The sequence below is a fragment of the Acetatifactor muris genome (genome assembly GCF_024623325.1).
In the GTDB taxonomy this organism is placed as follows: domain Bacteria; phylum Bacillota; class Clostridia; order Lachnospirales; family Lachnospiraceae; genus Acetatifactor; species Acetatifactor muris.
In genome coordinates, this window is record NZ_JANJZD010000012.1 from 112,336 (window position 1) to 157,124 (window position 44,789).

The 44,789-nt window shown below is 50.0% G+C and carries 40 protein-coding genes and 1 pseudogene (1 of these 41 running past the window's edge); 13 read left to right on the top strand and 28 right to left on the bottom strand.

Translation table 11 applies throughout. From position 1 onward, the window contains the following. Positions 1–1,550 carry the 5' portion of a hybrid sensor histidine kinase/response regulator gene (locus NSB25_RS13280; RefSeq protein ID WP_103240061.1) on the bottom strand. 1,033 nt of this gene lie to the left of the window's left edge, so the window shows 1,550 of its 2,583 coding nt (coding positions 1–1,550); it begins with the start codon at positions 1,548–1,550; its stop codon lies off the left edge, out of view. Positions 1,551–1,584: 34 nt separating this feature from the next. Next, positions 1,585–4,176, bottom strand: coding sequence for a GAF domain-containing hybrid sensor histidine kinase/response regulator (locus NSB25_RS13285; RefSeq protein ID WP_103240060.1), 2,592 nt, complete (start codon positions 4,174–4,176; stop codon positions 1,585–1,587). A gap of 347 nt (positions 4,177–4,523) precedes the next feature. Between NSB25_RS13285 and NSB25_RS13290 the strand changes: the two genes are divergently transcribed. Continuing rightward, positions 4,524–5,255 carry a ThuA domain-containing protein gene (locus tag NSB25_RS13290; protein WP_103240059.1) on the top strand — a complete coding sequence of 244 codons (732 nt, stop codon included), beginning with the start codon at positions 4,524–4,526 and terminating at the stop codon, positions 5,253–5,255. 49 nt (positions 5,256–5,304) lie between these two features. Next, a complete protein-coding gene (locus NSB25_RS13295; RefSeq protein ID WP_103240058.1) occupies positions 5,305–6,411 on the top strand; it encodes a Gfo/Idh/MocA family protein in 1,107 nt (368 codons plus the stop codon). A 51-nt stretch (positions 6,412–6,462) separates the two neighbouring features. Here the strand turns inward: NSB25_RS13295 and NSB25_RS13300 are convergent, their stop codons facing one another. After that, positions 6,463–8,205: a cache domain-containing sensor histidine kinase gene (locus tag NSB25_RS13300; protein WP_172455121.1), complete on the bottom strand. Its 1,743-nt coding sequence runs from the start codon at positions 8,203–8,205 to the stop codon at positions 6,463–6,465. Next, a complete protein-coding gene (locus NSB25_RS13305) occupies positions 8,192–8,926 on the bottom strand; it encodes a response regulator transcription factor (RefSeq protein ID WP_172455120.1) in 735 nt (244 codons plus the stop codon). Before NSB25_RS13305 ends, NSB25_RS13300 begins: the two co-directional genes overlap by 14 nt. 356 nt (positions 8,927–9,282) lie before the next feature. Between NSB25_RS13305 and NSB25_RS13310 the strand changes: the two genes are divergently transcribed. From NSB25_RS13310 to NSB25_RS13335, 6 genes are read left to right on the top strand one after another with little or no spacing between them, the layout of a single operon-like run. Next, on the top strand, positions 9,283–10,587 hold the full coding sequence (locus NSB25_RS13310; protein ID WP_103240055.1) for an ABC transporter substrate-binding protein: 1,305 nt from the start codon (positions 9,283–9,285) through the stop codon (positions 10,585–10,587). A 24-nt stretch (positions 10,588–10,611) separates the two neighbouring features. Continuing rightward, positions 10,612–11,517 carry a carbohydrate ABC transporter permease gene (locus tag NSB25_RS13315; protein ID WP_103240054.1) on the top strand — a complete coding sequence of 302 codons (906 nt, stop codon included), beginning with the start codon at positions 10,612–10,614 and terminating at the stop codon, positions 11,515–11,517. Between the two features lie 5 nt (positions 11,518–11,522). Continuing rightward, positions 11,523–12,404, top strand: a complete 882-nt coding sequence (locus NSB25_RS13320; RefSeq protein ID WP_103240053.1) for a carbohydrate ABC transporter permease — start codon at positions 11,523–11,525, stop codon at positions 12,402–12,404. Between the two features lies 1 nt (position 12,405). Further along, a complete protein-coding gene (locus tag NSB25_RS13325; protein ID WP_257479261.1) occupies positions 12,406–12,531 on the top strand; it encodes a hypothetical protein in 126 nt (41 codons plus the stop codon). After that, on the top strand, positions 12,518–14,185 hold the full coding sequence (locus tag NSB25_RS13330; protein ID WP_103240052.1) for a hypothetical protein: 1,668 nt from the start codon (positions 12,518–12,520) through the stop codon (positions 14,183–14,185). Before NSB25_RS13325 ends, NSB25_RS13330 begins: the two co-directional genes overlap by 14 nt. A gap of 42 nt (positions 14,186–14,227) precedes the next feature. Further along, positions 14,228–15,199 (top strand): aldo/keto reductase, encoded by a 972-nt coding sequence (locus NSB25_RS13335; RefSeq protein ID WP_103240051.1) that lies wholly within the window; start codon positions 14,228–14,230, stop codon positions 15,197–15,199. Positions 15,200–15,236: 37 nt separating this feature from the next. Here NSB25_RS13335 and NSB25_RS13340 read toward each other — a convergent pair whose 3' ends face one another. The 6 genes from NSB25_RS13340 to NSB25_RS13365 form a co-directional block, all read right to left on the bottom strand. After that, a complete protein-coding gene (locus NSB25_RS13340; RefSeq protein WP_103240050.1) occupies positions 15,237–16,295 on the bottom strand; it encodes a hypothetical protein in 1,059 nt (352 codons plus the stop codon). A gap of 152 nt (positions 16,296–16,447) precedes the next feature. Further along, the gene (locus NSB25_RS13345; protein WP_103240049.1) at positions 16,448–16,870 is read right to left on the bottom strand and encodes a helix-turn-helix domain-containing protein; all 423 of its coding nucleotides are present in this window, start codon (positions 16,868–16,870) and stop codon (positions 16,448–16,450) included. A 314-nt stretch (positions 16,871–17,184) separates the two neighbouring features. Beyond that, positions 17,185–18,381, bottom strand: a complete 1,197-nt coding sequence (locus NSB25_RS13350) for a tyrosine-type recombinase/integrase (RefSeq protein WP_103240048.1) — start codon at positions 18,379–18,381, stop codon at positions 17,185–17,187. An 87-nt stretch (positions 18,382–18,468) separates the two neighbouring features. Further along, positions 18,469–18,672 (bottom strand): excisionase, encoded by a 204-nt coding sequence (locus NSB25_RS13355; RefSeq protein ID WP_103240047.1) that lies wholly within the window; start codon positions 18,670–18,672, stop codon positions 18,469–18,471. Between the two features lie 434 nt (positions 18,673–19,106). Further along, a complete protein-coding gene (locus NSB25_RS13360; RefSeq protein ID WP_103240046.1) occupies positions 19,107–19,355 on the bottom strand; it encodes a helix-turn-helix domain-containing protein in 249 nt (82 codons plus the stop codon). Next, on the bottom strand, positions 19,339–19,782 hold the full coding sequence (locus NSB25_RS13365) for an RNA polymerase sigma factor (RefSeq protein ID WP_103240158.1): 444 nt from the start codon (positions 19,780–19,782) through the stop codon (positions 19,339–19,341). The genes NSB25_RS13360 and NSB25_RS13365 overlap by 17 nt, the downstream gene beginning before the upstream one ends. 36 nt (positions 19,783–19,818) lie before the next feature. Here NSB25_RS13365 and NSB25_RS13370 point away from each other — a divergent pair, with 36 nt between their 5' ends. Then, on the top strand, positions 19,819–20,130 hold the full coding sequence (locus NSB25_RS13370; RefSeq protein ID WP_172455119.1) for a hypothetical protein: 312 nt from the start codon (positions 19,819–19,821) through the stop codon (positions 20,128–20,130). Between the two features lie 144 nt (positions 20,131–20,274). Here the strand turns inward: NSB25_RS13370 and NSB25_RS13375 are convergent, their stop codons facing one another. The 5 genes from NSB25_RS13375 to NSB25_RS13395 all read right to left on the bottom strand — a co-directional run bounded on the left by NSB25_RS13375 (position 20,275) and on the right by NSB25_RS13395 (position 24,387). After that, a complete protein-coding gene (locus NSB25_RS13375; protein WP_103240045.1) occupies positions 20,275–21,351 on the bottom strand; it encodes an ABC transporter permease in 1,077 nt (358 codons plus the stop codon). Then, positions 21,348–22,223, bottom strand: a complete 876-nt coding sequence (locus NSB25_RS13380) for an ABC transporter ATP-binding protein (protein WP_103240044.1) — start codon at positions 22,221–22,223, stop codon at positions 21,348–21,350. The genes NSB25_RS13375 and NSB25_RS13380 overlap by 4 nt, the downstream gene beginning before the upstream one ends. 80 nt (positions 22,224–22,303) lie before the next feature. Next, positions 22,304–23,485 carry a HAMP domain-containing sensor histidine kinase gene (locus tag NSB25_RS13385; protein ID WP_103240043.1) on the bottom strand — a complete coding sequence of 394 codons (1,182 nt, stop codon included), beginning with the start codon at positions 23,483–23,485 and terminating at the stop codon, positions 22,304–22,306. Further along, complete coding sequence (locus tag NSB25_RS13390; RefSeq protein WP_103240042.1) at positions 23,473–24,147, bottom strand: response regulator transcription factor; 675 nt, start codon at positions 24,145–24,147, stop codon at positions 23,473–23,475. The genes NSB25_RS13385 and NSB25_RS13390 overlap by 13 nt, the downstream gene beginning before the upstream one ends. 45 nt (positions 24,148–24,192) lie before the next feature. Further along, positions 24,193–24,387 (bottom strand): helix-turn-helix domain-containing protein, encoded by a 195-nt coding sequence (locus NSB25_RS13395; RefSeq protein WP_334293792.1) that lies wholly within the window; start codon positions 24,385–24,387, stop codon positions 24,193–24,195. 162 nt (positions 24,388–24,549) lie between these two features. Between NSB25_RS13395 and NSB25_RS13400 the strand changes: the two genes are divergently transcribed. From NSB25_RS13400 to NSB25_RS13415, 4 genes are all read left to right on the top strand, one after another. Next, the gene (locus NSB25_RS13400; protein ID WP_103240040.1) at positions 24,550–24,903 is read left to right on the top strand and encodes a helix-turn-helix transcriptional regulator; all 354 of its coding nucleotides are present in this window, start codon (positions 24,550–24,552) and stop codon (positions 24,901–24,903) included. A 257-nt stretch (positions 24,904–25,160) separates the two neighbouring features. Next, entirely contained in the window at positions 25,161–25,490 is a 330-nt protein-coding gene (locus NSB25_RS13405; RefSeq protein WP_103240039.1) for a plasmid mobilization protein, read from the top strand. Further along, positions 25,451–26,803 carry a relaxase/mobilization nuclease domain-containing protein gene (locus tag NSB25_RS13410; protein WP_103240038.1) on the top strand — a complete coding sequence of 451 codons (1,353 nt, stop codon included), beginning with the start codon at positions 25,451–25,453 and terminating at the stop codon, positions 26,801–26,803. Before NSB25_RS13405 ends, NSB25_RS13410 begins: the two co-directional genes overlap by 40 nt. A 91-nt stretch (positions 26,804–26,894) precedes the next feature. Next, a complete protein-coding gene (locus NSB25_RS13415; RefSeq protein WP_103240037.1) occupies positions 26,895–27,419 on the top strand; it encodes an AAA family ATPase in 525 nt (174 codons plus the stop codon). A 193-nt stretch (positions 27,420–27,612) separates the two neighbouring features. Here NSB25_RS13415 and NSB25_RS13420 read toward each other — a convergent pair whose 3' ends face one another. The 13 genes and pseudogenes from NSB25_RS13420 to NSB25_RS13480 all read right to left on the bottom strand — a co-directional run. Continuing rightward, on the bottom strand, positions 27,613–27,978 hold the full coding sequence (locus NSB25_RS13420) for a cysteine-rich VLP domain-containing protein (protein WP_103240036.1): 366 nt from the start codon (positions 27,976–27,978) through the stop codon (positions 27,613–27,615). Continuing rightward, positions 27,975–28,193 carry a transposon-transfer assisting family protein gene (locus NSB25_RS13425; RefSeq protein WP_103240035.1) on the bottom strand — a complete coding sequence of 73 codons (219 nt, stop codon included), beginning with the start codon at positions 28,191–28,193 and terminating at the stop codon, positions 27,975–27,977. Before NSB25_RS13425 ends, NSB25_RS13420 begins: the two co-directional genes overlap by 4 nt. Positions 28,194–28,195: 2 nt before the next feature. Continuing rightward, entirely contained in the window at positions 28,196–29,146 is a 951-nt protein-coding gene (locus tag NSB25_RS13430; protein WP_103240034.1) for a hypothetical protein, read from the bottom strand. A 4-nt stretch (positions 29,147–29,150) separates the two neighbouring features. Then, on the bottom strand, positions 29,151–34,811 hold the full coding sequence (locus NSB25_RS13435) for a YodL domain-containing protein (RefSeq protein ID WP_257479263.1): 5,661 nt from the start codon (positions 34,809–34,811) through the stop codon (positions 29,151–29,153). A gap of 235 nt (positions 34,812–35,046) precedes the next feature. Then, on the bottom strand, positions 35,047–37,140 hold the full coding sequence (locus tag NSB25_RS13440; RefSeq protein ID WP_103240033.1) for a DNA topoisomerase 3: 2,094 nt from the start codon (positions 37,138–37,140) through the stop codon (positions 35,047–35,049). A 16-nt stretch (positions 37,141–37,156) separates the two neighbouring features. Further along, positions 37,157–37,339 (bottom strand): hypothetical protein, encoded by a 183-nt coding sequence (locus tag NSB25_RS13445; protein ID WP_103240032.1) that lies wholly within the window; start codon positions 37,337–37,339, stop codon positions 37,157–37,159. Next, on the bottom strand, positions 37,336–38,055 hold the full coding sequence (locus NSB25_RS13450; protein WP_103240031.1) for a DUF4366 domain-containing protein: 720 nt from the start codon (positions 38,053–38,055) through the stop codon (positions 37,336–37,338). Before NSB25_RS13450 ends, NSB25_RS13445 begins: the two co-directional genes overlap by 4 nt. Beyond that, entirely contained in the window at positions 38,045–38,314 is a 270-nt protein-coding gene (locus tag NSB25_RS13455; RefSeq protein WP_103240030.1) for a DUF4315 family protein, read from the bottom strand. The genes NSB25_RS13450 and NSB25_RS13455 overlap by 11 nt, the downstream gene beginning before the upstream one ends. Before the next feature lie 40 nt (positions 38,315–38,354). Further along, positions 38,355–40,469: a CHAP domain-containing protein gene (locus tag NSB25_RS13460; protein ID WP_103240156.1), complete on the bottom strand. Its 2,115-nt coding sequence runs from the start codon at positions 40,467–40,469 to the stop codon at positions 38,355–38,357. A gap of 16 nt (positions 40,470–40,485) precedes the next feature. Then, positions 40,486–41,307 (bottom strand): DNA-methyltransferase, encoded by an 822-nt coding sequence (locus NSB25_RS13465; protein ID WP_242982429.1) that lies wholly within the window; start codon positions 41,305–41,307, stop codon positions 40,486–40,488. Further along, complete coding sequence (locus NSB25_RS13470; protein WP_103240029.1) at positions 41,304–43,727, bottom strand: VirB4-like conjugal transfer ATPase, CD1110 family; 2,424 nt, start codon at positions 43,725–43,727, stop codon at positions 41,304–41,306. Before NSB25_RS13470 ends, NSB25_RS13465 begins: the two co-directional genes overlap by 4 nt. After that, entirely contained in the window at positions 43,675–44,079 is a 405-nt protein-coding gene (locus tag NSB25_RS13475) for a PrgI family protein (RefSeq protein ID WP_103240028.1), read from the bottom strand. The genes NSB25_RS13470 and NSB25_RS13475 overlap by 53 nt, the downstream gene beginning before the upstream one ends. Positions 44,080–44,086: 7 nt before the next feature. Then, a pseudogene (locus tag NSB25_RS13480) lies at positions 44,087–44,637 on the bottom strand (MT-A70 family methyltransferase); the annotation flags it as partial. Between the last annotated feature and the right edge of the window lie 152 nt (positions 44,638–44,789).

Here is a 44,789-nt window from a genome sequence, read left to right on the forward strand (position 1 = left end):
CCCGTATCGCTGACCAGGAAATGGGTCCGAACACAGGAGGTATCTTCCGGCAATGGTTCCTGATATACAGATACCTGAACAGTACCGCCTTCCGGCGTAAATTTGACAGCATTTCCCAACAGGTTAATCAATACCTGATTCAGACGTACACTGTCACAGCATACATCCTCCGAAAGAATTTCGTAGGCGACAGCGTTGAAGAGCTGATTTTTTGCCCTGACCTGGGGCTGCATAATATTGACAATACTGTCCATGACTTCCCGCAATGATGTCGGCTCCACATTCAGCACCATTTTGCCGCTTTCAATTTTCGATATATCCAGCACATCATTGATAAGTCCAAGCAGATGCTTGCTGGATAATGTGATTTTACGCAGATATTCCTGAGTCCGTTCCGGATTGTGTGTATTGTTTGCAGCCAGAGCCGTCATACCGATTATGGCATTCATGGGGGTGCGTATATCATGGCTCATGCTGGACAGAAATTCCTGCTTTGCCGCATTTGCCCGCTCAGCTTCTTTCTGCGCTTTTTCAGCCGCTCTCCGTGCGGCATCCATTTCCTCATTCATACGCTTCAGCTCAGAAACCTGATTTTTGAATATTTTTAAATACTGAAAGAATATGTAGAGGAGCATGGCAATTACAGCAAAAGAAGCAGCATAAACGGTGACAAGCCAATGACTGCTCATACCTGAAATTGCCTGATCCAGCCCGCTGAAAGGAAGGACCGTCACCAGATACCATTCGCAGTATGGGAGGCTGAAACAATACAGGTGGCGGCGGGATTCGCCGTTTTTCAGAATAACGGAATAATCTTCATCTGCATTCATGGCAGCAGCTATCTGTCCGATATAGTAATCTGCTTCTTCAGGCTGGCCGTCAAAGATATCGGATAGCCTGTCAAAATAATTATCGTGGGTACCATTCGTATTCCTGACAACATAGCTGCCGTCTCTGCGTATGACAAAGGAATAAATCAGCGAGCTGTCAGAATCCAGAAAGAGAACCTCTCCCATATATTTGGAAGAAAGTCCTACAATGATGGCAAGGCTGTCGCTTCCGTCGGACATGGGATATTCACAGGGAACACCGAATAAAATCACACTATTTCCGCTGCTGTCGACAGCAGATACCACTTTACGCTCCCCATTCTGCAGACTTTCCAGAAAAGGTTCAGGGTGGTTGAGCTCCACAGGATCGCCGTAAATCATTTCAATGTCACCATCGGAGGAATACAGGGCTGCGCATAGAAAATGCCTTGCCCGTGCGCCGTATTCTATCTCTTCCTTCGAGCCGTAATCGGAATGCTCTTCACCTGCGGCAATGTGCGCTATGGATTCCGCCATTGTCAGGCGGAGATCTATAATGGTTTCAAAATGTAAGGATACCTGCTCGTTCATTCCAGCCATATAAGCAGTGCCTATATTTTCAATTGTGCTTTCGCTCATATTGTTAATGGATATTCCAAGAAACAAAAACACGAAAATATTCAGGCAGATAATTATTGTTGTGCTGATTTTTAATGAGCGCGGCAACTCTATGTTTTTCATACTTTTAATCTCCATCCTCTATGCAGCTGTCTGCTTACTGCCTCTGCCGGTATCTCAGCCGGCTCATGACCTTAAACATTTTCCCGATGTCTACCGGCTTTGCCAGATGTTCATCCATGCCGGCGTCCTTTGCCAGTGCGATATCTTCTTCAAATGTGTTCGCCGACAGCGCTATAATGGGCACAGAACCCGCGTCTGAACGGTCCAGGGCGCGCATCACACGGGTTGCCTCATATCCGCTCATAACCGGCATCATCAAATCCATGAGCACACAGTCAAATGTTCCCGGAGGGGACGCCGTGAACGCATCCACGGCAGCTTTTCCGTCGTTGGCAGTCACGACTTCTGCCCCCGCCTCCTTCAGCATGAATTCTACGATTTCACAGTTGAGCTCGTTATCTTCCACCAGAAGGACACGCATCCCCGCAATATTGCTCTGCAGGTTCTGTTCCACAGCCACAGGCTGGATACTTTCAGCCTCATCGATCTGAATGGGCAGGGTAATCTGAACCATGCTCCCTATGCCGGGCTGACTGTCTATCTCAACGGTCCCCTTCATCTGATCTACCAGCTTCTTTACGATGGACATACCAAGTCCCACACCATTATAGTTGGTTCTTGCGTCCTGATGTTCCTGGGTGAAAGGCTCGAAAATGTGTTTTTTGAAGTCATTTCCGATGCCGATTCCGGTATCTTCGATCTCAAAACGGTAATTTTCAATTTCGCCCTGGCAGTCGTTTTCCTTTACTCGAACAAATACGGAACCGTGAGGGCGGTTATATTTCAGCGCGTTATCAATGACATTCATCAGGATCTGCTTCAGGTACAGGGGATTTCCGATCAGCCTGCTGTGCTGCAGGCCGGCCTTTTCCATTATCAGTCGGATTCCCGCCTCCTCCGCTTGGGGAGACAGGATCGTGATGCAGTCTTCCAGTATATCGTGAAGGTCAAAAGGATCTTCCACCGCGGCAGGCCTTCCGGTTTCCAGCCTGCTGACCTGAAGAACGTCGTTCACCAGGGACAGCAGATGCTCTGTCGAAACGCGGATTTTTTTGCGGCATGATTTCTGACGTTCCAAATCATCCGGACTTTTCTCCAGGATGGCCAGCATTCCCAGAATCCCGTTGATGGGGGTGCGGAGATCGTGGGACATATGGGAAAGGAATTCGCTTTTGGCCGAATTTGCCCGTCTTACCTTCTCCAGAAGCTCCATGATGGACTGCTCCTGTTTCTTTCTCGTCATCATGGTCTCTGTGATATCCTGATGATATCCGTTCAGGCAGGCGCCCTGCTTTTTGAAGGTCCTGTCCGGCACACCGCCGCAGCGGACATATATTTTCCCAAGCTTCGGATGATTCCAGGGGTAGATTACCTCGGAACGTCCCGTTTCCAATATCTCCCGCACCGAATCCTGCACCATCTCCACATAGTCAGGCTCTATATTTTCAAACCAGAATCGGTAACACGCCTCCGGCTCGATTTCGTCCGATACACCCAGAAGGAGCCGCATGGTTCGATCCGCATACATCCTGGGGCGGCAGCCTTCCTCCAGCTCAATGGTCCAGATGCCGGTTTTGGCTCCCTCCAGAATGTCCTCCAGGCTTTTTCTTGCCTCCAGCTTGTATTTCTCCTCCTGCTCCACCACGGCATTGACATCCCGCAGAGCGAAAATTGCGCAGTTTTCTTCTGCTTTCTCCGTGGCGGAAAAGTGGATTTCCAGATGCTTAAGTCCCCAGGGATTATCCTTTACCTGGTAACGGACATAGAACTTTTTCCTTGTTCTGAGCTGGGCAAGCACATAATCTTTTTTCGTCACGGCACGGAGCCGCTCCTGGTCCCGGGGGACTACATTATGGAAAATATACAGCTCCATAGCCGCCTGATAGCCATCCGCAAAATGAATAGCTCCATCCATGCTCATCTGTTCGCTGTCTCTGTATATCTCGCATTGTCCTGTGTTGAAGTTCACCTGATAGATGCCCAGGTAGTCCACGCTGAGGGCGTGGAGAACATTATAGTTCCTCTTTTGAAGCTCGCGGACCAGATTCCGCCGTTTCAGAGAGGATACGATAAAGTACGCAGCAGTCTGAAGCATATTTGACGCATATTCCAGCGACTTTGCAGGGGGATTATCCACACCGTAAAAGCCGATGAGATTCTGGCCGTTATAGAGGGGAACCACCACAAGAGAATGGATGTTTTGCCGCTTCAGATTCTCATACTGAAGGGGGTCAGTCTCCCGGATATCTTCCAGGCATTCGATGACAATGTACCTGCCAATACTGAACTTCCGATACCAGCTTGCACACACCTCCGGGGGAACATTCTGAAGGTTTTCCTTTTCCGGTTCTACCCCGTCAGCCACCCACTCATAGGTGTTGTCGTCACAGCCGGACTCATTCTGCTCAAATATATAGGTCCGTTCTCCGGCCAGCGCTTTTCCCAGATGTTCCAGCAGCACTTCCAGCGACTGGTCCGGGGTCTCCTCCAGCAGAGCGACACGAAGACCCTCATTGATGACGGCTTCCAGATTCTGAACGTTGCGCATGCCGCTGTGCTGCTCACAGCTTCCACCGCCCGACGTCCCACTGTCTGCCTGTTCATAAATCTTCCTTGAATAATCCATACGCCTGCCCTCCATATAGACCGCTTTTCGGCCATATTCACCACATCTGCAGAATCCGCAGCGCCTGTGTCATAATACCATATGCCCACAATCACGTCAATATGGAGGAGCTTTGCCGGCAGGCCATCGACAGAATGGCGGACTGCGCATTATGAGACTGGATTCGACCACCGGGACTGACATGGGAGCATATATGTGAGGAAACAGAAGCTACAGTGCAACAGATGACTTGTTTTCCTGGGTTTCTGACAATCATTTTACAATGAATTCTGCTATACTGCAAGTAGCTTCTGTCAGAGAACAGAAACAGTTCAGCTAAAGGCGGCGAGAAACAAGGAGGGACTCTTATGGAGACGAAGAGACAGGCACTGATTTTCCAGGGCGGATGGGATGGCCACGAGCCGGTACTGGTGGCCCGGCGTTTTAAGGGAATGCTGGAGAGACACGGCTATACCTGTCAGGTGTATGACAGTCAGGATATCCTGGCGGACGGTGAGAAACTAATGGAGATGGACTTGATTGTTCCCTGCTGGACCATGGGAGAGATCAAGCCGGAGTACCGCAGAAATATCAGCCTGGCAGTGGCGGCGGGAACAGGGCTGGCCGGGTGCCACGGCGGAATGTGCGATGCGTTCCGGCAGGATGTGGAATGGCAATTTATGACTGGGGGACAGTGGGTCAGCCATCCGGGCGGAGACGGAATCGACTATACGGTGAACATCTGTAAGGGATCCAGCCCTATTGTGGAGGGCCTGGAGGATTTCCCTGTGTGCAGCGAACATTATTATCTCCATGTGGATCCGGCGGTTGAAGTGCTGGCCACCACCAGATTTCCGGTGGTGAACTATTACCACATTTCCAATAAAGTGGTTGACATGCCGGTGGCCTGGACGAAATTCTGGGGGAACGGCAGGGTGTTCTACTGTTCGCTGGGACATCATGACGATGTGTTTGAGAAATTCCCCAACGCGGGGATTCTGATGGAGAGAGGCCTGGTGTGGGCGGCGGAAGGCAAGGCGTACGCGGCGGACCGGGGACTGACCACGGAACGTTTTGAGAATAGCGCAAAAATGTATTGATACAGAGACATTCGGGCAGCGGTGTATCAAGAGAGAGGATGGAAAATTTATGGAGAAAGTGAAAATAGGCGTACTGGGAACAGGGGCTATCAGCGGCATTTATTTCAAGAATCTCACAGGCCTGTTTCAGGAAGTAGAGGTTGTCGGTGTCTGCGACCTTTTTCGGGAGAAGGCGGAGGAAGCCGCAAAAGAATATAGTATTCCCAAAGTGTACGATACCATGGAGGAAATGCTGGCGGATGAGGAAATAGAAATTGTTCTGAATCTGACCCGTCCCAACGAACATTTTACGACCACAAAGGCAGCTCTGGAGGCGGGTAAGCATGTGTACAGTGAGAAGCCCCTGGCGGCCACTTATGAGGAGGGCGCAGAGCTGGCGGCACTGGCGAAGGAAAAAGGGCTTCTGCTGGGCGGAGCGCCGGATACTTTCCTGGGTGCAGGCATTCAGACCTGCCGGAGGCTGATTGACGACGGATTGATTGGGGATGTCATCGGCGCGGAAGCGAGAATGGTCTGTCATGGTCATGAGAGCTGGCATCCCGCGCCGGAGTTCTATTATCAGTACGGCGGCGGGCCAATGATGGACATGGGGCCTTACTATATGACAGCGCTGGTGAATCTGGTGGGAAGGGTGAAGGAAATCACAGGGATGACCGGACGGGCTTTTGAACAGAGAATCATCACCAGCCAGCCGAAAAAGGGAACGGTGGTGGACGTGGAAGTGCCCACCTATACCACAGGACTGCTGAGATTCGAGAACGGAGCCATCGGAACAGTGCTCACCACTTTTGACGTTTACTATGACCGTCAGGCCTTTCTGGAGATTTACGGGACGAAGGGGACGCTGCGTGTGCCGGATCCCAATGGTTTCGGAGGAAGTATCTGGCTGCTTCGGCCGGAGGACGGAAGCTTTAAGGAGATGCCTCTTCTGTATGACTATAAAGAGAACAGCAGAGGGCTGGGACTGGCGGATATGGCGAAGGCCCTGCGGGAGAAACGGGAATTCCGCGCAGACGTACAGCAGACGCTTCATGTGCTGGAGATTCTCACCACCTTTGAGAAGAGCAGCGCAGAGGGGCGCTGCATAGAGCTTGTCTCCCCGTATCAGAGGAGAGACGCCATGAAGAATCTGCCGGTTTCCGGGGTGCTGGACTGACGCTTTATCTACACAGCAATTCCGACAATGCCGGGCTGAGACAGTAATGATTTACGAAGAGGGCAGGCGGAACCACACTACGGTTCCCATGCCCTCTTTGCTGTGTATATGGAGCATACTTTCCGGCGAGTAGGTGAGAAGGAGCCGCTGGCAGCAGTTGGGCAGGCCGATATGGGCGGAGGTGTATTCCAGGTCACTGTCCTGAAGCCGCCGCCGTATCTCCTGAAGCCTGTCCGGGGGGATGCCGGAGCCGTTGTCGCAGATACGGATCTCTATAGCCGCTTCACGGTACTTTTTCCGGACAGTAATCTTGATACGGCCGTTTCCCGGAGTCTGCTTCAGGCCGTGAACGATGGCATTCTCTACAACAGGCTGCAGCAGAAGCCGCGGAATCCTGGTTTCGGCAAGGCTTTCGTCTGTGTCCCAGATAACCTGAAAACCGTTTTCATACCGGGCCTGCTGGATTTCTATATATTTGCGGCAATGTTCCAGCTCCTCGTCCAGGGTGACGAAGGTACTGGGGGATTCCAGGGAGAATCTCATGATATCGGAGAGATTCTCCACCATCTGATTGGCATGGGTCTGCCTGCCTTTTGTCAGAGCCAGAATTTCATAGTTGATGGTCTGCAGAGTGTTGTACAGAAAATGTGGATTAATCTGGTATTGCAGCGCCTGGAGCTGAGCCGTCTGCAGCCGCAGCTTTCGCTCGGACAGCTGAATCTGCAGATAATTATTCTCCAGGAAAATGCGAATGATGTTGTGCAGAATCTGAGAATACATATCCCGGGTATTGTATTCCACTTCTGGCAAAGGCTCTTTTTTGGCCGCACTGTCCAGGAGACTGACAATCTGATTTAACTGGTGATAGCTGTTCAGAGACAAGATGTAGGCGAGAACTACGGTAATCAGCGCGATCATCAGGGTGATGGTGACCGTGAGCTGAGCGTTCTGAATGGCGGAACGATACAGTATTCTGTTGGGTACTGCCGTCACAAGGCGAAGACCATATTCCGGATATTCCCCGGTGTGGACCAGATGACGGCTTACGAAAGTGTCGTCCAGGAAGGCTTCTTTCCATACATTCGATTCTTCATCGGGAAGCCGGGCATTGTGAACCAGGATATGGTTGTCCGAGTCCAGAAGAAAGAGGATCTGTGACTCATAAAACAGCATGGAGTCATAGGTCTGGCGTATATTTTCAGCCGAAAAGTTAATGACGCTTCCCCCTTCAAAGTTATGAAAAGTGTTGAAGACTGTCAGAACCTGACGGGGGGTCTCAAAGGGATAATCGGTTTTGACCCGGGCGCAGAGCCACTGTCCGGTGCCGCCGGAGGACAGCATGTCCACCCATTCCCGGTCGGTGAGGCTATCCAGGAAGACGAAATTGCCCGTCGAGGTATAGACTCTGTCCAGAGAATTCGGAAGATGAAGATAGATGGAGTCTATCAGAGTATTGGAGTAGACAATGGAATTAATAAAAGAGGAGAAGTGCCGGAAAGCAATCATTTCAGGGTATTGAATGGCTTTGCTGTTCATCATACGGCTCAGGCTGGAGAGCAGCTGATTGCTCTCTATATACACATTTACCGCCTTGCTTTCATCGGTGAGAGAATTCAGATGTTCCGCCGCCAGGCTGACTGTGTTTTCCAGTCTCCGACGGGCGTCGTGTTCTACATCCCGCCAGGAGAAATACACCATCAGAGAGCCCAGAAGCAGTGTGGGCAGAACAAATGCACTGAACAGAATGAGAAAATTTTTCTTCACAAACTGTTTTTTCACATTAACAGTCTTCATAGGATCCACCGCCTTTGTATTCTCTGGGCGAGCAGCCGTAAAAGCTGCGAAACGCTCTCGTAAAATTCTTCGGGTCTTCATACCCCAGCTTTTCCGCAATCTGATAGACTTTGAGAACGCCGTCGGAAAGCATTTTGCCGGCACAGCTCATTTTGGCTTCCAGAATAAACTGGGAAAGGTTCTGTCCGGTCTGCTGTTTGTACAGAGAGGACAGATAGCCGGGACTCAGTCTTACCTTTGCGGCAGCGCTTTTCAGGGAGGCCCCTGGCAGGTCCTCCAGGATAGACTGATTTACCTTGTCCACAATGGTCTGGTAATAGCAGACGGGTGCGGAGGGAGCGTCTGACCGGGCCATGTCCAGAATTCCCCGTATTTTATGGAAAACATCCAGCAGCTCCTGATATTTGACCGGTTTCAGGATATAATCATAGACATTATAGTGCAGGGCCTGTCTGGCATACTGAAAATCGGCATATCCGCTTAAAAACACAATTACCGTAGAGGTACCGGCCAGCTTTTGTGCCAGTTCGATTCCGCTCATCACCGGCATGGAGATATCAGTGAGCACCACATCCAAATGGTTATTCTGCATATATTCCCATAGTTCCTGACCGTTCCGGGCCTGCACACAGATGGTAAAGCCCATGTCTTCCCAGGGATAGAATTCCCGGAGGCCGGTTACTATTTTGGGTTCGTCATCAGCTATACCAAGTTTATACATTTTTTCACTCCTTATCCTTTTTGCCGTCATGTCGTTGAGATTGACTGTCAGGCCTGCTGTTCCCCTGACGGCCTGCTCAAACTGCCGTCCGGAAAACTGTGATAACTGTTACTCTATTTTCAGGGATGGAAGGCAGATTTGTCAATTGGTAATTGTTCGGTAATTTGGCTGCGCAATCGTATAAAATGACACTTTTTCAGATGTAACGCAACTATTATTGCACTGTTTCCCATGGTAGGATAAGATTACCGGCAGCCGTCAAAAGGAGTGGCAGTCCACACAGGTTACGGGATTGCTGCCAACAGCTGACGGCACTGCCGGGAAAGTAAAAACAGGATGAAAAGAGGAGGAGACGTATGAAAATGAAACGAAGGATCTGTTCGGTGTGTGTGCTGGCCATGCTGACAATTCTGCTCACAGGCTGTCAGGGCAAAAAGGAGGAGCCGATTACACTGCGGTTTTCCTGGTGGGGTGGAGACACCAGACATGAGGCCACCATCAAAGCCATCGAGCGGTACATGGAGCTGAATGAAAATGTGGTGATTGAGTATGAGTACATGGGATTTGATTCTTACTATCAGAAACTTCTGACACAAATGTCAGGTGGTACCCAGCCGGAAATTGTATCTGTGGACTATAAATGGATTGGGGATCTGAGTGCGCAGGGGAAACCGTTTCTGAATATCAACGATATCTCTGACCAGATTGATCTCTCAGCCTTTGACAGAGATTTTATTGACAATTACTGCGGACAGGACGGATATCTCATCGGGGTTCCCTGCGGAATCAACGGCAGGGGGGCGCTGTATAACACAGAATTTTTCGAAAAATACGGGCTGACAGCTTCCAATGACTGGGACTGGGAGGAGCTTCTGGAAGCGGGAGAGAAGGTGCATGGACAGGATGAGAACGCGCATCTGCTGTTTCTCACCAACGATGTGCTGGTCTATGTGACCAGAGATCTCATCAAACAAAAATACGGCGAAAATATGATTAATGACAGGTATGAGCTGATGTGTACACCGGAGGACCTGGTGGAATGCATGGAGATGGTACGGAGACTGGTGGAGACTGGCACCATGCCGCCTTTCGAGGAAAGTGTTCTGTATGAGACCGTATTTGCGGACCAGATTCCCAACTGGCTGGAAGGCAGCTGGGGCATGACGGTTCTGAGTGCTTCCAATCTGCCTTCCATCGTGTCGGCATCGCCCTTTGAAATCGACACCATGAGATGGGTGGTGAAAGAGGGCGCAAAGGATTCCTCCATCACCATAGCACCTACCATGATGCTGGCCATTCCCACAGCCTGTGCCCATCCGGAAGAGGCGGCCGCCTTTATCAACTGGTTTATGAATGACCCGGAGGCCATCCAGATTACCGGGGATACCAGAGGAATCCCGGCCAACAGTAAGGCCAGAGAGCAGCTGGAAAAGGACGGACTGATTTCTCCCCAGGTATCCTCCATGCTGGAGCAGGCGCTGGCGGACGGCGGAAGCCCGGAGAACGGCCCCACATTGAATGCGGAGTGCGCGGCGGTAATCAGTGATTATTCTCACAAGGTGGGATATGGGGAGATGGAGCCGGAGGAAGCGGGGCAGAAGCTCTATGAGGATCTGGTGTATACGTTGGAGAAACTGAAGAAGGGAAATGCGGAGCAATGACGGAAGTGCGGAAGGGAGTGGACGATGAGACAGAACAGAACGAAACATCAGTATAGAAAGGGTGACTATGCAGCATTTCTGTACATTGCGCCATGGATCATCGGATTTCTGGTATTTCAGGCCTATCCTCTGGCAGCCTCGTTTTTTTACTCCTTTACGGATCTTTCCATGCTGAAGTCCTGGGATTTTATCGGCCTGGAAAACTTTCGGGAAATTTTTACCCATGACAGGATTTTTGTGCAGTCACTGAAAGTGACAGTGCTGTATGTTGTCGTTTCCGTGCCGCTGAAGCTGGCGTTTGCATTGTTGATTGCCATGCTGCTGAATATGAAGGTCCGGGGCATCGGCGCATTTAAGGTACTATATTATCTGCCGTCCATTCTGGGCGGCAGTGTGGGAATATCCATATTGTGGAGGTTCCTTTTTAACAGGAACGGCCTGATCAATCTGATGCTGGGAAAGCTGGGAATTACGGCTGTAGACTGGCTGGGAAGTCCGCGGAATGCGCTGTTTACCATCAGCATGCTGTCAGTGTGGCAGTTCGGCTCTTCCATGGTGCTGTTTCTGGCGGCGCTGAAACAGATTCCCCGGGATTTGTATGAGGCGGCGGAGGTGGATGGCGCGGGAAAGGTAAAAATGTTCTTTCGGATTACAGTGCCCATGATTACACCCATTATCCTTTTCAATATTATTATGCAGATGATTAACGCGTTTCAGGAGTTCGCGGCACCCTTCCTGATTACGAAAGGCGGACCGCTGAAATCCACTTATCTGTATGGGATGATGCTGTATGACAACAGCTTTACCTATCTGAAGATGGGATATTCTTCGGCCCTTTCCTGGATTATGTTTGTCATCATCATGGCACTTACCGCGTTGATTTTCCGGTCATCGGAATACTGGGCTTTCTATCAGGACGGAGGAAACTAAGGCATATGGGAGCAGAGAACAAGGACAGGAAGAGAAAAAAGAACAGACACAAAAGCAGGACTGTGGGACAGCTGCTGTGTTATGTGTTTCTGACAGCACTGGCGGTGGTGATGGTCTATCCGCTGCTGTGGATGATTGGCTCTTCCTTTAAGGAAAATAATGAAATTATCACTTCTCTGAGCATTTTTCCGAAGCAGATTCGGCTTTCGGCGTTTGTGGAAGGGTGGAAGGGAAACGGGCGATACACGTATCTGACTTATTTTGTCAATACATTTCTGCTGGTGGTGCCCACGGTGTTTTTTACTGTGTTCTCCAGTATGCTGGTGGCTTACGGATTTGCCAGGTTTCATTTTCCGCTGAAGAAACTGTGCTTTGCGCTGGTGATTTCTACTTTGCTGCTGCCGGAGCAGACGCTGATGGTGCCCCGGTATCTGCTTTTTAACCGGCTGGGATGGCTGGACAGCTATAAGCCTGTGATTGTACCGGCAGTTTTCGCCACGTATCCGTTTTTTATCTATATGATGATACAGTTTATCCGGGGACTTCCCAGGGAACTGGACGAATCGGCCAGAATCGACGGATGCGGTTCCTTCGGCATCTTTGCCGGAATCATTGTGCCGCTGTCAAAACCGGCGATTTTCTCCGTGACACTTTTCCAGTTCGTGTGGCGGTGGAATGACTTCTTTAATCCGCTGATTTACATCAACAGCGTCAGCAAATATCCGGTGTCCCTGGCTCTTCGGATGTCCCTGGACGTGGCGGACACGGTACATTGGGATCAGCTCATGGCCATGTCTCTGCTGACCATGCTGCCGCCGGTACTGCTTTACATATTCGCACAGAAATATTTTATAGAGGGAATTGCCACTTCAGGGCTGAAGGGGTGAAATGGAGAGAAATAATGCTCAGGCACTGCCGGGGCGGCCGGCGGGAAGCGGGAGAGAAATTTTGACATGTGGGCGGAAAAGCATGGAGAAGGAAGAAAAGGAGAGTGATTCCTGTGAGAAAATTTGAATTTCGAGGTTATGAGATACACAGTTCACGGATGTGGCAGCAGGCCCAGGTGGACATGGCGCTGGAATTTATGGAGAAAGAGGAGCTGAATGCGCTGATTTTCCATCAGAATGACCTGGTGGACCAGCTTGTGTTCCCGGAAAAATATTATGACAATGATATTCTGTGGGAACGATGGCCGGTACGGCGGCAGGGGGTACTGTACCAGAGGGACTATATGGACGGGGTAATCCGCAGGGCAAAGGAGAAGGGAATCGGATTCTACCTGGAAATCAAGGAAATCTATACGCTGGAATCTGTCTTTGAACTGTTCCCGGAGCTGAGAAACGGTGACGGCACAGTGTGCCCCAATCATCCGTTCTGGCTGGAATTTCTGGAGGTGAAATTCAGAGAATTATTTGAGCTTTTTCCGGATATTGCAGGCATTATCGTAAGTCTGGGTACCAGAGAGAGCCCGGTGTCCATTGCGGCGAACAGGTGTCACTGTGAGAGATGCCGCCGGACGGAAGACTTTGACTGGTATGTCAATGTGCTGAAAGCCATGTATGGCCCAATCTCCGAGGCTGGGAAGGAGCTGATTGTCAGGGACTTCGCCTATACGGCGGAACAGCAGAGTCTGATGATTCGGGCATGCGAAGAAATTTCGGACAGAATTATTATCGCGCTGAAGGCGCAGCCCCATGACTATTATCCTACTTTTCCCATCAATCCGGAAATCGGGAACACGGGAAAGCTGCGGGAATATATTGAGTTTGATACCTGGGGACAATACTTCGGCATGGGTGTGGCGCCCATGAGTCTGGTGGAAGATATCAGGGAGAGGCTGGAAATCTGTTATGAGAAAGGCGCCGTGGGGGCGTGGTTTCGAACGGACTGGGAGCTGATTCACGATGCTTCCGTGCACTGTACGCCCAGCCTGGTGAATCTGTATGCCGGGGCCATGCTCACCAGGAATCTGGACACAGAGCCGGATGCCATCTACTGCAGATGGGTGGAGGAGGGACTGTACTCTCCTCTGAAGAGTGCGTCGCAGCTTCAGGAAAAGGCAGTGCTGACCAATCCGGAAGCCTGGAAAAATCTCAGGGACTTTATGAAGGCTTCCTGGGAGGCTTTTGCGGGAGCATGCTATATTCTGGGACATCAGTATCTGGAGAGTGACCAGGCGCCTTATACCATTGACAAGGCTTTTGAGATTATGACGGTGATTCATTCCCGGGACGACTGGGAGAAAGGTGCATCAAAACGGGTGGCTGTCACCGAAGAAAACATGAAAAATATTTTTGCGGAAAAGAAGAAAGCCATTGTGCAGACGAAAGAATTATATGCTATACTGGATATAGACAGACTGGGTGCGCCGGCAGCGTTTGCGGAGGATATGAAAGCCGTGATTCGGACAATGGTGTTGTTCGCTGAATTCTGCGATGTGACCACCCGGGCTATGTATCTGACTGTGTGGGCGGAGCAGACGAAAGATGAACAGGACGCGAAGAAGGCCGGGGCCACAGTGACAGAGCTTTTGAACATGGCAGACTCCCTGGAGCGGGAGCTGGAGGGAACGGACTATCCGTATTATCTTTACTCACGCCTGCATCCCCGGAGGATCCGGAGATTTGCGGCCGACGTGGAGAGAAGGGTAAAGGCTCTGGCAACATAGCCCCTGTAACAGTCAGAGGAGGATGAAATACAGGAGGCGATTATGCGGTATAAAGTATTGCAGGACACGGATCTGAAAGTATCTGATGTCTGTCTGGGGACGGTAAAGTACGGTGTGGAAATGGCGGAAAAGCAGGCGGGAGAGCAGCTGGAACGTTTCCTGGATCTGGGCGGGAATTTTATCGACACAGCCCATGTATATGGCGACTGGACGCCGGGGGAGCGGGCCAAAAGCGAGCATGTCATCGGGCGCTGGCTGAAACGAAGCGGCAGACGCGGAGACATAATCATCAGCACGAAAGGATGTCATCCGGCCATGGAGGCAACTTCCGTGCCCAGGGTAACCCCGGAATGCATTGTAGAGGACCTGGATGAGAGCCTGCAGGCACTGCAGACAGAGTATGTGGATTTATATTTTCTTCACCGGGATGATGTGACGGTGCCGGTTGCAGAACTGCTGGGAACGCTGGAAGAGCAGAGAAGGCGTGGCAAGATTCGCTGGTATGGCTGCTCCAACTGGACGCTGTCACGGCTGACTGAGGCCGACGAATGCGCGAAGGCCCAGGGAATTCCGGGATTCGTGTGTAATCAGCTGATGTGGAGTCTGGCGGCGATCAACAGGGAGGGCGTGCCGGACCGGACACTGGTACTGATGGACGACGACACCTGGCAGTATCACCGCAGAACCGGGAAAAGTGCCATGGCGTACACTTCCATGGCCCAGGGGTATCTGAGCAAGCGAATCCGCGGGGAGGAAATCGGGCCACAGCTGCGGGTGCAGTATGAGAATGAGCAGAATGAACAGATTCTGCGGCTTCTTAAGGACTGGGGATTGCCTGTCAGCGAGCTTTCTCTGGCGTATCTGATGCGGCAGGCATTCCCCACTGTTCCCATCGTCACCTTTCGGACGGAAGAACAGCTGCAGGAGGGGATGCGGAGCGCGGATATGACTGTGCCGGCGGAGCTGATGGAGGCCCTGGACATAATAAAGGAATATGGGAACGGCCAAAAGTAAGGAAGAAGAGAGGATATAACATTTCCGAAAAGAAAGACTATTGGGACAATTCATAATATCCCGCAATCTCACGGTCCGAGTCTTCTTTCAGCATAAGGAGAATCGGGCCTTCTTTTTTTATGGTTTCGGCGCCCTTTTGCAGGAAGACAAAGTGACTGCAGTACAGCAGATTTTCCACCTGGAACATATTCATGGGGTCATACCCGCAGATGAAGGCGGGATATTCCACACAGGTGCTTTGGGCCATGTGGGTGGAAAGGATGCTTTGTCTGCGTTTCGTCAGGGCCTGGAAACGGTTGGTAACCTCGGTGAGCAAGGCGGTATTTGGTGCGGCTGCTTCTGCTGAGACGGAAGGGAAAGGGATATTCTGCCGATAGACAGGCAGGCCATGGAATTCATTCCTGACGGGCAGTCCCAGCATTTCCAGAGTCAGGCAAAAGAGGGGGCCTGTGTAATAAGAAATTCTTCGGATATCGAAGAGCAGGTCCAGATTGTTTTTCAGTTTATCCACATAATCCAGAGTGATTTTCCAATATTTTTCTTCGTTGATAATTTTCAGGGCCTTCAGACCCACATATTCAGCCACGCCTTCTATGGTCTCTGCTTTCAGCTCTTCCGTAAGACCGCCGTATCCGGCAAGACGGGCATTCCTGATTTCTGAGAACCGAACCAGACTTTCTATGTTGCAGCCGGAGAAGGCATCTATCAGATATTGATTTTCCTGGTACTTGGCGGCGTAATGGGCCGGGTCGGAGGGATAGACCAGTAATTTCAGGTCATCGGGAAACCTCTCCTCGCCCTGTTGGAGCTGGAAGCAATGGAACATTTCGTGGACGATCCCATAGGCCAGAAGCTCCGCATCGAGAGAGGCCTGCTGTTCAGGCGCTACATTCCAGATTGCGATGTAGTCTCCTTCGTACAGGATGGAGGTATTGGCGAGAAATCGCTGATCATAGGGTATGATTTTCCCATCCAGACATATTTCAGTGTGGTTATACAGTGCGAATCTGTATTTGCTGAAATGAGAGTACAGCCGGCTGAAGTCAAGTCGGCTTAAAATTTTATTTACTGCTTCATATAGAGATAACAGTTTCATGGCATTCTCCTTCTCCGGGGCTGAATTTGATTTTTGACGGTAAATGGTTTTTCCTGACGGCCTGTACCGGACACGGAGCTGTCACATTATTTACCATGATGGAAAACGTTTTCAGATGGATACGCACTCAGAATGATGCCGGATATGCTTTTTTATGGAAACTGACGATGGTATTCCGTCAGAATTTCAAAGATATCGGCTTCGCTTCCGCTTAAGATAATCCGGCTCTTGTCCTGCCTGCTTTCAAAGGACATCGTCATCCCTTCTTTTCGATTGACAGCATCACAGATAAAATGCATGAGGCGTACGGGATCCTCTTCCGGCATATCCCAGATCATACAGGCGGAATTCGTTTTCTTATGTGTATCATTCCAAAAATCATTCACAATCGATTTGTTTTTAGCCTGGATTGCCGACCGCACCGTTTCGTTCTGAAAAAAGTCGCTGACCTGCTGTGGGGTAAAGGTCCATATGCCGTTTTCTTTTCGACCGTGAAGAATGCCCGCATCCAGGTAATTGCGAAGGGTGCGGTCCGAAAGCCTTGTGCTTTGAGTCAGCTGTTTGAGAGTGTACATGTGGTTCCTCCCGGAAATGTTCTGGTTTTGGCTATTGCGACGCAATGCCTTTACCTGACTTTATTATAGCAGAGACAGAAAATTGGTATCAATATGAAAAAAGAGGAGTTTTTCATAGGGAAACCAGTGTTTTTTTGTAGAAAAATTATTGGTGAATTTAGATTATCTCTTTAGAAGTTCTTATATGTCGGTATAGCCCGTATTTTCGGGCTTTCCCGGCATTTTAGATATGGGGAGAAGTTCTCATATACTCTCAAAACCTTTTAGGTTTTCCCTCTCAATGGTAGTAAAAGAAGTAGTAAATCCGTCTGCGGCTATGCTGCAATCAGCCTTTCCATTTCAGCCCTTGCGGAAGCGAATGTTGCGTGTGCGTAGTAGTTCAGCGTCATAGTGATATTGGAGTGTCCCATGATGTACTGTAACGCTTTCGGGTTCATTCCGGCATTGGCTAAGTTGGTGCAGAACGTATGGCGTAGGGTGTGGGGTGTCATTACTTTCGGTAACGCTTCCTCATGGCACTTGTTATACTTCTTTGCAAGCCCCCGGAACATATTATCATAGCTGGTTGCCGTTTTCGGGCAACCGTCCCGGTTAAGGAAAAGGAAATTGCTGTACCCGTCAATGGTGGTCGCTTTCGCTCCCTTACGGTTCTCCAACACGCGCCCCAACGCTTCATACACTTTTTCACTCATTGGAATTTGTCTGATACCGCTCTGCGTTTTGGGCTTCTCTATGTAGTAGCCCGTTTCTGCGCTCCGTAAAAGCTGGTGGTCTACATTGATTACCCGGCTTTCAAAGTCAAGGTCGGTGTCAGTCAGCCCGCAGAGTTCGGAAATCCTAAGCCCCGTCCCTAACAGTATGATAACCTCGTCACGGTATTTCTGATAGACGCTATCACTTTCCATAAAGGATAAAAGGCTTTCTTCCTGTTCCGCTGTGAGAGGTACTTTCGGCTCTGTGTCGTCCTCGATCACGGTGTTTAGCTGGAAGTCAAAGGGGTTCTTCCTTATACAATCGTCCTGTATCGCTGTATAAAAAGCAGCTTTCAGAGAACGCTTGTCATTGCTTATGGTCTTATAGGATATTCCCTTTTCTTTCATGCGCAACGCCCATTCTTTCGCGTCGGACAGCTTCACACTATCAATAGGGCAGGAACCAAGTTTATCCGCTTCCAGCAGCTTCATCAGCCGCTCACGCCCTTTTGTGGTGTTGTGCCTTACATTTCCCCGGTGGCGGTTCTGCTTCGCGTAAAGCTCGCAGACCGTCATTTTCTTACCGATTGTGTCTATCCCGTCGTCAAGGTCTTTCTGTATCTCTTTTTCCTTTTCTCTAAGGGATATGTCGTCACGCTTCCCGGCAGGGGTCTTGTCCGTAGGCACTAACTTCCAAGCGTAGACAAATTGCACTTTGCCAAAAGTATCAGTATATTTATAAGCATATCTCCCGTCTTTTCTTTGGCTCTCTCCCGAACGCAAAATGCGGTTTCTGTTATCTCGTCTTTTCTCCGACATTGTTTTGCTCCTTTCCGTGTCGGAAAGAGCCTTGATATGCCTATATCTATTATAGCATATTCAAGGCTCTTTTTCACTATCTTTTTGCTAAATTGCGTCCAGTGTGTCAATGACTTTTTCAAACTGTTTCCTCTTGATCTGAATACGGTTCCCGTTCAAGATCACCCAGCCCGACGTGGGATTTTCTTCTGCAAGTTTCCGCAGCTTGTTTTCCCCAATGCGGAAATATTTTGACGCTTCTTCAATGGTAAGCGTGTATTTTTCCCAAATAGGCACATCAGCATTGTTCATTTCTATAAATCCCCCTTTCAAAATGGGTAAAAGGTTAATAGTTAAAAAGGGGCTGTGATCGGGCGGTTATCAGCATAACCTCACGGGAGTTTCACCCCTGCATGGTTCTCATGCAGCCCTACCCATTGCCTGCGACGCTTTGAACGCTCGGACTGTGGCGGTAAGGGAGTATCATTGTATATTCTGCGCGGTCGTCGCCCGCAAGCTGCTAAACTTGTTCCCCGGCGCGGTGTTGGTCGCTCGGCTGTCCCGGCAGGAGAAATCCTACCGGGATAGCGTCATGGCGCACCCGCCGTATGGCTCGGCGCAAAAGGGACGTACCCGATCTGCCCTATACTGCGCCGCCGTTATCTTGCGCCGCTTTCTTTGTCAAGGTTCAAAACAGGTCAAACATACCGTGTTTGCGGAAAGGGGATCGTAAACACGGGGATATATCAGACCTTGAAATCCAATACCGCCCGGATAAGCCGGGAACGCAGACGGTCGTATATGTCCTGATCTGTCCCGTAATATGTATTACCGCGCTCGTCGCGCATTTTGCGGACAGACAGGGTAAGCATATCGCCCTCGTAATGGCTCAACACAATTTTCATTGCGTCCGGGTCGCCTTTGGTTGCGGCTATGATTACCGGGAACGGCAACAAACCGCGTTCGTCGTGGTCGCTGTTACTGTTCTTCGTCATAGGCTCGTTCCTCCAAATAGCGTTTCAGCAGCTCAAAAGAGCTTGTCCGTCGGTACTGTACCGTACTCCTTGAAATATTAAGGAGCTTCGCTATTTCCGGGTCGCTCATTTCAAAGAAATAATACAGTAATACCGTGTCGCGTTTTTCTTCCGGCAGCGCGTGTATAGCGTCAGCCAAAAGTTTCGGCGTAATTTCCATTCCAGCCACATAAAAAGACTTATCATCAGCTTCTTCATTCGCAAAATGACGGTCAGTTGTGTAAAGCTGTTCTTCTTCCTGCGGCAACAGGCTTGAAAAAGCAACTTCACGCAGTTGGTGGTGTCTTACGTCACGGTGGGCGTTGCTTGCTTCATACTTCAACGCCCGTTTGCAGAAACCGTTAAAAGCGCAACGTATTTCCCATTCGGTACGATTAGGTTCGTTCATGTTCTCACCTCCTTTCGCGTCCGCGAAAGCGGGTGATTGTTTGATTTCCCCTTTCATACCCCACACCACAAAAATTTCAAAAACTGCCAAACGAAAGCAGGTCTTTTTGAAAAATTTTTTGAGGATAAAGCAAAATACGCCCGTCTGCAAAATGCAAACGGACGCAAGGGAATTGTAAGCAGTATTCAGTTGATTACACAGTTCATATTCATGGGTAAAGTATGCCCCGGTGGTGGACGGGCTTTTTTTGATAAATCAAGAATTGGCGAATTTTGTCGATACGGTTTGTGCTTCACGGCGGCTACCTCCTTTCGCCGCCGCTTTAACAAAAACCGCGTATTACTTTAGAGGATAAAAGAAACGGCGGCTTTGATCTCTCAAAAGCCGCCGTGTAAAATAGGCGCATGAAAATACCTCTGCTGTACGACGGCTTTTTTTCTTTTGCCGTCGTGCGGCAGTTTAATGTTGATTTATATATCTTAATTAGTCTATTTATGAAACTTGATGTTTTGCAAAAATCCTACGGGAAATAAAAACACCAATCCCCATAAGTATCAATGCAACTGGTACAGCCATTAGTGCATAAAGTACATTACCACTTATTTGTTCTACCGACATGAGGGAAACAAACTGTGCGTGATACAGTGGCAAAAGTGTAATGATTTTGAATAATGGGCTTGTTTCAGTAACAGGCAGCATGATAGGGAAAAGATAAATTGCAGCAGAAGCGACTAATGCTACCATTTGATTTTTACATACAGCAGACAAAACCAATGTAATACCTGTAATACTAATAGTGTTGGTAAAAGCCAAAAGTATTTGATATTTTAACAATGTACCGCAGGTAATATTAAATGGAATATATCCCTCAACGAAGTCCGCAGGCGCAAAGAGAATACTGCAATCCAGCCCCCCGTTTCCGTACAGTATAAAAGCATATATAAGGTTAATTGCCGATACAACGATAGTTACAATCAATGCGGCTAAAATACTTCCAATGATTTTTGCTGTTGCACATTTTGTTTTTCCGTACTTGCTTGTTAAAATGATATTGTCAACGCCCCCATATTCTCCCGAAAAAACAGGTGCAGTCATAATAGCGACAACTAATGATAAAACTATAAATATTCTTACCATATTTTCACTTGTTTTGAGCCAACCATGTGTATATCCAATCTTGATTTCTTCATTTCCGAATACATCAGAAACACTAAGACCATTCCAGTTGCCATTCATATCAGAAAATTTACGAAACAAAGCCGATTGCAAGGAGTTTTGATAAAGATACACTGCATTCATACCATGCAAATCCTGTGTAGGCTTGAACTCTGCAATCATTTGTTGTACCTTTTCATCAGTTAATATTCCCTCATATTTTTCTGCGACAGACTTATCAATTTCAACGGCTGTCCGCCCTGTACCCTCGCGGTTTTTTCCGTCAAAGGCATACATATTTTGATAAGCCGAAAAACCCAAAAGGAACGACAAAAGCAACAATGCTATTAAAGTAACTTGTGTAAGACGTTTTGAGAATATTTTCCTCAATTCAAATTGAATTAGTTTTTTCATTCTTCTGTATCTCCTTTGAAGTAAAATAAATATAAATCTTCCAAATTCGGTTGCACTTTTACTGCATTTTCCATAGGCGGACGATCAGAAATTATCCTTAATATCGTTTCGCCCCGGTCTGTGTTACGGAGATTGCTTGTATTAAATGAAGCTGCATATCTTTCAGCATGAGCAGCCGGGACAATACATTCCCATACTTGCCCGTTAATCTCCGAAGTAATTTCCTGCGGTTCCCCAAAGTGGATAATCTGCCCCGATTTCATCATAATGATTTCTTCTGCGATAAATTCTACATCTGAAACAATATGTGTTGACAAAATCACAATGCGGTTTTTAGCAAAGGCACTTATCAAATTACGGAAGCGTACACGCTCTTTTGGGTCAAGCCCCGCCGTTGGTTCATCTAAGATTAAAATGTGGGGATCGTTGAGCATTGCCTGTGCAATCCCCAAACGCTGCTTCATACCGCCGGAAAAGGTTTTAATCTTATGTCTGCTTTCAGCAGATAAGCCAACAGCTTCAAGCAGTTCCTTTGATTTTTTCTTTGCTCTTTTTTCACTTAATCCTTTTAGGGCAGATACATACAGCAAAAAATCAAGTGCTGAAAAATCGGGATAATAGCCAAAGTGTTGTGGGAGATAACCTAAAAGATCACGGTACTTTTCATTAAGTCCCACAATGTTTTTACCATTCAAAACAATTTTCCCGGACGTGGGAGTTTGAATATTGCATAACAGTCGCATAAATGTAGTCTTTCCAGCCCCATTTGCGCCTAACAAGCCATAAACGCCATTTGTCAGAGTTATATTCAAATGGTTTACAGCAGTTTTTGAGCCAAATTTTTTGGTCAGCTCGATTGTCTTTAATTCCATATAAAACTCCTTTCTTCACTGAAAGCAAAAATACTCTCCATGTGTTTTCATGGAGAGTATAAAGGGGAATTATCTACTTTTTATCTACAAGGCATTGATTCAAAAAATGCAGAAACTTTTGAACCATTTGGAATATTGTCAATTTTCAAATAGCCGCCGTGATGTTCGCAGAGTAATTTACATATATATAGCCCAAGTCCAAAGTGGTCGGAATGGTCTGTTTCCTCTGTAAAATATGGAGCTGTTACCTTATGCAGACTATTTTTATCAAAGCCTTTTCCGTCGTCTGATACCGAAAGCAAAAAAATGTTATCCTTTAAAGCGAAAGATAATGTTACCGTAGTTTGGGCATACCGTACAGCATTTGAAATCAGATTATTACATACTTGTGAAATAAACGAACTATCAAGAGAGAGCCGTGAAACAGACACTTCATTTTGCAAACGCAGCTCTTTTTCATTTTGTGCGCATACAATTTTTGCACTTTCATACAGAGAAGATAGAAATGGCTGCAAAAGAATAGGTTTGCACTCCGGCTGTGTATCTTCTATGCGGTGGAGTTTGCTCATGCTGCTTACATAGGTTTCCATACGTGATATATGCTTTCCCATAGTAACGGCAATTTCTTTAGTTTGAGAATGCTCGCTTGTTTGCAGCATTTCATCATACCCTTTCAATACTGTAAGCGGAGTACGCAGATCATGCGCAAAGGCAGCATTAAGTTGTTTGCGTTCCTCGACTTGCCTCCACATTTCAGAAAAGTTACCCACAAGAGTAGTCCGCATAATTTCAAAGGAAGTACATAGCTGCCCTAATTCGTCTTTACTGTCATATTCGATTGAAAAATTCAAATCGTTGTTTGATATTTTTTCAGACGCTGCCCGCAGTTCTGCAAGCGGGATTTTCAATTTATTTCTATAAAACAGTAAAGACGCCGCCATGATACATAAAGCAGAATAAACAGGTGTAACAATTATAGGTATCAGCTCCAACAAGGCTATTGCGCGTTCGTCTTGTTTAGACATTGGGATAGTTGTATCACCGATAAAAGCACCATTACCCAACTGTTCACCCTGTTCATTCGTCAAGTAATACTTTTCACCAGTTAAAGGATAAGATGATTTGATTTTATTGGCAATGCTACCACATATCGAAAATGTCACTACTGAAAGAATTATGGCAATAACAGCAAAAACAACAATATAAAATATAAGGCTTTTTCGGAGAGATAAATTTCGTCCGGGACGTTCTATTTTATCCATTTGTAACCACACCCCCAAACCGTTTCAATATACACCCGGTCAGTATGCGCCGCAATTTTTGTTCGTATCCTGCGGATATGTTCTGTTACAACGCTACTGTCCCCCTCACTGTCGTAACCCCAAATACGCTCATAAATCCGTTCTTTATCAAAGACCTGTCCCGGATTTTGGGATAGCAATTCTACAATATCAAATTCCTTTTTCGCAAGCCCAACACGTTTATCGGAAAAAAACAGACAACGCTCTAAATAGTCAATCGTCAAATCGCCGGAAAATCTTACCTGTGCTTCAAAGCTGTGCCGCTTTTCCCGCCGCAAGTGGGCGATTACCCTTGCTTCAAGCTCCATAAGCGAAAAAGGCTTGACTATATAATCATCACCACCGGCGGCAAACCCCCTTACCTTATCAGTATCTTCAATTCGGGCAGTTAAAAAAAGGATAGGGCAGGATATATAATTGCGAATGCGTTCACAAACTTCTAAGCCGTCCAATCCGGGCATATTTATATCAAGTAAAATAATGTTTGGTTGCCGCTCTATTTGTTTTAATGCTTCTTCGCCATTTGTGGCAAATAAAACAAGATAGCCTTTGCTTTCAAAAAAGCTACGGAGCATTAACACAATGTCTATTTCATCATCAACTATCAATATTTTTGTATTCATTTTTTGCACCTCCGTATCAAATTGAAGATAGCAGACAATTCTCAATTATTTATCTACTTTTTGAACTACCTTTTTACGTGCGTCAACAGGCTTCTCTGCGTCTTTTGGTATCAACCACATACGGCTGAATTTTGCCACACCGGGTATGCGGTTTTCCTCACATAGCTTTTGTACCCGTCTTTCTGAAATACCCCATTTTTTAGCTGCTTCCGGGGCAGAAATAAACTCTAACATTTTCATTCTCCTTTTCTCCAAACTCTATCAGTATAATTATATACGGTTAGCCGAATAAATTCAAGGCGTTTGTTATAGCGTTTAGGAATTATTTAAGCTAATAAGCAGAATTGTGTAAGCATATCCAAGAGGAAAGGTGAACAGTAAAATGTAATAGGGTGAATAACTATGGCAAAAAGACCAGTACCACAATATGACTTTAGAGCTTTTGGGGCGGCAATCAAGGCGGCGCGGACAGGACGCAAGGAGAGCCGGAAAAAGGTATGCGACGAAATGTATATATCCCCACGCTACCTTGCGAATATTGAGAACAAGGGGCAGCACCCCAGCTTGCAGATATTTTTTGAGCTTATGCTACGTTACAATATCTCGGTAGATCAATTCCTTTTGGAGCAGCCCACCGGGAAAAATACCCAGCGGCGGCAGCTTGATGCATTGCTGGACGATATGAGCGATACGGGAATACGAATAGTCACCGCCACGGCGCGGGAGATTGCAGAGGTTGAGGGTGAGGAAAAATAACACTGTCCGTCTAAAATTGAATAGTGGCTATGAAGCGTTGCAAATCTTTTGAGGTTGCAGCGTTTTTCTTTTATGGAGTTTGGCATAATCGCTTTTTTCTGTGTTGTAGGGAGTAGAGAAAAACTTTCATAGCAAGCATAGGAAAGGAGTACCCTTTCCGTATTTCTTCCCGCCCGCGCCCTGCGGCTTGTCGGTCAGAAATTGCTTGTTGGGAAGTGTCCCAAACCCTCTATGAAAACGGAAAGGAGCGAAAACGCATGAGCGGACGGAAAAGGACGGTACAGGTCAAATTCTATGTGACAGAGGACGAACGGAAACTGATTGAGGAAAAAATGAAGCTCGTCCCCACAAACAACATGGCGGCATATCTGCGCAAGATTGCCATTGACGGGTACATTATCCAAGTAGACCATACAGACATAAAAGCAATGACAGCGGAGATACAGAAGATCGGGGTGAATGTCAATCAGATTGCACACCGCGTAAACGCGACGGGGAACGCCTACAAAGAGGATATAGAGGAAATCAAGGGGGTGCTTGCGGAAATATGGCGGTTACAAAGATTAAGCCTATTAAAAGCACTCTAAGCCAAGCCCTTGACTATATCGAAAACCCGGACAAGACAGACGGGAAAATGCTTGTGTCCTCTTTCGGCTGCTCCTATGAAACGGCAGACATTGAGTTTGGCTATACCCTCTCGCAAGCGCGGGATAAGGGAAATAATTTAGCCTTTCACATGATACAGTCCTTTGCGCCGGGGGAAGTGGACTATCAGACAGCCCATGAGATCGGGCGGCAGCTTGCCGACGCGGTAACAAAGGGACAGCATGAGTATGTATTGACGACGCACATTGACAAGGGGCATATCCATAACCACATTATTTTCTGTGCGGTCAACTTCGTAGATCATCACAAGTATGTTTCCAACAAGCGGACGTATTACGGTATACGGAACATGAGCGACAAGCTGTGCCGGGATAATGGATTGTCTGTCGTCGTCCCCGGCAAAGGCAGCAAGGGAAAGAGCTATGCGGAGTACCAAGCGGAGAAAACGGGAACAAGCTGGAAAGGCAAGCTAAAGACCGCCGTTGACGCGCTCATTCCCCAAGTGTCCGACTTTGAAGAATTGTTGCAGCGGTTACAGGCGGCGGGCTATGAGATCAAGCCGGGAAAATATATCTCATGCCGCGCACCGGGACAGGAACGCTTTACCCGCCTAAAAACCCTCGGCGCAGATTATACAGAGGAAGCCATAAGGGAACGGATAGCGGGCAAGCGTACCCGTGCCGCCAAAGCTCCAAAGGCAGAGCGCAAGGGCGTTAATCTTCTCATTGACATTGAGAACAGTATCAAGGCGCAGCAGAGCCGGGGCTATGAACAGTGGGCGAAAATCCACAATCTCAAACAGGCGGCAAAGACTATGAATTTCCTTACCGAAAACAGGATTGAACAGTACGCCGATCTGCTCACCCGGATAGAGGAAATCACGGCGGCAAGCGGACAGGCAGGGGACAGCCTAAAGGACGTGGAAAAGCGGCTTGCGGATATGGCGGTCTTGATTAAGAATGTCACTACCTACCAAAAGACAAAGCCCCTCTATGAAGCCTACAAGAAAGCCCGGAACAAAGAGAAGTACCGGGCAGAGCATGAACGGGGCATTATCCTACATGAAGCCGCTGCAAAGGCACTGAAAGCGGCGCAGATCGGCGGGAAGCTCCCCAGCGTCCCCGCGCTGCAAGCAGAGTATGAAAAGCTCCAAGAACAGAAAGAAGCCCTTTATGCCGACTATGGCAAGCTGAAAAAACAGGTTGCGGAATATGATGTTATCAAGCGGAACATTGACAGTATTTTACAGGCAGAGAAGCAGCCGGAAAGGGAAAGGGGAACAGAGCGCGGATAATATTGAAATATGGTTGAATTTTGAAGTGCAATATCATATAATTTGAACTGGCAATGCAGATATAAACAAATCGGGATTGATGGAGCATCATATGGGAACAGGTATTATTGTTTGTGGTCTTAATGGTTCTGGTAAGAGTACATTGGGGAAAGCTCTTGCAGAGAAATTAGATTTTCATTTTATAGACAACGAAAATTTATATTTTCCCAAGACAAACCCTAACTATGTTTATTCTTCCCCACGCACTCGTGAAGAAGTTGAAAAGCTCCTTTTTAGTGAGATTAAAGCACATGAGAATTTTGTTTTTGCTTCTGTAAAGGGGGATTACGGAGAACATATCTATCCTTTCTTTCGGTATGCCGTATTGATTGACGTTTCAAAGGATATTCGGATACAACGAGTTAGAAATCGTTCTTTTCAAAAATTCGGTAATAGAATGTCAATGGGCGGCGATTTATATGAGCAGGAAGAAAAGTTCTTTGAATTTGTTAAATCTCGTCCAGAAAACACTGTTGAAGAATGGATACAATCTTTGAAATGTCCTATCATACGCATTGATGGAACGAAGTCTATTGAGGAAAATGTAGATTTTATCATTGAGCAGTTACAAAATTAAATTCAAGTTTGTAGAACGAAAAAGAGCCGGGACGCGGCAGCTATCAACATAGCCACCGCGCCCCGGTTTCCTTATAGGTGCAGATACCAAAATGTTACGCAATAGAACGGCATTTTCGGGGGTAAAGGTATAAATCCCTTGCCGCTTCATTTTCCCGCCCGGAAAGCCGCATAAATCAAGGCTTATTTTGCCCCTACCGCGTCACATTCCCCCGCATTTTCCTCATGCGCTCGGCGGTCTGTCTGCGGGTGATACGTTTCCGGCAGTCCGGGCAGTAAATAGCCCGGTTGGAGCTGGACGCAAAGGGCGCACCGCATACGCTACAACGGCGCATATCCTCCGTGTGGTAAAGCTCGGCGTACAGCTCCTTATCGGCGGGCAGTACCGCAATACGGAACCATTTACAGAGCAGGGAATAGGAAATGAGCTGCGGGCATACGCAATAGTCCCCGTCGTCCAGCAAGATACAGTTGCCGTTATCGCAGTTGCAGCACGTCCGGCGCACAAGGGCGTTGACTTTCCGGCTTTGGGGCGGCGTGAGCCGCTTGACCTCGCTCATACCTCGTCGGCGGGGTAAACGGCAAGCCCCGCAAATTCCGCTTCGGTCATGCACACCACTTTTTCAAGGGTGCGGGCGGCAAAGTCCCGCATTTCCCCCTCCATAAAGGGCAGCGCGGCGTTCATGGCTACGACAAGCCCCTCCTTGCTGCCTGTCATGTAGATACTCAAAAGGTTGGTTTCTTCCACCGTGAAATTACTGTTAAATCTGTTCATGCTCATACCTCCAATCCGTGATCTTTCTTTTTTGCCGCCTTTTTCGGGGCGGTTCTCTTTTTATCCTGTGCAAGCTGCGCCCGGACAGAGGGGCGGGGCTTTTTTACCTCCCTGTCCCGGTTCTCGTCCTTTCCGATCAGCGCGTATGTACCGCGCTGGTCTTTCAGTGCGGAAAAGGAAAGGGTCTTATAGGGAAGCATGGAGAAAAGCCGTTCCGTGTCCTTTGTGGACGCAAGCCGGGTGAATACCGGGGACAGCTCCACCATGAAATGTGATTTGTCCGGGCTGTTGGGGACAGGCAGCTTTTTCATGTCTGCCACAATGCGCCGCGCTTCCCGCTCAATCAGATTGTTATGCAGGGCTTCGATATGCGCCCCAAAGTCCCCCGGTGTCAGTTTGTCCCGGCTGTGCTTTTCCTCCCGTAACAGGGATTGCAGGGTTTCCGGGTCTTTCGGCTGTACTTCAAAGCGTTCAAACTTTCCAAGCTGGGGGTCGGGATAACCGTCAAAGCGTCGGTCTGCTGGCTGCTCCCGCGTCCCCTGCTCATAAACAAGCGTTACTGTCCCCGCGTCAACCGTGTTATCCTTGACGCGCTCATAATGCTTTTCATAGTCCAGCTCATACAGGTTGCCCTTGATCTTCCCGCCCTGTACCCCGGTCAGCTCCACGGCATAAGCAAGGATAAGGTCGCGGGTCTGCTCCTTGTAGAAACGCCATGTGTTATTCGGTGCGGTGTCCTTGATGAAAACGTCACGCTCCCGGAAGCAGTAAGTCCCGGACGGGCGGGAAAGCCACAAAAGGGTCTTATCCTCTTTATTAGGGCTTGCCGCCTTTTCCGCAATGATCTGTCTGTCAATGTCAAAATCGCTCTGATAAAATCCCGTGTTCTGCTTCATTATGGCTTCAAGGGAAGCGAACACGTCCACATCTTCAAATTTATTTAATTTCCCCATAGGGTCAGCTCCTTTCCAAGTCCTGCGACTTACTCCTTGCCTGTTTCCTCTGCGCCGCCCGTTCCTTGTCGGCTTTGAGCTGCGCCCGGATAGAGGGCTTCTTTTCTGCCTTTTTCCCCGGCTTCTTTTCCTTGCCCTGTTCCTGTTCCGCTTTCAGCGCGGCGGCATACTCGGCAAGGGAGATCTGTTCGCCGCTCCGTGCTTTTGCTTCCAGCTCGTCAGTGGTGGGGGTGTTGTTGATGATACCGTCAAAATTGTTGTCGTTCTGCTCGATAGTGTCCTCGACGTGCTTTAGGGGATTTGCCTTTTCCGGCTGCTGTGTCTGCTCCTGCAAAAACTCCGGCACTTCCTTATAGCCGAAACTGTCAACGTAATGGGCGGTGTCCTGCCCGTTCTGATGAAGCACCACTATATCCGACACGGAAAGGCTGTGTCCCCTAAAGTCTGCGGGGTGGTCGATATTGAAACGGGTATAAATATCTTCAAGGGAAGTCCCCGGCGTAAGCTCTGCGGTGTAGGTCAGATTATAATTCGCTGCTTCCACGGCAAGCCCCGCCGCCTGCAGGCGGTCGTAAGGCTCAAAATGGTAGTCCCGCATACCGTCCCCGTCCTTTAGCTGGTAAATGGAAAAGGTGTCTTTTACGCCATATTCCCGCAGGGCTTCCTTTGCGGCTTCGCTCCCGGCTAAATCCTGTTTCATGTCCCGGTACTCGCAGAGGGCGATCCAGTCCTCCTTATGTACGCCGAAAATGCCGCCTTTTTCCGCGTGGTTTTGTATCTCGTCAACACTCCCGGCTATGCCCTCGCTTCCGTCGCTGTAAAGCAGGAAAATCTGCATATCCTCTTTTTCAAAAAGGTGCGCGGCGGCTGTTTCCTGTAAGGGAAGCATACCGTTCCACTTGTAGCCGTATTTTTCCATATCCGCAACGCTGATTGTGGGGTCGGGTAAAGCTGTGTCCGTTTTTTCCGCTTCCTGCGCCTTTGCATAAAGTTCTTTCACGTCGCCCTGTGTCAGCTCCCCGGCTTCCAGCTTCCCCAAAAGCTCCCGGCATTTCTCCGGCGTTCCCATGTAGAGAATATCCCCCAGCTTCGCCATGCCGTTATCCTGTGATACATATTCCTGCAAGATATAGCTGTTTTCCCGGCTGTCGCTGTATGGGTTCTGCCGCACCTTGCAGAATGTTTCCGGCGTGGAAGCGTCCCCCGGCTCCGTGTCCTGTGCTGCTTCCTGCGGCTGCTCCGGCTCGGCTTCTTTCTGTGCGGCGGCTTCCTGCCTTGCCCGTTTCTGTAACTCGGTAGGGCGTTCCCCGGTAAGGGGCTGTATAAATTTGATACGGTCGGCGGCATAAATGGCGTTATCGTTTAGCTGCCGCTGCCATGCTTCCGCGCTGGGCGCATAGCGGAAGCCGTTCCCTTTCAGTTCTTCCCGGATTTCCTTATCCGGCTTTTCATCAAAGAAAATCTGTAAGCGGTTATCCGTTGTATTGGCTTCCACACGTCCCCCGTCAAACTCCCAGCCCACATAGCCTAATTCTTTGCGGCGGGTAAGGGCGGTGATACGGTCTTTTAACCTGTGGATTTCCGCGTTGTTGTTGGATAGCTGGTAGCTCTCAAAAGGTTTCGGGTTCGCCCGGTAGCTCCCGGACATGGACGCTTTCAGCTTTTCGATCTGCTCCGTGGATAAGTGGGGGCAGCCGTCAAGGGTCTTGTTCTTGCGGTAATAGGTATTGACCGCTTTCATGGTTTCCTGCAAGGTTTCCAGCTTCGCAAGTTTGCTTTCCAGCTTAGAAACGGCGTTAGGGTCGTCGGCACTGATACCGCCCATGCCGGTACTGCGGATTTTGTCAAGCAAGCCCTGTATCTCGTTAAACTCCTGCATATTTTTATCTGCGGCGGCGTTCTGCTTTTCCTTTTTGCGGACGGGGAAATTAGAACCTCCGGCAATCATAATCGACGGGACGCGGGCGGTGATTTCATTTCCCTTGTTCATATTTTCCGCTAACTTCCGGGCGTAGGTGTCAAGCAGCCCGTCGATCTTCGCATGGAAAGAGGGGTCAACGCGCTTTTTCTGCCTTGCGGCAAGCTCGGCGGCTTCGTCTACATAGTGGCGGTATTCTGCCGTTGCGCTTCCGGGCTTGTAATCGGAAAAACTGATTGCTTCCTTTGCGCGGCGGGCGGCGTTCTCGTTGATCGGGTAGTAAGTAACGGCTGTTTCCGGCTGCTCTGCCGTGTGGGTCTGTGGCTCGGCGGTTTTCTCCGGCTGTGCTTCTTTCCGCTGTGCAAGCGTTTTTTCCGCACGTTCCAGCACATCATCACGGACAGGCAGCGAATACAGGTCAGAGGTTGAGGAAAAGCCCACGTTGTTGAATACATAGTCAACGTCGGTTTCTTTCAATGCCCCTGCCGCAAAGTAATTTTCCCTTGTGGGGGTATCGCTTACTTTCCCGTCCAGTATGTCATAGTTCAAGCCTGTTTCAATATGGGAGCAGATTTTATCATCAACTGCTAATGTCACATAGTACCAGCCGATATGCCCGCCGCTTCTTTCGTCCGTACCGTCGTTAAACTCCACATTAAGCAGGGTGTAGGGCTTCAATCCCTTTTGTGCTGCAATCTCATTGTCCTTTGCTTCCCGCTTCCTAAGTGCGGAAATGGCGGCTTCCTTTGTGGCGGCTATGATCTCCGGGTTATACCGCACCAGCGCGGCGTTGACATCTTCATTCTGTACCTTTGCGGTTTTGGCTTGTGATGTCCTGTGGTTGCCGATAAAGAGGGTCGCGCCGCTGTCAAACTTGATAGATACGTCGCTTGTGCCGCGCCATTTTCCCGTACATGGGGAAGTTTCGATTTTGCCGGACGTGCCGCCGAAAGACTGTGCGATAATTCCGATCTTATCCTGCAAGGGGAGATTTTCGTACTGCTTTGCAATCTCAACCGCTTTTTTCTGTAAATCCGTAAGGGGTTTCGTGGCTGACTCTGCCTGTTCCGGCGTATCTGCTTTTTCAGAAATAGGGCTTTCCGGCTCCTGCGGCTTTTCCTGTGCTTCGGGTTTCTCCGGCTCCTGCGGTTCGGCGGTCTGTGCTGCTTCCTGTGCCTGTTCAAATGCTTCCACGTCCAGCTTTTCTATCGCTGTGTCCTTGCGCTCATGCAGCGCAAGGATTTCATCACGGGCAGACAGCATAGAAAGATCGGGGTTGTCAAGCTGCCCTCCGTCGATCTCTGAAAAATCCTCCCGGTAAAAGGTATAGTCGTAGCCGCTTTCGCAGGTCTGTATATAAAGATAATCGCCGTTATCCAGCCGATAGGCGGCTTCCTGTTCCTGCGCGGTGTATGGCTCGTACCCATTGGCGGCGTATTCCTCCACGGTCATTCCTGCGGCGGCTGCTTCCTGTGCGATTTCCTCCTTGACGTGTTCCTTATAGGCTTGCAGCTCCACGTCAAAATCTTTGAGCTGGGGGACAGGCGGTAAGTTATATTCGCCTTGATTGATAAGTCCCCGGCACTCGGAAACATAGGCTTGCATGGCGGTATGGTAGGTGGTTTCAGCAGGGGTCAGATTGTCTTTTTGCAGGGCTTCCCCGGCGGTACGCTCCATTTCAGAGAGGTTGCAATGCAGTTTCAGATAGGGGACAAATTCATTCAAGAGAAAAGCCCGGTGTTCCTTGTCGGCTTCCAGTGCTTCCTCGCCCTCATGCTCTAAAAGAAAATTATTCCAGTTTGGGTCATTGGCATAGTAGGCATGGTATTTTTCGATATGCTCGATCAATGCGCCCTCCCCGTCGCCTAAGTCCTGCCGCCCCTCGTATTGGTCGGCTTTGCCGTTCATCACAAAATCAATGCGGAACTCGGTCTTGTCATAGCCGGGGCTTTCAAGGTTCGCTTCGTCAAGGGCTTCAATGAGGGTGTTTGCACGGGACAGGGGGATTGTTTCGCCCTCCCGTAACTGGCTGCTTTCACTCCAAAGGATTGTGACGGTCGGCTCGGCGGTAAGGTCGGGCTGGGTCTGTGCTTCCGCTTCCTGTTCTTTCGCGGCTTCCCGTTCTTTCTGCAATTCTGCAAAATGCCCGTCAATGGTGTTGATGATCTCGGCGGCGGTGGCGCGGATTGTTTCAAGGGAACTTTTCAGCTCCGCAAGCTCCCGCCCGCTGCTCCACCCGGCGACGTACCCAAAGGAATAATCAGACGTGTCAAGCCCGTAGTGCTGGCATACCGTGTAAGCGATACTTTCCGCCTGTACTTCACGGGTGCGGCGGTCGGGTCTGTCCGGCTGTTCCTCCTGCGGGGCGTTAAGGTCAATGTCGTGCAGCTTCGCATGGGCGATCTCATGGATAGCGGTCTTTAGGTTCTGAAGCTCACTCATTCCCTCGTCAATGGCAATCCGCTTTTCCTCCAAGTGGTAGTAGCCGTGTGCTGTCCCCTCGATCTTCTCAAAGCCCATAGGGACGGGAGAGGTCTTTTCCAGCGCGGCAAAAAAATCTTCGTACTGTTCCACGTCCCCGGTCAGCTCGTTTGCGGAAATGCTGGGAAGCTCCCGCCCCTCGGTCTGCGACACGTCGAACACGGCGACGACTTTATAGGCGGGGATTTGGATTTCCCTTGTTTCCGTGACGGGCTTCCCGTCCCCTCCGATCACTGTCTTTCCCGTCTGCGGGTCTTTCTTTTCTACCTCCTGCCGGATTTTGTACGGCGACGGGGCAAGTATGCGTATGCCCTTTTCCCCGCGCATTACGTTCCGTCCAAAGTTGTTTTTCCATGCGTTAAATCCGGCGATAAGGGAAGCGTCGGGCTTCTGCATGGCGATCAGCAGCGTATTGTTGAAGCTGTAATTATGGAATTTTGACATGACTTGCAGATATTCCTTGTAGCGTTCACTGTCAAACAATTCTGTAATTCCCTGCTCCAAGCGGTCTGTGATCTCTTTCAGCTTTTCAGCGGGCTTGTCGGCGGTGAGGATAATCGGGTTGACCGGGCGCGGCTGGGGCGGCGGCTGCGGCTCTGCGGCTTCCTGTCCCGGCGCGGCTTCGTCCTTTTCCAGCTTATCCGGGTCGGGGTGTTCCGGCTCCGGAAAACTCATTGCCTTGTATTCCTGCGGTATGTCGCTTTCGCGCCCGTTGTACCACTGTGAAAAGGTGTTCCCGTTATTGTAGATATAGCCCTGCTCCGTGAACTGTCCCCGGTCTTTCTTTACTGCGTCCCGCCCGTATTCCTCGTAATTGAAATATTTCTTTGCTTCTTCGGGCAGCTCCAATTCGTCCAGCTCGTCAATGAGGTAATAGCCATAGTCGGCTTCGCTTCGGACAGTGGGGTATATCCAGTAGCAGTCAAGGTTCTGTGCAAGGTTGATAAGGTCTTTCACGCTCCCGGCGTGTTCCCCCAGCGTCACCGCCGCCGTGAATTTATCCCGGTCGTCGTCGCTCTGCATTTCCATGAGCTTTCCAAGATAGTTCAGCTCGTCAATGGTGCTGCGCTGGATAACAGGAAGCGGCACATCAAAGGGATATTCCTCGGTGTTGGCAAAGCCGTTGATAAAAAAATCCTGCGGATTGTCCGCAGTAATGCCGACGCTTTTCATGGCTTCGTGAAGCTGCTCCGTGGTGGTCGGCATGGATAGCCACACGCCGCCCGGTTGCCCGGTTTCAAAACGGCTGCGGCTGTCGATTAAGATTGAAAATGTTTCGCTCATTCGTGTATTCTCCTTTCTTTTATGGCAGCATTGCGGAAGCTGCTCTTTTTATTGTTGCCCGGTCTGCTGTGCTGCACCCGCGCTTTCTGCCAAGATTTTTATTTTTTCAAGAGGGTTTGGGACACTTCCCAACAAGCAAAATCCCCCGTCCAGCGCAGAAGCGTCGGCAGGGGGATTTACGGAAAAGGGTACTCTTTTCCTATGCTTGCTAAATAACTTATTTTTTCTTCGGTAGCTCAATCTTATAGTTGACATACTTCCCGCCCGTATCGGCTAAAACAATGGCTCCGTCGTAGGTTTTGCCTGTTTTCGGGGAATACAAGCCCTTGACGTTTGCCTTGCCGGATTTTAAGAGCGCGGCGGCGATCTTCGGGGAAAAGGCAACTTTCCTTTCTTCAAAGAAACGGTCGTTTTTCCACATGGTAAAGGCGCAGTCCCGGTTAGCGCAGTAGAAGTTCAGCCGCCCCTCCCGGACGGGGGAACCGCACCGGGGGCATTTTCCGATAGAGGGCTTTTCGTCCTTATCCGTGAAAGTCGCCTTGCTTTTGTCAGCGGCGGTATTTGTTCTTACCAGCTCCCGCGCCATAGCTTCAATGCCCGCCATGAAGTCCCCAGCGTCGGCGGCTCCCTTTGCGATCTGCGTCAGCGTGTTTTCCCATTCAGCGGTCAGCATGGGAGAGGTCAGCATATCCGGCAGAATAGAGATAAGCGCGTTGCCGTTTTCCGTGGGGATAAGCTGCTTGCCCTTGCGCTCCACAAAGCCGGACTTCACCAGCTTTTCAATGACAGCGGCGCGGGTGGCGGGTGTGCCAAGCCCCCGGCGTTCTGCGTCCGGGTCGGTGTCCTCGTTCCCGGCGCGTTCCATTGCCGACAACAAGGTTGCTTCGTTGTGGGGCTTCGGCGGCGTTGTGAAATGCTCCGTCACCTTTGCCGCCGGGTGTTCAAAGGTCTGTCCCTCTGTAAGCTCCGGCAGGGTGGTTTCTGCTTCGGCTTCCTCGTCGGGCTTGCCCTTTAAGGTTGCTCGGAAGCGGCGTTCCAGCTCTTTCCAGCCGCCCGCAAGAACTGTCTTTCCCCGCGCCGTAAACTCCGTATCTGCGCATGAGAAAACCGCCGTGACCGCTTCGTAAACGTGCGGCTCAGTGGCAGCGAAAATAAGACGCGCCCCGGCAAGGGTGAGGATATTTTTTTCACTTTCCGGCAGCGTCGCAAGGTCGGTCTTTACAAGTTCCATAGTGGGGATAATGGCGTGGTGGTCTGATACTTTGCTGCTGTCAAGTGTCCGGGAAATGTCCGGCGTAAATTCCGCGCCCTCCATAAAGGGGAGCTTTTCGGACAGCATGGAAACGGTCTTTGCCGCTGTGTCCCCCATGTCGTCCGTAAGAAATGCGCTGTCTGTCCGGGGATAGGTGAGCAGCCGTTTTTCATATAAGGTCTGTGCAAGGTCAAGGGTCTGCTTCGCCGTATAGCCGTAGATTTTATTGGCTTCCCGCTGTAAGGAAGTGAGGTCAAAGAGCTTCGGCGGGGCGGCTCTCTTTTCTTCTTTGGTGAGGGAAACACATACCGCCTGTGCCGCTTCACAAGCTGCTTTCAGCCCGTCAGCGGCTTTCCTGTCTGAAATCCTTTCGTTTACCGCTTCCGCGCCGGATAAGTCAAGCCGCACATGGTAGTATTTTTCTTTCTTGAAATGGGAGATCGCCGCGCCCCGGTCGGTGAGCATTTTTAAGGTCGGGGTCTGCACCCGTCCCACGTTCAAGGTCTTGTCATACAGGCAGGAGAAAAGGCGCGTCGCATTGATACCGATGATCCAGTCAGCCTTTGCGCGGCATAATGCGGAAGCATAGAGCGCGTCATAGTCCCGCCCGTCCCCTAAATCGGCAAAGCCCGCCTTGATCGCGCTGTCCTCCATTGAGGAAATCCACAAGCGGCGCATGGGCTTGTTACAGCCCGCAACTTCATAGACAAAACGGAAGATTAGTTCCCCCTCGCGCCCAGCGTCACAGGCGTTCACCACTTCGGAAACGTCGGCGCGGTGCATAAGCTCCTTTAAGGTTGCAAACTGCTTTTCCTTGTCGGCGGCGACGGTGTACTGCCATTCCTCCGGCAGAATGGGTAAGCTCTCATAGCTCCATTTTTTATACTGTTCCCCGTAGGCGGCAGCTTGCGCAAGCTCCACCAAATGACCGACACACCAAGAAATGAGGTAGCCCCCGCCCTCGATATATCCGTCTTTCTTTTCCTTAACGCCAAGCGCGGCGGCGATACTCCCCGCGACGCTGGGCTTTTCTGCAATGACTAATCTGTATGTAGCCAATAGAAAAATCCTCCTTTCATTTTCCCGTTTTCTTCTCGGACAGCTTCTTGATACAGTACCCCACGCAGGGCGGCTCCCGGTTATAGGGACAGCCCTTGCAGCGCGGGGGAATGGAAGCGGGCGGCGATTTTCCACGCCGCCCGTCACCCGGTTTCTGTATCATCATTCTTTCTAAGGGGTTGTCGGTGAACAGTGTCATTCCTCGTCGTCCTCCGTTCCCCCGTCGTCCCCGGCTTCTTCATCAGCTTCCAGCTCGTCCTCGTCGTAATCGTCAAAGTCGAAATCGTCAAGGTCTGTGCCGCCCTTTACGTCCTGCTTCGGCTTCATAATCTTAAAGTAGTAGAACGCACCCCCGCCGCCAAGAAGTGCCACAATGAGGAATACCACAAGCCCGCCTGTACCTGTTTTCTTTTCCGGCTGCTCCGTGGGTTCCTCCGTTTCCGGCTCCGCTGCCTTGCCGTTACAGGCGGTCATGTTGGTGCTGCATACGGGGCAGCTCACGTTGACTTTCCCGGCTTCGCATTTATCCGTACAGTTGCAGACAGCGGGCGGCTCCGTTTTCGTTTCCCCGTCCTCCATGAGTGCCATAAGGTCGGCTTCGTCCACTTGATTGAGGAAATGCACGGTGTTCTCGCCCTCGTCGTCCCGGTCAATGAGGATATAAAAATAGTTGCCGTTTTTGGTCGTCACGGTGATAAGCTGCTTGTTGCCGCCGAAATCGTCAACAAGGGTCGCGTTCCCGTCCGGGGTAAGGGGTTCTTCCTTTTGGGGTTCCTCGTAGACAACGCCGCTGTCGTCGGTTGCGTCGTCGGCTCCCTCCGGCACCTGCGCATAGGCAGTAACAGAAAAGCCGCCCATGAGGATAAAAGCGGCGCAGAGGGTCAAAAGCATTTTAAGGGTTTTCTTATTCTTCATTATCGGTTTCCTCCTGTTCGTCATTGTCTGCGCCATGATAAGCGGGCGCGGGTGTCATGCCGGGGATTGCGCCCCCGGACAGCATGGAAGTAAGCTCCTGCGGGGAAAGGCGCATAGAGCGCACAAGCTGGACGATCTGCAAATTCTCCGCTTCGGTTTTCTGTGCTTCCAGCCCTTTCAGCTTGTTCTGATACTCGGTGATCTTCTCGCGGGTCTTTTCAATCTCCCGGTTGATACGGTCAATCTTGTTTGCTGCCATAGTGTTTAATACTCCTTTCAAATTTTCGGTTTTCAGTTAATCAGTTCCAGTTCATCAGCCCGTAGCCTTTGATACAGCGGTAGTCAAGGGGATAGCTCTTGATCTTGCAAGCGTCCCCGGAATTGCCCTCGACGGTGTAAACGCGCTGCCCGTCCGTGCCGATCACAAGCCCTACATGGTCTGCGCTCCCGTCCAAGTCCCAGTCAAAAAAGATAGCGTCGCCGGGGGCTATGTTGGTATAGCTCCGGTCGCCCCATTGCCCGTGAGATTGGAACCACGGAATACCCTGTGACTGGCAGGCGGCAAAGCGCGGCTCGCTTTTTCCGGCTTGATTGTAGCACCAAGACACGAAACAGGCGCACCATTCCACGCGGCTGTTGAAGCCGTACCAGCTCCAATAGGGCTGTCCCCCTACATTGCCTACCTGTGACTTTGCCCGGTCTACAATGGCGGTATTGCCGGGGCGTGTGCCGTTCACAAGCTGTACGCCGCTTAAATCCTCGGACGGGTTCGTGTCCGGGGAACCGCCGCCAAAGACTAAAGGCTTGTTGCCGCTGGTTTCCAAGTACACCCGGAACATTTCAAGCTGCTCCGGCGTTAAAAGTCCCGGCGCAAGGTCGGATATGGGCTTGTTCTCCAGCTTGATATTGAGAATGTAATAGTTATAGGCTACGTCTACCTCGTATTCGTAGGTTTCCGTAGAGGTTTCCCCCGTTACCGGGTCGGTGACTGTCCGCGTCCCTGTCCGGGTTTCCGTTCGGTGGCGTACCTCCACTTCCTCCGTCAGAGTGAGGGTATATTGCAGCTCAAAGATACGCTGTATTTCTGCCTGTGCGGTCGCCGGTGTGTAGGTCTGTAAGAGTGCGGTCAAGTAGGACGCCAATTCATGGGGGTTATGCCCGATACTGTCAAGGTCGTAACGGTATTCATCATAGCCGGGGTGGTCGCGTTCGATATTGTCAATCTCGCGTTGCAGCTCCGTTTCCAGTGCCATATAGTTATTTTCCACGGCGACTAAATCTGCGTCCTCCGACGTGTAGGAAGTCCCCACAATGCCGTTTATCATGCCGGAAAACATAGCACCGCAGGAAGATAACGCCGACGATACCATGATGAATAAGAGCAGCGCACCCACGGCGATACATACCCCTGCCGGGTGCCGCCCGATAAAAGCAACGGTTTTCTTTGTCCCCTCGGCGGTCTTTTTCGCGGCTTTCCGGGTATTTTCGGCTGCGTTCTTGACAGTCTTTGCGCTCTGTGCCTTGACGGATTTTGCATACTGTTTCTTGATACGCTGCTTCTGCATATACCGGGAGAACGGGTTGGACGCGGCGATCTGCGGGTTGTCGTGGAGTGCCTTTTGGTAGAGGTAATTCGCATTTGCCTTTTCCGCTGCCTTTTCAGCCTTTGCCGCCGCCCGGTAGGGTTTGAGCTTGTGGCTGTGGTAGCCCTCCCTTATTTTCCGCGCCCCGTACTTTGCGCCTTTCTCCGCTAATTCCTCGGATTTGTGCGCACCCTCCACGCCGGAATTGTCCTTTTCCACGGAATGTACCTTGTTATGGACGAAAATACCCGCTTCCTGCGCGGGGCGGGATAACGGGTTTTTATGTGCCTTATTGCCGTTCATGGGCTTTTCCCGTTCTTGAAAGTGCAGGCGGGTCTTGCCTTTCCCGGTGGCTTCGTCAAAAGTACGCTCCTTGACAAGTTTCTTTTCCTTTGGGATTTTCGCCCTTGCTTCGTCCAGCTTATCAGCGGCTTTGTCGGATTTCTTGATATATTTTTCAAGCTCCGGCGTTGCCCGTTCTTCCTCGGTGAATTGCAGCCGGGAAGTGTGGGCGCGGGCTTCGGCTTCTGCCTGTGCTTTCCTTGCCGCCTTTTTGCTGGCTTTCCGGGTGTGCGCCCCGTCGATATGCTCATAGACACGCTCGGCGGTTCCCGTGTCCTGTCCCGGCTCCGTCCCCGGCGCATGGGGCAGGGGCGGCGCGTTAGGGGAAATATCCGGGGCTGTGCTGCCCGGTGTGGGTGGTAGTGCCTGTATATCCTGCGCCGCCTGTTGCTCCGGGGTTCTGTTAAGGGCAGCTTCCCGCGCCCGTTTGCTGATACGCTTTTTCGTGCCTTTGGTTTCGTTGACTTCCATAGCCCCGTCCCGGCTCATTTTAAGCGTGATCTTATCACGGGCTTTGTACTGCTTCATGGTCTGTCACCTCCTTAATTCTTTGGATTGCGGTATTGTAATAACCGCTGTTAATTTCGGAACCAAGAAACCTGCGCCCCGTCCGTATTGCGGCGGCTGCGGTGCTTCCGCTTCCCATAAAACCGTCAAATACCAAATCCTCCGGCTGGCTTGAAATCTGTATCAGCCAAGAAAGAAATTCCACGTTCTTGATCGTCGGGTGGTAAATGCCGTGCTGTTTCTGCCACCCGGAATTATAGGTTGCCTTTGGGTATTCCGAACCGAACCAGCAGGAATTAAACCTTGTTTTGTACTTCCGGCTGGGTTCCCTGCCCTTGTGAAACCGGCTCCCGGCTTTTGCCTTGTTCTGCAGCAATGTTGTACGCTGGAATGCCCGCCGCCCTTTATGGCAGAAAATAAGCCATTCCGCATTGTTCGCATAGCTGCCTTTCAAGTCGCCAATGCCGCCGATATTGCCTTTTTCAATCACCATGCAGTTTTTAACGGTAAATCCCGCCCGCTGTAAATACAGGTAGTGGTAAGGGTAACAGTCGAAACGGGTAAAAAAATAGGCATGGGAATTTTCTTTCAGTACCCGGAAGCTCTCACGGGCGAAACGGTCATAATCTATGCCGTCGTCGCCCGCAAGTACCGGGTATTCCCTGCCTGTAAAATGGTTTTGGTATGCGATCCCATAAGGCGGGTCGGTCAGTATCAGAGAAATACAGTTATCCGGCAACTGTGAAAGCAGCTCCAAACAGTCCATGCAATAAATCTGATTGACCGATAATGCCTTTTGGGATTTTTCCGTGTTTATCATGCGCCGCCCACTTCCTCCGGCTTCGTCGTCATTACCCGGTAAAGCTCCGTATCTTTCGGGAAACGGTCTACAAAGGGCAGAATGACGTTGCCATAGAACAAAAGCCCCTCGCCCGCTTCGGAATGGGTGACGTAAGACATTTGCTGCGGGGAGATATTGAGCTGCTTCGCAAGGATAGCACGGTCGCCCGCCGCTTGATTGAGCATGAGGACAAAATCGCTGTTCTCAAAGATATTTTCCACTTCCCGGCTTGCCAAGAGGTCTTTCACGTTCTGCGTGATCGCGGTCGGTATGCCGCCCCATTTTCTGAAACGCTTCCAAATCTCCACGGAATAGGCGGCGGTCTGCTCGTCTTTCAGCAACAGGTGAAATTCGTCCATAAAATACCGTGTGGATTTCTGCGCCGCCCGGTTCACGGTGACGCGGTTCCATACTTGATCTTGAACAATGAGCATACCCAGCTTTTTAAGCTGCTTCCCAAGCTGTTTGATGTCAAAACATACAAGGCGGTTGGAAAGCTCCACGTTGGTACGGTGGTTGAACACGTTAAGGCTCCCGGAAACATAAAGCTCCAATGCCGCCGCGATACGCGCCGCTTCCGGCTCCGGCTGCTTCAAAAGCTCGTCGTACAGGTCGCCCAAAATCGGCATTTTCGCCGGGTCGGGAGCAGCTAAAAACGGGCGGTACACATTCCTTACAGCCCGGTCAATGACGGTCTTATCGACGGGCTGCAAGCCCTCCTTGCCGCCGACGATCAGCTCACAAAGGGAGAGGATAAAGTCACTTTTCAATGCAAGCGGGTTGTCGTCCTCGGAATAGTTGAGGTTTATATCCATAGGGTTGACGTAGTGCGGGCTGGTGGGTGAAAGCCTTATCACCTGTCCCTGTAACCGCTGCACAAGGGGGTAATACTCTGCTTCCGGGTCGCAGATAATTATATCGTCGTCGGTAATGAGGAAAGCGTTTGTCATTTCCCGTTTTGCCGCAAAGGATTTTCCGCTTCCCGGCGTTCCCAAGATCAAGCCGTTGGGGTTTTTGAGCTGCTTGCGGTCGCATAAGATCATGTTGTTACTAAGGGCATTTAAGCCATAGTAAAGGCTTGCGCCCCTCTGAAAAAGCTCCTGCGTGATAAAGGGGATAAAGATAGCCGTGCTGGAAGTCGTCAGTCCCCTTTGAATGGGGATAAGGTTCTCACCGATAGGGACGCTTGACATAAGCCCCGCTTCCTGCTGGTAGTCAAGGCGGGTCAAGCGGCAGTTGTATTTCTGGGCAATGCCCGCCGCCGCGAAAATGTCATTATCCAGTTTCCGCTTCGTGTCTGCCATGTTCACAACAAGGAAAGTGAGCAGGAACATACGCTCGTTGCGGCTCTGTAAATCCTGTAAGAGATTTTTCGCTTCGCCGCCAAACGTGGCAAGGTCGGACGGTATAATATCCATGTCATACCCGCTGCGGACAGCCTTTTTCTGTTCCTCGATCTTCATTTTGTCAAGGTCGGTAATCTTGCGCTTGACTGTCTTGATTGCTTCGGTCTGGTCGATACTGTGGATATGGAGATTGACGATCACGCCTGTTTCAAGGTCTAACATATCCGCAAGCATACGGTCGTTTAACTCCGGCGCAAGGATTTCAAGGAACGATACCGCGCCGATCTTGCGCCCCATGCGGAAGTACCGCCCCTCGCCAAAACGGAATGAGGGCGGGGCGATAAAGTCCTTTGTGGAAAGCCCGGACGGTGCAAGCCAATCAAAAGAGAAATTGAACGGTGCGCCCTCCGGGTGGAATACCCCGTGCATGGTCTGTAACCGCTCATAGCCTGTCTGCGGGCGGGCAGATACCCCCAGCACCTTGAAATTGTTCAGTATATCCGTTTCGATACGGGCAAGGCGGGATTTTGCCGCTGCCGGGTTGTCGGCTTCAATGCTGAACGTGATATATTTGTGCTTCACAAGCCCGTTGTTGCCTTTGGAAAGCTGGTTTTTCAGCATATCCCCGTATTCCGTGCGGATAGAGTTGAAAGCGTCGTCCTGCGCCGGGATATTGATTGCTTTTTCCGCTTCCTCCCGCTGCGTCCCTTGATTGATGAAAGAGAGCTGCACCGACACGGAAGCGTCAAAGTAGTTGAGGAAGTCGCACCAGTTCTCAAAAATGGCGGTCTTTTCGTCTGCCTGTGCAAGCTGGTAGTTTATATCCTCGTAGGATATGCTCTTTGAGTATTTCCGTTCCGTCACCCGGCATATCCCGTCCGGGTACATGGTAAGATAGGGGATCGTCTGCTGGGCGGTGTGCGCCTTTCCGTCCCCCTTTGCCTGTCTGATAACGGCGGCGATCTGCTTCTTTTCGGCGCGGGTCAGTTTCCGCTTTGCCTTATTTCCGGGGCTTTTTCCCGGTGCGCTTACCTTTGTTGGTTCCTTTGACAATCGCTGATACCTCCTTTTCAAGTTTCCGCTGCTTCTCCAAGACAGCGTAAAAGTTTTCTGTCTGATAGGGTCGCTCCTTTAGTCGGACAAACTTTGTCTGAATGATATTCCTTATCACGACTTCAAGGGGCTGTCCGTGTTTCTCGTACATTGCCATGAGGAAGCAGGGAAGCATGATAACGATCATCACAAACGCCGCAAGGCTTGTTCCCGCGCTGTCCTTTAGCAAGAAAAAAAGCGGCAAGCCCAAGATAAGGGCTACCGCGAAACAAACGATCTGCCGCTTTGTAAGGTTGAACGCGACTTTCGTTTTTATCTTTGATAAATCCTTTGGTACTGGCACATACGCCATACTGAAAAACCTCCTTTCCGTCAAAGTACGATACTGTTTTTGGTTTCATTCCCCCATGTGTCCCAGCCCGCCGTTTCCTGCCTTGCGAAAAGCTCTATCCGGGGAATGTCGCCCATGAGGGCAACAATTTTGTCCCGTGTTTCGTCCGGCTTCTTGCTGTGCTGCTCAATGGGGGAGATAATGAATTGATGAATACCCGCCGATTTCCTCTTTGGGTGTCCCCGTGTGGCAAGCAGGCAGATTTCCGCATTTCCCCGCGTCCAAAATCCCAAGCCGTAAAACCATGTATAGGATTTCTTGTTGAGTTTCAGCCACACAAAGGCGACGGTCTTATAGGTAAAGCCCCAAGCCTTGATAAGCCGCAGGGCTTCGGGGAGCTGGGGGAATGTCGCCCACAAAAAAAAGTGCGCTGTCCTCTGCCGCAATGTCAGCGACGGGAAGCGCACACAATTCATCAGCCCCCATTGTGGGGTAGTGGTGTTCCGCTGCGCCGGACAGCCGCTTTTGTGCGTACTGCCACGGGGGATCGGCGTAGATTATGCCGTATTTCTTTTCAATGGTCTGTTACCTCCTTTCCAAGTACATAACTTCTCGGAATCTTCAGCCCTTATTTCATGGTGCTTTCAGAACCTATTTTTCAAAAATCACCCACTTTTTTCTCAAAAACACTTGACAAACCAGTCAAAAAATGCGGCGCTTCGCGCCCTTGA

What these genes read in the sequence shown, in the direction of transcription:
- NSB25_RS13285 (WP_103240060.1), bottom strand. Translation starts at nt 4,176, where the DNA reads ATGGATTATTCAAGGAAGATTTATGAACAGGCAGACAGTGGGACGTCG.
- NSB25_RS13350 (WP_103240048.1), bottom strand. Translation starts at nt 18,381, where the DNA reads ATGTCGGAGAAAAGACGAGATAACAGAAACCGCATTTTGCGTTCGGGA.
- NSB25_RS13355 (WP_103240047.1), bottom strand. Translation starts at nt 18,672, where the DNA reads ATGAACAATGCTGATGTGCCTATTTGGGAAAAATACACGCTTACCATT.
- NSB25_RS13475 (WP_103240028.1), bottom strand. Translation starts at nt 44,079, where the DNA reads ATGGCGTATGTGCCAGTACCAAAGGATTTATCAAAGATAAAAACGAAA.
- NSB25_RS13385 (WP_103240043.1), bottom strand. Translation starts at nt 23,485, where the DNA reads ATGGATAAAATAGAACGTCCCGGACGAAATTTATCTCTCCGAAAAAGC.
- NSB25_RS13460 (WP_103240156.1), bottom strand. Translation starts at nt 40,469, where the DNA reads ATGAGCCGGGACGGGGCTATGGAAGTCAACGAAACCAAAGGCACGAAA.
- NSB25_RS13395 (WP_334293792.1), bottom strand. Translation starts at nt 24,387, where the DNA reads ATGAAAATGTTAGAGTTTATTTCTGCCCCGGAAGCAGCTAAAAAATGG.
- NSB25_RS13380 (WP_103240044.1), bottom strand. Translation starts at nt 22,223, where the DNA reads ATGGAATTAAAGACAATCGAGCTGACCAAAAAATTTGGCTCAAAAACT.
- NSB25_RS13455 (WP_103240030.1), bottom strand. Translation starts at nt 38,314, where the DNA reads ATGGCAGCAAACAAGATTGACCGTATCAACCGGGAGATTGAAAAGACC.
- NSB25_RS13325 (WP_257479261.1), top strand. Translation starts at nt 12,406, where the DNA reads ATGGAGAGAAATAATGCTCAGGCACTGCCGGGGCGGCCGGCGGGAAGC.
- NSB25_RS13335 (WP_103240051.1), top strand. Translation starts at nt 14,228, where the DNA reads ATGCGGTATAAAGTATTGCAGGACACGGATCTGAAAGTATCTGATGTC.
- NSB25_RS13465 (WP_242982429.1), bottom strand. Translation starts at nt 41,307, where the DNA reads ATGATAAACACGGAAAAATCCCAAAAGGCATTATCGGTCAATCAGATT.
- NSB25_RS13415 (WP_103240037.1), top strand. Translation starts at nt 26,895, where the DNA reads ATGGGAACAGGTATTATTGTTTGTGGTCTTAATGGTTCTGGTAAGAGT.
- NSB25_RS13315 (WP_103240054.1), top strand. Translation starts at nt 10,612, where the DNA reads ATGAGACAGAACAGAACGAAACATCAGTATAGAAAGGGTGACTATGCA.
- NSB25_RS13360 (WP_103240046.1), bottom strand. Translation starts at nt 19,355, where the DNA reads ATGACGAAGAACAGTAACAGCGACCACGACGAACGCGGTTTGTTGCCG.
- NSB25_RS13425 (WP_103240035.1), bottom strand. Translation starts at nt 28,193, where the DNA reads ATGAACAGATTTAACAGTAATTTCACGGTGGAAGAAACCAACCTTTTG.
- NSB25_RS13405 (WP_103240039.1), top strand. Translation starts at nt 25,161, where the DNA reads ATGAGCGGACGGAAAAGGACGGTACAGGTCAAATTCTATGTGACAGAG.
- NSB25_RS13320 (WP_103240053.1), top strand. Translation starts at nt 11,523, where the DNA reads ATGGGAGCAGAGAACAAGGACAGGAAGAGAAAAAAGAACAGACACAAA.
- NSB25_RS13295 (WP_103240058.1), top strand. Translation starts at nt 5,305, where the DNA reads ATGGAGAAAGTGAAAATAGGCGTACTGGGAACAGGGGCTATCAGCGGC.
- NSB25_RS13420 (WP_103240036.1), bottom strand. Translation starts at nt 27,978, where the DNA reads ATGAGCGAGGTCAAGCGGCTCACGCCGCCCCAAAGCCGGAAAGTCAAC.
- NSB25_RS13450 (WP_103240031.1), bottom strand. Translation starts at nt 38,055, where the DNA reads ATGAAGAATAAGAAAACCCTTAAAATGCTTTTGACCCTCTGCGCCGCT.
- NSB25_RS13375 (WP_103240045.1), bottom strand. Translation starts at nt 21,351, where the DNA reads ATGAAAAAACTAATTCAATTTGAATTGAGGAAAATATTCTCAAAACGT.
- NSB25_RS13365 (WP_103240158.1), bottom strand. Translation starts at nt 19,782, where the DNA reads ATGAACGAACCTAATCGTACCGAATGGGAAATACGTTGCGCTTTTAAC.
- NSB25_RS13400 (WP_103240040.1), top strand. Translation starts at nt 24,550, where the DNA reads ATGGCAAAAAGACCAGTACCACAATATGACTTTAGAGCTTTTGGGGCG.
- NSB25_RS13390 (WP_103240042.1), bottom strand. Translation starts at nt 24,147, where the DNA reads ATGAATACAAAAATATTGATAGTTGATGATGAAATAGACATTGTGTTA.
- NSB25_RS13430 (WP_103240034.1), bottom strand. Translation starts at nt 29,146, where the DNA reads ATGGGGAAATTAAATAAATTTGAAGATGTGGACGTGTTCGCTTCCCTT.
- NSB25_RS13290 (WP_103240059.1), top strand. Translation starts at nt 4,524, where the DNA reads ATGGAGACGAAGAGACAGGCACTGATTTTCCAGGGCGGATGGGATGGC.
- NSB25_RS13300 (WP_172455121.1), bottom strand. Translation starts at nt 8,205, where the DNA reads ATGAAGACTGTTAATGTGAAAAAACAGTTTGTGAAGAAAAATTTTCTC.
- NSB25_RS13445 (WP_103240032.1), bottom strand. Translation starts at nt 37,339, where the DNA reads ATGACACTGTTCACCGACAACCCCTTAGAAAGAATGATGATACAGAAA.
- NSB25_RS13340 (WP_103240050.1), bottom strand. Translation starts at nt 16,295, where the DNA reads ATGAAACTGTTATCTCTATATGAAGCAGTAAATAAAATTTTAAGCCGA.
- NSB25_RS13305 (WP_172455120.1), bottom strand. Translation starts at nt 8,926, where the DNA reads ATGTATAAACTTGGTATAGCTGATGACGAACCCAAAATAGTAACCGGC.
- NSB25_RS13310 (WP_103240055.1), top strand. Translation starts at nt 9,283, where the DNA reads ATGAAAATGAAACGAAGGATCTGTTCGGTGTGTGTGCTGGCCATGCTG.
- NSB25_RS13345 (WP_103240049.1), bottom strand. Translation starts at nt 16,870, where the DNA reads ATGTACACTCTCAAACAGCTGACTCAAAGCACAAGGCTTTCGGACCGC.
- NSB25_RS13410 (WP_103240038.1), top strand. Translation starts at nt 25,451, where the DNA reads ATGGCGGTTACAAAGATTAAGCCTATTAAAAGCACTCTAAGCCAAGCC.